The following is a 57,671-nucleotide window of genomic DNA, read 5'->3' as shown; positions in this document are numbered from 1 at the left end:
AGACTTGACCTTTACCTTTACACTCTTTACATGTCGCTTTGGATTTGTCTTTGCTTCCCGTGCCTTCGCAGGTGTCGCAGGGTTTTTTATAAGAGAAAACGACCTCTTTTTTCGTACCGAAGATCGCTTCGTTAAATGCCAACGTCACTTCGGCTTCCAAATCGAGGTTGTATTTTCGACTTTGCTTATTGCTTCCGCCGCCAAAACCGCCGCCGCCGAATCCTCCGCCGAAAACCGATTCGAAAATAGAGCCCAAATCGCCCATAATATCTTCGTAACGCATATCGGAGAAGTGGCTAAAGCCTTGACTGTCCAGTCCCGCTTTACCGTAACGATCGTAGGTTGCACGTTTTTGCTCGTCGCTTAAAACTTGATAGGCTTCATTGATGGCTTTAAATTTTTCTTCCGCCGCTTTGTCGCCTTGATTGCGATCGGGGTGGTATTGAAGGGCTAGTTTGCGATACGCTTTTTTAATCTCGCCCGAATCGGCACTTCGGGTAATTTCCAATACTTCGTAATAATCTAATTCCACGTCTATTCTCTTTACATGTAAGTTTTTTAGAAGAGAAAAAGTTTACCAAAAAGTAGATTAAATTTTGGTTGTCGGATTCATAATGAATGAAAAGTATCGTATCTCTTAAGAATGAAAATTTCTATTTCTGAGAAAGCTTAGCTTCTCGTTTATATGTTGTTAATAAAGAGAAAAACTGTAACTCGTCAATAGGGCGACTGAGATAGTATCCTTGAAATTGACAACAGCCTAGAGTCACTAAAAAATCAAATTGTTCTTTGGTTTCCACGCCTTCTGCAATAACGTCGTAACAGTATATTTTCCCGATAGATAAAATTGTTTCGATCAGTGCACTATCTTGGCGGTTTTTAAGTACGTCTTTGACAAAAGATTGGTCAATCTTAATTTGATCGAGAGGAAGTCGGCGCAAATATTGTAGGGAGGAATAACCTGTCCCAAAATCATCTAAAGAGATCAAAACGCCCAAGTCATGAATTTGATGCATTTTTTGTTGAACGTTATTTACATTTTTGACTAAAACATTTTCCGTTAATTCAAGTTTTAAGGTAGAAGGTCGAATAGTGTAATAGTCTATCAATGCTTTAAGACGATCGATAAAAGAGTGTTCTTCAAACTGTTGGCTACTGATATTGACGGCAAGAACTAAATCTTGTGTTTGGGTATCTTGTTGCCACGATAATAATAAACGACAAGCTTCTTGCAAAATCCATTGTCCTATCGATAAAATCAAACCGTTATTTTCACAAGCTTCGATAAAAGAAGAAGGGAGTAGTAGTCCTTTTTGAGGATGCTGCCATCGAATGAGAGCTTCTGCCCCGATAATTTCATGTTTTTGGTTGTATTGAGGTTGATAATATAGTCTAAATTGGTTCTGTTCAAGAGCAATAGATAGTTCGTGGTAAAGCTCAAGATCATATTTAGCTTTGGCTTCAGCCTCTTGCGTATAAAAGGCAAAACGAGACTCTTTTTGATCTTTGGCCATATGCATTGCACTTTGTGCATGCTGAAAGATTTTAGAAACATCTTGAAAATGATGTTCTATTAAAGCAATACCGATAGAGGGAATCATGTATAACGTGTTATTGTGAATGGAAAACGGTTTTGATAATAACGAAATAAGCAACAAAACGAGCCTTTGTGTATATTCTTCGGCAAGGGTTTTATCTTGCGGCAAATGATGGATAAATACGGCAAACTCGTCGGATGCAATTTTTGCACATAAAAAGTATTCCGGAAAATCATTGACTAAACGTTGGGAAATCGATTGTAAAAGCTTATCGATAATGATATGATTGTAAGCATCGATGAGCGTATTAAAGTTATTAAAGCTAATACATAATAGTGCATAAAAAAAAGGTGGCTTTTGAGAATGTAACAGTTCTTGAATCGAAACAATTGCGTAATCTTTGTTAGCAAGTCCCGTGAGCGTATCGTAATGCTTTAAATATTCTACTTGTGCTTCCGTTTGTTTTTGGGTCGTAAGATCTAAAAAAGAAGCAACGTAATAACAAGTTTTTTGTTCATCGTCTATCACGGCTTGAATCGTCAAGTGTTCAGGATAGACCATGCCGTTTTTATGGCGATTCCATATCTCTCCGTTCCATACGTTATATTTGTTTAACGAGAGCCACATTTGATGATAAAAATCGTCACTATGCCGTCCGGATTTAAGAACTGCCGGTGTTTTCCCTACAACGTCGGTTGCTTCATAGCCCGTAATTTCCGTAAACGCACGGTTAACTTTTAGAATATTTTGTTGAGAATCGGTAATAATCATACCGCTTGGCGTTTCAAAAGCTACGGCGGCAATTTTTAAAGATGCATTCGCTTCATAAATACTAGATAACATGGTATTGACTTCTTGATACAGCGTACCGAATTCATTCCTTTCATTCACGGTAATCTTCTGTGAATACGTATGATAACGCGTAACATGTTCTAAAAATTTTACTAAGGACAAGATAGGATTTGTAAATTTCTTAGCAAAAATAACGGCAAGAACAAGAGAAAGGATAAAGAGGAAAAAAGCGATCAATGAAAGAATAGGAATATTTTGATAAATAAGTTCTTGTAAGGTTTTTAACTTAAATTGCATCACCAGATGCCCTAAAGAGATATTCTGGTATTTAATTTCGACAATCAAATCGAGAAAAGGGTGATTGATCTCCTTATGGTGATAAGCATCAAGCGGTTTTATTTTCAAGTTTTGTGGATTTCTTGTATAACTATATAAGACGTGCTGATCGTTGTTATATAAAGCAAGGGACTCTAAGTCGGCGTAAGTTTTAAGTTTTGTACTCATATCTGAAGCGGTATCGAGGTCTTTTAACAAAACCAGACGAGCAAAATCTTGACTCAGAACATGGGCAACACTTTCCGATACGGTAATATGTTCTTCAATTTGTTCGTGCATATACCAGTATAAAAAAATACCGTATGAAATTAACCCGGTAGTTGAACTTACCAGTAAAATCATAAAGGTTAAACGTCTTAAAATAGAGGATTTTTTACACCAAGCTATGAACATACCGCTATTTTTGGGACGGATTTTCGATCGGCACATTGTCGTCATTTCCCCATTCGAACCACGAACCGGCATAGACGGCGGCATGAAAGCCTAATTCTTGAAGCACGATATAATTGAGTGCCGATTCGGCACCGCCGTCACAATATAAAATAATGTCTTTATTCTGAGGCAAATGATCATAAACAAAACGGAGCTCTTCAAGAGAGCGCATTTTGTTGCCGGTTTGCGTGACTTCGTAGGTTTGCGTACATGGATAATTTTGTGCCGTCGGAATGTGGCCGAAATGTTTAGCTTTCGATTCTAGTCCCAAATAATGAGATCTTTGTCTTCCGTCAATAATAGTTTTATTCCCGATAGAAACCAAGGTTCCTAATTTTGTTTGTAATTTCGTATTGTCGACCTGTGGAATAAATACTTTTGGAAGCGGATGAGAAGAAGTAGTTTCCGTTGGGATAGGTACACCTTCCCAATTACCGTAGCCGACATTTAACAGAGCTACTTTTTTATGCCCCAACGTTTCTAGTATCCAGTAGGATCGAGCAGCCCAAATAAATTTACCTTCATCATAAGCAATGACACGCGTATTGGTGCTAATGCCGGCATTACCGAACGTTTTTGTGAGTTCTTCAAGGCTCGGGAGCATTTTATTTGCGGTAAATAAAGTTTCTGCCGGAGGAAGATTGACGGCACCTTTGATATGTCCTTGTTCAAAAGCTTCTTTAGTACGTAAATCGATGATAACGATATCTTGGTCATAAATATGTCCGAGTAGCCATGATGCGGAAACGATCGGAGGCATACCTCTTTCTTGATTTTCTGAAATTGCATAGAGTGTCGACGGTACAATACCAAGAATAAAAAAAATGAAAAACTGCTTTAGAATAGGAGTCATTGATGTACCTCCAATGATGATTCAATGCTATAGTATCAATAGAAACATTAAAAGAAGTTTTTAAATTTATAAATTAGCCTGAAAAAATCACATTATTATTTTTAATAAAATACCTTACTTATGGTTGTTAAGGTTGGTTAACAAACGATTAAAGGACGGTTAAAAGCGGCGTATTACTATTTCACTATCAAACTTTTAAAGGAGTCACGATGAAACGAACGATTTTAGCCCTAGCAACGTTGGTTGCTTTAGGAACGACAGGTGCATTTGCATTTGGAAGTAGCCAATGCCAAGGCGGTATGCAAGGGGGAATGATGTCCCCGATGATGCAACAAGGCGGCGGCATGATGATGCACGGCGGCGAGAGAGGCATGATGGCGGGAATGATGTTTGATCGTTTGGATTTAAGCGACGATCAACGCTATAAATTGAACGTTTTGCGCAGTGAAATGAGACTGGAAATGGCAAAACTACACGATCCTAAAAGCATGCAAAAAATGCAAGAGTTGATGAGCGCGGATACGTTCGATAAAAAAGCGTTTATTAAGTTACGTAACGAGATGAACGACAAACGCGTAACGCTTGAAGCCGATTTTTTAGAAAAAGCATTTTCGATTTTAACCAAAGATCAACGAGCAGAGCTTAAAAAAATCATGAGCGAACGACCGCAACGTCCGATGATGCCCAAAGTTCCGGAAGCTCCGCAAAAATAGACCTCAATCCACGCTCTTTCTAGAAGGCTTTTTACAAAGCCTTCTTCTGCAAAAATTCTGTATAATTCTAAAAAGCAAAATTAAGGACACGAATGATTAATGTCTTAATGATTGAAGACGACGAAGAATTTGCGGAGTTGCTCGGCGAGTATTTGGCAAAGTACAATATTAAAATTACTAATTATGCCGATCCGTATTTGGGGCTGAGTGCCGGAATTAAAAAGTACGACTTGTTGATTTTGGATTTAACGCTTCCGGGAATGGACGGGCTTGAAGTGTGTAAAGAGGTCGTTGCCAAATACGACATTCCTATTATTATTTCTTCGGCTCGCAGCGACATTAGCGATAAAGTGATCGGTCTTCAAATCGGTGCGGACGATTACCTCCCCAAACCTTACGACCCCAAAGAGATGTACGCGCGTATTCAAAGTTTGATTCGCCGCTATAAAAAAAGCACGACGCAAGAAGAACAAGCGAACAGTAGCGTCTTCGCCGTCGACGAGAAACGCCACGAAATCTCGTTTAAAGGCGAAGTTTTGAGTTTGACGCCGGCAGAATACGAGATTCTCTCCTATATGATCAAGCAAAACGGTTTTTCGATTTCCAGAGAACAGCTGGTGTATAACTGCAAATCCCTGAAAGACAAAGGGTCGAAGAGTTTGGACGTGATTATCGGGCGACTTCGTACAAAAATCAACGACGATTCTAAAAATCCCGAACACATTCACTCGGTGCGGGGCATCGGCTATAAGCTGGTCGGATGATCAAAAATTCGATTTTAGTGAAGATCAGTACGATCTTCTTTCTTTCGCTTTTTTTGCTGGTTATGTTTTTTAGCGTGCTTTTGGACCATCAAAGCGAACGCAACCTCGAAAATATGAAACAACGTCAAATCCAATCGGTCAATTACCTGTTGGTGATGTATCGCAATAACGTTCAGCCCGGCGATATAGAAGAGTATTTTAACAACTTCGGCCTCAAAAAAGTGACGAGCAAGCACCTTCGTACCTCGGTTTTGGAACGCGGCGTCGTTATCTTTCAAAAACTCTCCCCGATTAGCCGTTTTTCGTCCATCGTTTACAACGACCGTTATTATCTTTTTATCGACAATTTCGAATCGAGCGTGCTTTTGGAAAGTCAAGACTATAAAAATTTCAACGAAAGTTTATGGTTCGTTTTCGCGATTGCTTTGCTGATCTTACTCTACATGTACGTTTCGATTTTCCGAAGTATCGCTCCTTTAAAAACCTTAAGTTCTCAAATCAGACGATTTGCAAGCGGTGATTTGCAAATCGAATGTAAAAGCAACTCGCATGACGAAATCGGCGAAGTCGCCAACGAATTTGATCGCGCGGCAAAGAAAATCCGCGACCTAATCGGCGCACGGCAACTTTTTTTACGCACGATTATGCACGAACTTAAAACGCCGATCGGCAAAGGGCGGATTATTACGGAGATGCTCGAAGACGAAACGGCCAAAAAACGTTTGGTCGGCGTGTTTGAACGGCTGGATTTGCTGATAGCGGAATTTTCGAAGATCGAACAAATCGCCTCGGAGCGTTGTGAGCTTCATCTTCAAGAAGTTGCACTCTCCAACGTCGTGGATCAGGCCTTGGATTTATTGATGTTGGACGCTAAAAAACGCGAAGAACAGATCAAAATCGAAGGAGAGTTCGATTTTCTCGTGACGGTTGATTTTGATTTAATGGCGTTGGCGATTAAAAACTTGATGGACAATGCGCTCAAACATAGCTTGGATCATACACTCTTTTTGCGCTCCAAAGAGCAAACTTTGATCGTTGCAAATAAAGGAGAAGCCCTGAAAATGGGGATTAACGAGTATTTTCAACCTTTTGTTTCCGGTTCAAAAGCGTGCGGAAGCAGTTTGGGATTGGGGCTTTACATCGTGCAAAATATTCTTCGTCAGCACGGGCTTGAAGCGGCATATACGTATGAAGAGGGCTTGCATCAGTTTAGTATCGATTTTTCCAAAGGAGTGCGGGGATGATGCGAGGTTTGGAAAAGTTTAACAAACTCGTCGAAGCGTTCGAGTCGTTACCGACCGTCGGAAAAAAATCCGCGCTTCGTTTCGCGTACCATCTGGTTTTAAACGACGCTTTTGCCGCCATGAAACTTTCCAACGCAATCGAAAGCGCGGTCAAATCGATTCGCAAATGCGAACGATGCGGTGCTTTGAGCGAGCATGAAATTTGCGATATCTGTTTGGACGAACGTCGGGATATTCAAACGCTTTGCATCGTCGAAAGCGCCAAAGATATTTTCGTTTTGGAAGAACATAAACTCTTCGACGGGCATTATTTCGTCTTAGGCGATATGGAAGAAGAGACGCTTTTGAAATTGGAATCGATCGTCCAAGAAGGCGTCAAAGAGGTTATCTTCGCTCTGACACCCTCTTTGGCGAGCGACGCCTTGATTTTGTTTATCGAAGATAAGCTCAAAGTGTATGCGCTTCATTTTACGAAAATCGCGCAAGGCGTCCCCACCGGCGTGCATCTTGAAAACGTCGATATGCTCTCTTTATCCAAAGCCTTGGAAGCGCGTACGAAGATTTAGCGTTGCGCAACCGGCGGAGCGTATTTCTTGCGTAGTTCGCGTTTGTTGATTTTTCCAACGCTCGTTTTATCGATACTTTCAACGAATTTAACTTTTAAAAGCATGCTTTCTCGTGCCATGATTCCTTTTTTAATGAACTCTTTGGCATGAAAAAGCAACTCTTTTTCGTCGATGTTTTTATTCGGATCGACCACGACAAGTGCTAAAGGGCGCTCTCCCCATTTTTCATCGGCGATCCCGATTACGGCGACTTCTTTAACGCTAGGGTGGCGATGGATGATGTCTTCAAGTTCCAAAGAAGAGATCCACTCTCCGCCGACTTTGATAATATCTTTGACGCGATCGGTAATTTTGACGTAGCCGCAAGGATCGATATGTGCCATATCGCCGGTATGCAAATAGCCGCCGCTCCAGAGTAATTCCGAATTTTTTTGATCTTTAAAATAACCCTGCGTTAGCCACGGCGAGCGTACGACGATCTCTCCGGTGCTGTGTCCGTCTCTTGGAAGCGGGCGCATCTGTTCGTCGACGACATTGACCTCTACAAGCCCCATCGGGCGTCCCGTTTTGATGCGAATGTCGCTTTGTGCGTCCATATCTTGTTCAAGCATTTCTGCGGTCAGTTGCGAAACGGTTAAAATCGGACAGGTTTCGCTCATACCGTATCCCGTGAACATATCGATTCCAAGACGTAGGGCTTCTTGGCACATAGCTTTGGGAAGGCTTGCTCCACCAATCATGACTTTCCAGCCTTTTAAATTCATCGTTTTGATTTTCGGCGAATTAAAGAGCATATGCATAATCGTCGGAACGCAATGCGAGAATGTTACATGTTCTTTCTCGATCAGCTCTAAAAGCAGGTCGGGAATGTAGCGTCCTGGGTAAACTTGTTTCAGTCCGAGCATCGTCGCAACATAAGGCAATCCCCACGCATGAACGTGAAACATCGGGGTAATAGGCATATAGACGTCATTTTGCCGAAAGTTCCCTTGCTCGGGCGCACTTCCAAGCGTTGCGAGTGCGCCGAGCGTATGAAGGACGAGTTGTCGGTGCGTAAAGTAGACGCCTTTGGGAAGTCCGGTCGTTCCGGTGGTGTAGAACGTCGTCGCGCGCATGTTTTCGTCAAAATCGGGAAAATCAAAATGCGGCGCGCTGTTTGCCAAGAGTGTTTCGTATTCGCCTTTCACGTTGAGCGATGTTTGGGGAAGCTCCGGTTCGTCGGATAACAAGATGAAGCCTTTGACGTCGATTCTGCCTTTGATTTGCTCCAAAACGGGCAAAAAATCGGTATGCGTTAAGATAATGACGTCTTCGGCATGGTCGATCGTATAGAGGATTTGCTCTGACGAGAGGCGAATATTGATCATATGTAAAATCGCACCGATCATTGGAATCGCAAAATAACACTCCAAATAGCGATGCGAATCATAGTCCATAACCGCAACCGTGTCTCCGGCTTTAATGCCCAAATCACTTAACATGTTAGCCAAGCGGTGTACGCGTTCTTTAAACTGTGCGTAGCTTAGGCGCGTATCCGTGCGGTAAACAATCTCTTGTTCGGGATTGTAATAGATGGGTGCATTGAGAATATTTTTAATTAAAAGTTGATAATGATGGGCATAAGGGTTGTTCAAAGTCGTTTCCAGTTGCAAGGGTTTCTCCTAAAATTATTTTAGAGATCAAACACCGGACGCATCAGTGCTTCGACGCTTTCACGATCGTAGCGTTGTGCAAAAAAGAGATCGAAAGCAAGGACGGCTTGGTAGAGTAACATCTCTTTACCGTCTTTACATGTAAGGTTTTTTTGCTTGGCTAAAGCGAGAAACGGCGTCGGTTTGTTGTAAATAACGTCGTAGGCAAAGCGTGCCTGAGGTAAGATCGTTTCTAAGAAGGCTAAAGGGCAGGGAAGGGCTTCGTCTTTCAATCCAGCAGAAGTCGTGTTGACGATGAGGTCGTACGCCTGAGGCGAAAACGTCTCCCATGTTTGGACGTTGAAGCCTTGTGTTTTAAAAAATTCCAAGCGTGCATACGAGCGATTGAGGATCGTGACGTTGATTCCGCGCTCTTTCAAAATAGCGGCAAGGGCTTTGGCGGTTCCGCCAGCTCCCAAAATTAAAACGTCGCGAAGCGGTTTAAATGCTTGAATCGACATGTAAAAACCTTCCGCGTCGGTATTGTAACCGATGACGTGCGTGCCTTCTCTGACCAGCGTGTTGACCGCGCCGATCTGTTTGGCTAAACCGCGCACTTCGTCGCATTGCGCGTAAGCCGCTTCTTTGTGCGGAACGGTCACGTTTGCGCCTGAGAGGTTCATCTCTCGAAACGTTTGCAGTAAAGTTTCGGAGTTTTCAACGGCTTTTCGGACGTAGCAAGCGTCGATTTTCAAAGCTTTAAAGACACTGTTATGCAGTCTTGGAGAGATAGAATGGGCAACGGGATTGCCCAAAAGCGTAAAAAGAAGCATGACTACTCTTTGAGCTCGTCGAGCGAGCTGGTCATAGCGCCTAGTTTATTCGTTACTTCAAGGTACTCAAGCTCGGGTTTACTGTCGGCGACGATGCCCGCACCCGCTTGAAAAATAATTTTTTCGTCGTCCAAATAGGCGGTACGAATCATAATGCAGCTGTCCATGTTGCCGTCATAACCGAAATATCCCGCCGCGCCGCTGTAAAAGCTGCGTTTAATTCCCTCAAACGCGCTAATCAATTCCATCGCGCGAATTTTAGGCGTTCCGGTCATCGTTCCGGCGGTAAACGTCGCGGCAAAGAGATCGAACATGTCGTATTTTTCATCCAAAGTCGCTTCGATGTCGCTGACCATATGCATGACGTGAGAATAACGCTCTACGCGCATCATCTCTTTAACGTTGACGCTACCGACTTTAGCGACGCGTCCTAGATCGTTACGTCCCAGATCAATCAGCATCAAATGTTCCGCACGCTCTTTTTCGTCGCTTAGCATCTCTTTTTCGTATGCCATATCTTTCTCGTAGCTTGCCCCTCGTTTTCGAGTACCCGCAATCGGACGCAGCATAATGCGCGAGTCTTTGAGCCCGACCATCACTTCGGGCGAACTTCCGATAATCGCAAAGTGAGGATACGAAAGATAGAACATGTAAGGAGAAGGATTTTTTTGACGCAAAATACGGTAAAAGCTGAGTCGATCGACATGTGCGTAGTGCGTAAAACGGTTGGACATCAAGATTTGAAAGACGTCTCCGCTACGAATCATCTCTTTGGATTGTTCGACCATTTCGAAAAAGTGCTCTTTGCTAAAAGCAAAACTCCCTTTTTGCTTATCGACATGAACCGTTTGAATCGGGATGTGATAGTGCGGCTCTTTGAGCGTTGCTTCAATCGCGCCTAATTGTGCGGCAATTTCGGGTAAAAACGTCGTGAGAATCAGCGTATTGGACTTGTGCGAAAAGGTACAGACGAGTTTCGGACGCATCAAATCGACTTCGGGAATCTGTAAATCGTCGCGAAGCGCATCCATCGAAGCGGCGAGTTTGGGTTCGAAAAGTTTAACGGCGTCATAGCCGATATAGCCGATAAAACCGTCGATAAATCCTACGCCTAGCTCTTTAGTATACGTTTGATAGCGCGCTTTATCGATACTAGCGTAACGTTGTTTTAAAAAGCTAAACGGCTCATTTCCCAAAGAATGCGTCGTCGCGTTCTCGTCGATATGAATGCTCTGTCCGTTTTGATGGATCACACGTTCCCTTGCACCGATAAATAAAAAGCTAAAGTTGCCGTCGTTATTGTTGATGGCACTTTCAAATAAGAAACAGAGTTCTCCTTCGAAATAGCGTTGTAATTTAGCAAAAATCGTAATCGGCGTAAGCTGATCGAATAAAATTTTTCGAGACGTTAGCACCTTATTTTACCCTGTAAATAAATGCGTTTTTATTGATGCTGGAACGAATGAGTACCAAAGCATTTTCGGCATCGGCGGAGCTGGCGTACGGTCCGATCAAAATTTTCGTGACGTGGTTTCCGTTAACGACGGTTGGATAGACGCGATACTCAAAGCCTTTGGATTTGATGTCGTTTAAAACGCGTTGTTCCGGTGCCGTGGCAACGGCTCCGACTTGGACGTAAATACCCGCTTGCGCGTTTGCTCCGCCGCTATTTGACGATGCAACCGGCGTGCTTGGTGCCGTTGTTGCGGGCTTACTTGCGGCGGTTGCAGCTTTTGGTGCCTCTTTTTTCGGTTCTTCTTTGGCGGCTTTGGCATTTGCCGTCGCCGGTAATTTACTCTCTTGAACGTTCGGCGGCGTTACGGTCGTTGCCTCTTTTTGAGTATCGGTGCCTTTAGCTTCCTCTTGTTTTTGGGCTTCTTTTTCTTTAAGGGTTTTGATCATATCTTCAAAACTCTCTTTTTTAGCCGTGTTTTCTTCGATAATCGGTACTTGTTTAAAAAGCTGATCGTCTTTAGGAATTTGATTTTCTTGGCTCGGTTCCGGAGGCAAAATCAACTTTGACGTATCTTTGCTTTGATCTTTATTCATTAGCTTCATACTGGCAAGGGCTATCAAAAAAACCAAGATCAAAAAAGCGACTAAAATTAAAATACGTTTCATTTTAAGAGTTTTCGTATCGCCCTTTTCAAGGACGATATCACTCAGTTCATTTCTATTTTCCATCGTTTCTCCTTAGAATAATAGACTTCTTTCACAAACTTTCAATGCTTATGAGCGATAAAGGTTATGAAAGAGGTCTTCGTAGATCCTCTTTACATATGTTTTGACCAAGAAGCTCCGCGCTCTTTTTGGTACAAATCGTAAGGCAACGCCAAAATATTGAACTCTTTGGGTAGCTCTTGGTTCGGAAACATTCTCCATTCTCGCGGAAGTTTTTGCGAAAGCTTTGCCGAGAGCATTTTAGCGATCTGATACCCCTCTTGCAAGGTCGTGTGTCCCTTGTGTACGTAGAGATGTAAATGACCTTCCGTTTTACTTTTGTAGGCCGTAAAATTGATAAATCCCTCTTCTCTAAGCAAAAGTTGTGCCCTATGCCAAAAACGTTCGGTGTTGCGACCGTTATAATCGAAAACAATATTTTCGACTTTATCGAAACGATTGATCAGCGAATGGGCAACCGTCATCTTTCCGTCAAGATGATCTTTAATGACGGCGTTGCTCAAAGGCTGATCGATACGTTCGTATTTGTCGAAAAAGACCTTCCCCCCAAAATCGATCTTTTGGACAATCGCATCGCGTTTGATCCAATAATGATCGGTAATCATTTTGATGAGGGAGACGTCTATCGTGTACATGCGATTCCTTAATACGTTGGTCTGTCGTAAATAATAAAGTTGCTTGCCAATGCCTTCATTTCGTCTTTAATTTTGACATGTAAGGCTTCGTCGTTGATATTATCGAGGACGTCCGCAATTTTATTGGCAATGATTTCAAACTCTTTTTCTTTCATACCGCGTGCCGTTAGTGCCGGAGAGCCTATACGAACGCCGCTGGTGACAAAAGGACTTCGCGTTTCGCCCGGAACGGTGTTTTTATTGACTGTGATACCGGCTCGACCGAGTGCCAAATCCGCCTCTTTACCGCTAAACTCTTTGTTTAAGAACGAAACGAGTACCAAGTGGTTGTCCGTACCGCCGCTAACGATGTCGTAACCTCGTTGAATCAGCACATCCGCCAAGACTTTGGCATTGGCGCGGACTTGTTTGGCATATGCCGTCCACTCCGGTTTCAAGTTTTCAGCAAAACCGACCGCTTTGGCGGCAATGACATGTACCAACGGACCGCCTTGGATGCCGGGGAAGATGGCACTATTGATTTTTTTAGCGATCTCTTCGTCGTTGGTTAAAATAATACCGCCTCGAGGTCCTCGAAGTGTTTTATGCGTCGTAGACGTCACAACGTGGCAATGCGGGAACGGGCTTGGATGCTCGCCGCCGGCAACAAGTCCTGCGATATGCGCGATGTCTGCAAATAAATAAGCACCTACTTCATCGGCGATTTCTCTAAATTTTGCGAAATCAAGTTCTCGCGGATAAGCACTTGCACCGCAAACGATCATTTTCGGTTTAACGATGTGGGCGATTTCGCGTACTTTTTCGTAATTAATACGGCCGTCCAGTTCAACGCCGTAGAAAAAGCTTGAATAGGTCTTTCCCGAACTGCTGACTTTCGCGCCGTGCGTTAAGTGACCGCCGTGGCTAAGGTCCATACCTAAAATTTTATCAAACGGGTTTAAAAGGGCTTGGTAGACGCCTTGGTTGGCTTGGCTACCGGAATTGGGTTGAACGTTTGCATACGCGCAACCGAAAAGTTTACAGACGCGCTCAATCGCAATTTCCTCGATCGCATCGGCAAACTCGCAACCGCCGTAATAGCGTTTATGCGGGTAACCCTCGGCATATTTGTTCGTAAAAACGCTGCCCATCGCTTCCATAACGGCGGGATAGGTAAAGTTTTCGCTAGCAATCATTTCGAGATGGTCGCATTGACGGTGTAACTCTTTCACGCTAAGATCGTAAATAACGGGATCGACGCTTTTTAAAATACTCATTTTTCTTCCTCTTTTTTTTCGGTGGTCATTGTATCATCGGCATCGCCGAGCGGTTTCATCGCCGGAAATAAGATGACGTCTTTGATCGACTGTTCGTTGGTTAAAAGCATCGTCAAACGATCGATACCCATTCCTTGACCGGCAGTCGGCGGTAAGCCGTAGCCTAAAGCGTAGACGTAGTCTTCGTCCATTTCGTGTGCTTCGTCGTCTCCGGCATTTTTGGCTTGTAACTGTTTGGCAAATCGTTCGTATTGATCCAAAGGATCGTTAAGTTCGTTAAATCCGTTGGCGATTTCTCGCCCTGCGATAAAGAGTTCAAAACGCTCCGCAATGTTTGGATTGGTTTCGCTACGGCGTGCAAGCGGACTGATTTCAATCGGATAGTCGATAATGAACGTTGGATCAACCAGTTTTTCTTCAACGAATAGGTCAAACAACTCTTCGTATAGTTTACCTAAACTGAGATTTTTTTCGACACTAAAGTTTTGACTTTCGATATACGCGATAATGGCGTTTTTATCGTCTAAAATCGCATCGCTAACACCGCCGATTTCGACAAGGGCTTCTCTAAAAGCGATTTTACGGAACGGTTTTGAAAAATCGATTTCGATATCTCCGTAAGGCAATTTTTTCGGTAGTTTCAATTTTTTAAGCAAGACGTCGAACATCTCTTCGGTTAAACGCATCAAATCATGGTAATTATGGTACGCCCAATAAAACTCGATCATCGTAAATTCGGGATTGTGGGTTTGATCCATACCTTCGTTTCTAAAATTACGGTTGATCTCAAAGACCGCTTCAAAACCGCCGACGACCAAGCGTTTGAGGTAAAGCTCGGGAGCAATACGCAAATAACGATTGACGTTCAAGGCGTTATGATAGGTAATAAACGGTTTGGCATTCGCACCGCCGGCAATCGGATGCATCATCGGCGTTTCGACTTCTAAAAAGTCGCGTTCTTCGAAAAAGTGGCGTATTTCGCTTACGATACGGCTGCGAAGTTTGAAGGTTTTTCGAACGTCGGCGTTCATAATCATATCAAGGTAACGTTTTCGGTAACGCAACTCTTTGTCTTGCAATCCGTGAAATTTTTCGGGTAAAGGCACGATGGATTTCGTTGCGATTTCTAAGTGTTTGACATGTAAGGAGAGTTCACCCGTTTTGGTTACGAACGGAAAGCCCGTAACGCTGATAATATCGCCGACTTCAATCAGCTTTTTTGCTTCGTCAAACCATGCTTCGCCGATGGATTCGCGGCTAAAATAGATTTGTAAAACGCCGTCTTCGTCTTCAATCTTCGCAAATGCGGCTTTACCCATATGGCGCAAAAATTTGATGCGTCCTACGACGGTATTATTTTTATGTTCGTCGCGTTTGAGCTCGCTCTCGATGACGTATTCGTAGCACTCCAAAAACTCTTTGGTTCCGGTGTCTTTGACGACGTTGTGGCGATAAGGATTGTGTCCTAAGGCGAAAAGCGTTTTACCCTTTTCGATACGTTGTTGTTGGTATTGGTCTTGAAATATCAAATCTTTTCCTCTTTCTACTTCATCTCTTGAACGCATTTTTCGCAAATGCCTTGCAATTGCATCAAATGGCTGGTGAGCCTAAAATGATGCGTTCGTGCAATTTCAAGTTGCAATTGTTCTATTTTGTCGTTTTCAAACTCGATAATGAGTCCGCAACGTTTGCAGATCATATGATCGTGGTGGGGCTTATTGGCGAGTTCAAACTTCTTTCCGGCAACGCCGAACGAAAGAGACGTGACCATATTGGATTCTTCAAGAAGATTGAGCGTTCGATAAACCGTAGCAATGCCGATATTGAGCTCCGGATAACTGTTTTTAAGAAAAATATAAAGATCTTCGGGCGTAAAATGTTCATTTTTTTCATAAAGCGTTTTCAAAACGACTTCACGCTGTTTGGTAAACTTGAGCCCGTTTTGTTTCAGTAACTCTTTAAAAGAAGCAAGTAAAGAAGAGTATTCTAAATTTTCACATGTACAATTCATGGCGGACCTCTTTAAGGATTGGGTTGTTTGTCTAACGGTATGGAATTTAACATCTCTTTCGTATCCAGTTTAACGATAGCCCGTCCGGTTTCTAAAAAAAGAGGGAACATCGTGCTGTTGCCTACGTAAGGTTCGATTTTTGTTTTGATAAACTCGATAGAGTTGAGCGTAATCGCCAAAACGGAAAAAACGAGAAAAATTTTTGCGCAACCGATCGCAAATCCCGCTAAACGATCCAGCATTCCCAAACCGCTTAAACTTAACGCATGTGCAATGAGGTATCCTAAAAAGATACATGCCGTCCAAAAGACGATTAAGACGGTAATAAAACCGAAAAGGTAAAGCGATGCTTGATTGCCGAAGGTGTAAATATGCGTATTAATCGCCGCTCCCGCTTCTTGTGCGTAACGCGATGCGAAGTAAACACCACCGATAATACCTAAAAGACCGAAAAATTCTTTAATAAAGCCGTTAATAATGCCTTTGATTCCTAAAATAAGTACAAGCACAAGGCTGATGATATCGAACAAAACGATTTGCGACATATTATTGGGCACTCCTAAAACAATTTTTTCCGCTGTTTTTAGCTTCGTAGAGAGCTTTATCGGCTTTGTCTAAGAGCTCTTCGGAGCTCATATTACGGCGGTGAGAACAAAGTCCGGCGCTTAAGGTTAGGTGAATATCGTGATTTTTGTAAAGCAATTTGCTTTCACATGTCTCTTTGATAATGCGTTCGACGACTTTTTGCGCTTCTTCGTGCGACATGCGGTTTAAAATGACGACGAATTCTTCTCCGCCGTAACGGTAAATGCGCGTTCCTCTGCGCAAGGAGTTTTGAATCAATTTGGTTAGAAAGATCAACGTTTTATCTCCGGCGATATGCCCGAAAGAGTCGTTGATTTTTTTAAAATCGTCGGCATCGAACATAACAAGGTGCATGTCGATATCTTTTTCTTTACCGAAATTTAAAACTTCTTCAAGGTCTTTGATCAAAACGCGTCGATTATGGGCTTTGGTTAGCGGATCGATATTGGACTCTCTCTCAAGTCGTTCCACTTCCAATTTGAGCTTGGCAATCGTATCGTCGGCAACATGGAGCTCTTCTAAAATTTTAGTTTGAAAATGGTCGAATGCTTGAATAACTTGATTCGTGTCGATACTGGAATAGTCTTTTTTAATCGCATCGATATTAATCGCCGTTTCATCGGAAATAAATCTAAGGTTATCGCTGGTTTTGACAAACTCTTCAAGCCCTTTTTTGACCAACCCGAAGCACGTTTCACTGACTTGCGCGTCTTGTTGCGCATTGGAAAAAAGGTATGAATGCTTTTTACTAATTTCTAAAAGCTCTTCGTTGCTCTCTTTTTGCATCAGTTCGACAAACGTGTCGTGGTAATATTTGGGATAGGGCGGAATATTGAGTTGTTTGAGTTTTGTAAAGGTGGCATCGCCGATGCTAAGAACGATCTCTGAGATATGATTACCGTTGTTCATACTTGTAAATACCTTTATCCGATTTTAACGTTGAGTATAACGTGAAAAAGCTGTAATCTTTGTAAAATGTCATGGCTAATCGCTAAAGACCCATATTATTCAACAGTTCTTGCGGTTGCGTCGAGTAGCGAATAGCATCGTCTTTCGTAATTAAATTGGCGCGTAAAGCTTTCATCATAGCCTGCGTTTGCGTTAACATGCCCGTTTTTTGTTGGTTTAATTGCATCTGAGAATAAATTTGATGAATCTTGTTCTCGCGAATCAGATTGGCGATAGCGGAATTATTGATCATAATTTCATGAATAGCCACCCGTCCGCCTCCGATTTTAGGCAAAAGGCTTTGCGAAATAATCGCATAAAGCGAAGTTGCAAGCATGTTACGGACTTGAACCTGTTCCGCGCCCTCAAAGCTATCGACGATTCGGTTAATCGTTTGAACGGCGGAGTTGGTATGTAAGGTTCCCATAACCAAGTGACCCGTTTCTGCGGCGGTAATAGCAGTACTAATCGTTTCTTGATCCCTCATCTCGCCGACGAGAATAATGTCCGGATCTTGACGGAGCGAAAATTTGAGAGCGCGTGCGAAACTTTTAGTATCGTCTCCGACGTTACGGTGGGAAAAAAGAGCTTTTTTATTGGTATGAATGAACTCGACGGGATCCTCGATCGTAATAATATGGCGATGTTCGTACACGTTGATTTCGTTCAACAATGCCGCAAGTGTCGTGGATTTACCGCTACCGGTAGGGCCGGTGACGAGAATAAGCCCTTTTTCGCGTTTAACGAGTTCTTTAAAAACAATTGGAGTATTTAACTCGTCCAAAGAGGGAATGTTAATCGGAATAATTCTAAATGCCGCGGCAAGATCACCGTTGATTGTATAGTAATAATTGGCGCGAAAACGTCCGATATCGGGGAACATAATGGCAAAATCGAGTTCTTTTTCTTCTTCAAGCTTCTTTTTCTGTTTATCGGTAATAAGCGTGTAGCACATCTCTTCGATCGCGGTTCCGTTGAGCGTTTCCATATCGAGCGGTACCAGCTTGCCGTCGATACGGATTTGAGGTTCGCTACGGCTGATTAAATGTAAATCGGAAGCTTTATAGGCAACGACGTTTTTGAGTAAAGCTTTAATATTGAGGGCGCTCATAACGGGGTATCCTTACAGAGTTAATCTCGTATTAAAAGACGCTGTCAAAGCGTTATTCGATAATTTTCGGAACAACAAAAAAACCGTCCTCACTTTGAGGCGCATGTGCTAAAATGGTTTCGACGACGGTAGAATGGCTATTCGGTACGTCTTCACGAAACGGCGTGCCTCCTTGAAGCGTCGTAAACGAGGCTTCCTCATTTTCAAGATTTAATTCGTTTAGATTTTCGACAAAAGCGACGATTTCGCTCAGTTGCTGGATGACACCTTCTCGTTTTTCTTCGCTAATGCGCAAAGAAGAGAGTTTTTCGAGTTTTGATAATAAAGCGTCGTCGATTTTCATACTAAAAGGTATCCTTAGATCGCATTTTTTTAGAAATCGATTATAACACAATCTCTTTGTGGTAATACTGAAACGGTATTAGTGGGTTTTTAGATTTGTTGTGATAAACTATGACACTATTTTTCAAAAAATTGCTTAAGAAGGATTCGTATTTGGGACTCAAGGAAAATTTTAAGGCGGTCCAAGAAGAGATCAGTACCGAAGAACAGTTTTTAGAGGGTATGATTAAAGGTGAAAGATTTTTTAATCGTAATAAAAAATACATTATCGCGTTTGTCGTATGCGTCGCTTTGGGTGCGGCTGCGTATGCGTTAAACGATTGGATGAAAGAGCGCAAACTTCACAGCTCTAACGTAGCGTACCATACGCTTTTAAAAGATGCCTCCAATGCGCAAGCCCTTGAGACGCTCAAACAACAAAATCCTAAGCTTTATACGATGTTTCTTTTTGAAAAAGCATTGCAAACGGGAGACAAGGAGGCACTTAAAATCGTTGCCGAGTCTAAAGAAGACGCTATTTTAGCGGATATTGCCCGTTATCAACTCGCGCAACTTGAAAACACGCAACCCGCTTCAAGCGAATTGTTTAAAGATATGACCTTATTGCAAGAAGGCTATCGATTGCTGAATGAAAATAAAATTGAAGAAGCGCGTTTAAAACTTTCACAAATAGATGTTACTTCGCCTTTAAAACAGATTGCAAAAAATCTAGAACATTATCAAGGTTTAAAATGATGAGACAGGCAAAAATTGTTTTTACACTCTTGGCTTTATTGTTGCTCATAAGCGGTTGCGGAACGAAACGACAATATTTTGAACCTGAAGTGCTTTCAGGTAAAATCAGTTACGACGGCTCACTTCCCGCTCCTATTCACGATGCTTTAAGAGCAGGTGCAACGTTAGAAAACGGGCAAGTGATTACCAAAGAGGGGCTTTTAAACGTGAAGTTACCGCAAGGATTTTCGTATTTAGCGGATAATCAAGGACGTTACGTTGCGACGTCAAAATGCGGAGCTTTAAAAATTATCGATGCTAATCAAAAAGAGCTCTATTCTAAAGAGTGCCAAATCGCGGTGGCTTCCGCAGCACTTAAAGGCAATACGCTCGCATTGGTTTTAGGTTCGAATGAACTCGTTTTGATCGATATTAACGACGGTAAAGAGACGATGCATATTAAGCAAGATAACGTGTACGTATTAGATTCACGTATTGCGGCACCGTATTTCTTGGGCGATCTTATCGTATTTCCGACGCTTGACGGTAAACTCGTGATTGTCGATGAACAAAGCAAGAAACCGATTCGCGATATTGTCGTGAGTAACGATAAGTTTTTCGGCAATATCATCTACTTACAAGTTTTAGGCGATAGGTTGGTTGCGGCAACAAAAAGTAAAGTCGTTTCCATCAGTCCAAAGTCGATTAGCTTTTTGGAAAAAGAGGTAAAAGACGTCATCGTATTGTCCAATCGCATTTTTGTTTTTACCAAAGACGGACAGGTCCTGTTGACGGATGCCGATTTAAAAGTTTTAAAAGAACGTAAATTCCCGTTTGCGATTTTTTCGGGTACGATTTACGGCGATTATATTTACATGATTGAAAAAAGCGGTTATATGATCGCAAGCGATTTAGAGTTAGTTTCGACAAACGTTTACCAAATGCCGGATCAAATCGAAACCCATATTTATACGAACGGCGATACGTTCTATTACAAAGATCGCTTTTTTAAATTAAATCGAAAACCATAGGTGTCGTAGGCTTTTGCATTATGAAAGAGATGATTGAACGTATTTGCGGCAAACGAATCGTTTTTTCATCTCTGGAAACGATTCTCCCCGCAGCACTAAAAACACGAAAAAAAGTAACTGTTTTTAGCGGTGTCGATTTGAAATCTTACTACCATGTCGTATTTCGTGTCGAGCAAAAGAGTCGATTTCTTGTACGGCATGCTTATGAAATATTTGCTTTAGAACAAACACTTGAAGCCGCTAAAGACCATCGGTATTTTTACAAACATATTATTTTACATGCTCCTTTGTGTTCTAAAGCCCAAGCATTATTGAATGCGGAAGGGTGGAAAATTTATCATGATATTGTGTGATATCGGTAATTCTAATGTCGATTTTTACCAAGACGGTAAAATGTGGAATATGCCGCATAAACAGTTTAAAGAGTTTCGTACGCAAGAAAAGATTTTTTACATTAGCGTCAATCAAGCACTTACGCAATTTTTACAAGCGAAAGAAGGGTATATCGATCTAGAACCTTATTTTGAATTCGACACGATTTATCAAGGTTTGGGCATTGATCGTATCGCGGCATGCTCGACGGTTAAGGATGGTATGATTGTCGATGCCGGCAGTGCCGTTACCGTTGATATTATGTCCGGCGGTATGCATTTAGGCGGTTTTATTGTACCGGGGATTAGTGCGTATGAGCGTGCTTTCGCTTCCATTTCTCCTCGATTGGAAATGCCTTTAAATCCCAACATCTCTTTAGATGCCTTACCTCAAAAAACGAGCGATGCATTATCTTACGGCGTTATTCGTTCGATTATTTTATTGTTGGAAGTGACATGTAAGGATAAGAGGATTTATTTCACGGGGGGAGACGGTAAATTTTTCTCCAAATTTTTTTCCAATGCTATTTTTGATCGCTCTTTGATTTTTCGAGGAATGTTAAGGACGATTAAAGAAGCACATTTAGCATAAAAGGACAGACATGTTAACGGTAGCACTACCTAAAGGTAGAATTGCGGATGAAACGCTTGATATTTTTGAAAAAATTTTTGGGAAAGCGTTTCGTTTTGACGATAGAAAATTAATTTTAGAAGTAGATACCTTTCGTTTTTTATTAGTACGTAATCAAGACGTTCCTGCGTACGTACTGCATCAAGCAGCCGATATCGGCGTTGTAGGATTAGATGTTTTGGAAGAAAAAGATGAAGATTTACTTCGCTTACTCGATCTTGGTATCGGTAGATGCAAAGTTTGTGTAGGCATTCAAGAAGGAAAAGAGATCGATTACAGTGCACCCGAGTTAAAAGTTGCAACAAAAATGACGCATATTGCTCAAAAATATTTTTCGAAAAAAGCGATGGCCGTTGATATTATCAAATTATATGGCTCTATCGAACTTGCGCCGCTTGTCGGTCTGTCGGATGTGATTGTCGATATTGTCGAAACGGGAAGTACGATGAAACAAAACGGACTTAAAGTCGTCGAAACGATTTTGGAATCATCTGCCTATTTGATCGCTAACAAGAATAGTTTTATTGCTAAAAAAAGAGAAATTACGTCGCTGTACGATCAAATTAATGCCGTAATCAAGCATTAACGGGAAATAGGGAGGGAGCCGGTCTTTTAAAAAAGATCGGCAACTTTTGCGATTTTACCGCTGAGGTCATGCTCTCTAATCGGTTTGACCAGAAAATCAAATGCCCCGTGATTAAACGCCTCGTTTTTACGCGTTTCGTCCGTCGTAAGAACGATAATAGGTAATTTTTTAAACTCTACCATCGATTGCACGTTCGCTAAAAACTCTATACCGTCCATAACCGGCATTTTGATATCCAGTAAGACAAGATCGATATCTCCTTGCGTTTTTAAAAGGTTGATGGCATCAAGTCCGTTGGTCGCTTCAATAATAATACCGACGTTGGGATTTTTGCGTAACATAGAGCTTATAAGCTTTAGATTGATAAAATCATCGTCGACCGCTAGAATTTTTAACTGTTTTTCCATCATTTAGCCTTTTAAATAAACTTTTGAATCAGTGTTTCAAGATCTTTTTTGCTAATTTGATTTGGTAGTACGCTATCAAATAGATCGGCATTGTCGAGATTTTTCTCTTTAGGGTCAATAAACATAACGGTATGAATATGTGCGATACGATGTCTCTTTGCCGTTTCGCCGATCCAGTCTACGAAACTTTTCGGATCGTCTAAAAGCATCTCTTTATCAAAAAGAACGACTTTATAGCTATTTTGTTCCAATTTACTTTTCAAGTCGCTAAAAGAAGAAGCCGGATCAACTTTCTCACACATCTTGCTCAACACACTTGTAAAAATTTTTGTTTCTATTGAGCTTTTCTTTAAAACGATAACGTCTCGTGATGGAAAAGATAAAGGTTCTTCTGGTGCTAAACGTGATGGTGCTTCCAACTGCGGTTCTTTACTTTTTTCGAGGGTAGAAAAATCCGGTACCGCAATAGGTTTTTCTTCTTCAACCTCGGGTATCGCAACAAGCTCTTTTTCAGTCTCTTCTTGGGTACTGAGTGCTTCTTTAGGCTTATTGGAAGCGGATGAGACTAACGGTGCCTCATAAGCATCGTCGATTTTATTGGGGATAAAAAGATTTAAAATCGTAATAATGCTGTCTTTTTTAATCGGTTTCGTAATATACTCGTCCAAGCCTTCTTTCATAAAGCGTTCACGATCACCTTTAAGCGCATTGGCAGTAATCGCAACAATCGGGATGTGTGCCAAATGATTTTTTTCTTCGTATTCTAAAATTTTATGCGTTGCTTCAATTCCGTCCATAACGGGCATTGCAATATCCATAAAAATCATATCGAACGTATCCGTACGACGTTTTTCTAAGGCCTGAAGACCGTTGGGAACGATTGTAATGGTAAGCCCTAAATCTTCCAACGTACGTCGAATCAGCTTTTGGTTGATTTCGTTATCTTCAGCGACTAAGACGTCGGCTTTGAATTTCGTTCCTAACGTTGTACGTTGTATCGGTTTTTCTTGTTCGGGCTTATTCTCTTTAACCGGCAAAAATTCGCGTTTGGATTCCAACGCTTTCACCAGTTTAGAAACATTGATAGGCTCGTAAATCGGCGTAATGTATTTGGTGTTAAATTCATTAAAGCGTGCTTGCTGAGAAGGTTTGAAAATTAAAAGGATCGGCAGTTTAATTTTTTTATACTCTTCAAGCTCTTCTTTCGTAAGATTATTGTAATCGGCAATAATAATGTTGCTTCCGGATTTAAAAATCATATTTTTTAACGAAGGAAAGTCGGTATAGTACTTGGTTTGGGCGCCAAAATAGCTAAGATAATCGAACATAAACTCCGTATGTGCTTTGGCACCGTTAAGCGGAGAATAAAGCGCACAATTAAAATCGCTGAAATGGTTCCTGTAATCCGTACCGCTTGATGTCGTTTCAATAAGATCCAATGCGAAAAAGAAGCGGCTACCTTGTCCTTCTTCACTTTCGACTTCAAGTTGTCCGCCCATAAGCGCAATGTATTTTGAAGAAATGGTTAACCCAAGACCCGTACCGCCGAATTTACGCGTAATGGTAGAATCGGCTTGGTTGAAAGCATCAAAAATTCCGTCGATCTTATCTTTATGAATACCGATACCGGAATCTTGAACGCTAAATAAAACGCGGGCGCGATCAAGCGGAGCGTCATTAAGTCGTTTGATTTCAACAGTAATTTGTCCGTTATTCGGCGTAAACTTAACGGCATTACTCATAAGGTTGATAAGAACCTCTTTGATTTTAACGGCATCGCCTTTAAGGTAATTATGAAGGCTAGGATCGATATAAAGAGAGAGTTGAATATTCTTTTCGGCTGCTTTAGGTCCGTAAACTTCGACGGCATTTTCAAATTCGTCGATCGGGGAGAACAGACCTTCGTCGATTTCAATTTTATTGCTTTCGACTTTGGAAAGATCCAAAATATTGTTAATAATGGCTAAGAGGTTTTCAGAGCTTTTCTCGATTACGTCGACAAATTCACGTTTTTCTTCATCAAGATCGGAATTTTTAAGCAATTCAGTAAAACCGATAATACCGTTAAGCGGCGTACGAATTTCATGTGACATATTCGCAAGAAAGATACTTTTTGCGGCACTTGCTTCTTCGGCATTTTGTTTCTCTTTTGCAATGTTTTCGATAGCTTTATCGATAATGGCATATGCCGTATTCATACCTTCTGTGGTATTGAAGTCGACTTTTTCTTTGGTTTCGGCAAGTTCTTCGACACGGCTAAAAATGTTTTCGAGTCCGCGAACGTTTTTCCTAAATTGATTGGCAAGTCCAAAGCCTAAGAACATCAATACAATGGAGATAATCCATGTCAATCCGGCACCGATAAGTTGTCCGATATTTTGGTTGTCGTAGCTTTTTTCTTCAGCAGTCAATGAACTTTTAATAATTTGAGCGGATTTGTCGAGTAGATCGATTTTTTTTGTTAATAAACCAAACCAAAGCGTCGGATCGATCAAGTATTCACCGCTTTGAGCCGCAGTAATCAATTCACTCTTGGCTTGCGTAATTTCTGCTTCAATTTTTTGATTTTCAGGCAATTTATAAAGATTTTCGATCTGACCTCGAGCCGATGCATCGTTAATCGTCGTATGGTCAAAAATATTCGAAACGCTAAAAATCGTAATCCACGTTTCCAAATCTTTAGGACTGAAAGGAACGTATTGACTTAAAATTTTTGAGACGAAACCGCGTTCTTGCCCTAAATATTCGATATTTTTATAAACGGAAACTAAAGACGCCGTGAGGTTGGAAATATTAGAGTTGGTATTAATGGTTCCGATAGATTCGAGTTCTTTTAAAAGTAAAGTATTAATTTGGCTGTAATAATCAAAGAACATTTTATTAAAGTCGACGGCAAAAGTATCGACGGCTTTGTGCATTTCGAGAATTTTTGTCAGATGCGCCATAACGGCTTTAATGTGCGGCGACATTTCGCTATGGTGCGCATTATAATAGTCGTAAAAATCTTTCATCGCTTTGTTAACGACGATGCGTTGTTCTTTCAAAGATTCCGCAGCAATACTTCCTTGGCTTGAAAGGTATGACGCACTCAAACCCCTCTCTTTGGCGAGTTCGATGGATAACGTACTTAAAACACGGGTGCTTTCGATTTTATTTTTAAGCGTTAACGTTGTATCGAATTGAGTATACGATAAGTAAAGAAAGTAACTTGAAAAGATAAAAAGGATAATCAGCGGGTACTGACTAATTAATTTTAAGGTATGTTGTGTGGTTAATTTCATGATTCGCGTCCTTTCCTAACGTTTTATGACGATATTGTATGCCGTAGCAATTTCTAGGCATGTTTGACTCTCTTGTGCACCTTGTTGCAATAGTACCGTAGCTTCTTCATGCTTAATACGACTTTTAAGGTACGCTTCGGCTAGGTAACATTTAGCTTTGATGTTTCCTTTCATAACGGCTTGCTCTAAATACGGAATAGCAAGCGAAGGGTTGGCTTCAATGCCTTCGCCGTAAAGATAAATTTTACCGATATAAAAATAACCTTGTACGGAGTTTTCTTTTTTAATTGCAGCTTCAAAAAGCTCCTTGGCATGCACGAAATCACCCGCTTTGTAAGCGATCATTCCGTCTCGGAAATGATCGGCCGTTAATGCCGTACAACTCAGTATAAAACAGAACAATACCCTTTTCATAAAACGGTTTCCTTAAAAATTTCTATCGTATCTTGCAAGGTCTGAAGCGTTTGGAGTAACTCTTCTTTCGTATCGAAATCCAAGCCGGTTTCCAAATGTTCCAATGCATAGTAAAGAGGTACGACATGTAAATGGAGTGCAACGCTTTTGAGTTTAAGACTTTCGTTTTTCGCCAAAATGCGGTTATTGTCGTGGACGGCTCGGTACAAAATCGGCATAGCCGTATCGAGATTTTCGATGTATTCTTCGATGATTTGTGCTAACGTGCTAATATCAAGACCGAGTTCCTCTGCGCAATCGCAAAGATCAAAGGCTATCGGTTCGTCAAGTGCCGTTTCGTCTACGGTTTCTACGCGATTAAAGATCGAAGTATCCTCAACGTTTTGAGATGCGGGAGTTTCGGTAAAATGAAAATCGTCTTGGGCAATCTGATCGATTGAACGATATTCCTCAGCAAGGAGGTTTTGCGGCGAAGTCGTATCCGCGGAAGGTGGCGTATCCAAAACGGTATGATCGAATTTGAGTTTAAAATCGAACGACTCTTGCACTTCTTCTTTTAGGGGATACGAATGCTCAACGTTTGAAGCGTCGAGAGAAACGGACTCTTCCAAGACGGGCTCCGATAAGAAAGGAACCGTAAGGCTTTGCGTATCCGAGGCAGGCGACGTCGGCGTATAATCGTAGAGAAACGAAGACGAGTTAAACGAGGTTTCGTTAGGAATGTCTTTCGGCAATTCTTTAGCGTCTAGCGAGGATGTCGCTGCGGAAGAGAGGTTTGCAAAGGATGCGGGTGCTTCGCTATAAAGCGGTGCATTGGTTAATTCGACGCTAAAAAAAGTCGAACAGCCGTTTATTTCTTTGGAAAGAAAAATTTCGTTGATATTCAGCGAAGTATCAAGCTCTTTTCCGTTTTTAGTTTTGATTAAGACGCGTTTATTGGGTGTGCCGCTGTGCAGAGCATAATCAATCCACGAAAAATTTTTAAATTTGAAGATAAAGCCGGGCTTGTTTATAAAAAGATCCGCAAAGTCATTGTGATAATTACGAAACTCTTCGATGTCTTCATAGCCTAGCAAGTACAACTCTTGGTTACCCATTCCCAAAAAAAGACCATTCTTATCGTAAAGTATCAAATGTAGATCCTTTAGTAAACGTTAAAAAGTCCATTTTAACTCACTTATACTTAAAATTAAGCTATTTTTTTAAGAAATTAATGATATTGGTCGCATTTTTTTTACCAACCGTGACCTCGAGTTCTTCTTGTGTTGCGGCATAAAGTGCTTCAAAAGATCCAAAATAACTCAACAGTTTCTGAATCGTCGCTTGACCGATTCCTTCGATATTTTGAAGCTCTAAGCTTAGATCGTTTTTCCGCTTTTTACTGCGGTGGTAAGTAATGGCAAAGCGGTGCGCTTCATCGCGTAAACGTTGCATAAATTGCAAGCGTTTGTCGTGTGCGGGTAAGACGAACGCTTGTTTGAGATTGTAAACCGTATCGTGGGCATTTCCTTTGGCACGATAAGCTTTCGCGTCTCTTTTTTCTTTCGCGATGGCTAAAAGATCGATGGACATTCGGTGTTTTTCCAAGAGCGATCGGGCTAGCTTCAGCAAGGTTTCGCCTCCGTCGAGTACCCATAAATCCGGTGCCGGTTCATGGGCAAAATCTTCGATACGGCGCGTTAGCATTTCGTGCATTTGGGCATACTCGTCGCTATGACATAAAGCGTATCGGCGATAAGCGTTTTTTGCAAATCCGTCTTCCCAAACGACCATCGCTCCTACGGGAGCACTACCGCCGTGGTGAGAATTGTCGAAAATTTCGATGCGTCGCGGAGGTGTGGTAAGATCAAAAAGGTTTTGCAATTGTTCGGCAAAGCTGGATTGGTTTTTTGAAAGGCTTTGCAGCAAAATTTCTTGCGCATTGTGTCGTGCCATAGTCGTTAGGGCGTGTTTTTCGCCTTTTTGAGGAACGGAAATCTCGATTTTTTGCTGAAATTTTTCGCTTAAAAAGCGTTCCATTGCGGCTTGTTCGCTAAAAGCTTCCGCTGTGAGTACATGTGTGGCAAAGCTTTGGTTCATCGGATAGTAAAATTCGAAAAGAGCGCGCTGATAAAGCTCGTCTTTTTCAAAACCGTAAATATTATGGAGCAACGAGTGCGACGTTGAGACGATTTTGCCGTGTCGGATAAATAAGCGCATTACGACGGCGGTTTTTTCGGTTGCTTCAATCGCAAAGACATCGTAGTCTTCAAGTTTTTTAAGTTCTACATGCGTGACATGTAAGGCATTTTGAATCGCAATTTTGGTATCTCTTAAATGCGCGGCTTCTTCAAAATTAAGTTTCAAGGAAGCTTCTTGCATGCGTTCGTCTAAAAGGGCAAGGAGTTTTCGCTGATCGCTTAATGTCGACAAAGCTTTTTCCACGATTTCCCGATAAGCTTGCTCGGTAATACGTCCTTCGCAAGGTGCTAAACAGCGCCCAATTTGGAAAAAAAGACACGCTTTTTTGCCTTTGAGACATCCTTTTTTTTGCACAAGCGGGAAGACCAAGTAGAGGGCTTCTAGAAGAGCTTTAGCCGAGCCCGAAAGCGGACCGAAGTAACGTGTGTGTTTCGTATCGACGATTTTACGCGTTATATCAAAACGCGCAAACCGTTCAGCAAGGTTGATGGCGATATAGGGGTAGGTTTTATCGTCTCTTAACAAGATGTTGTATTTGGGTTTGAGCTGTTTGATGAGCGAATTTTCCAAGATTAAAGCGTCGTGTTCGCTTTGTACGACGATAAATTCGACATCGCTTACTTCTAAAATCATTTTCGTAATACGCAACGATAGCGTCGGAGATGGTGCTAGCGTGCCCGAAAAGCGAAAGTAGCTTTTGACGCGATTTTTAATATTTTTAGCTTTGCCGACGTAAAGGAGCATGCCGGATGCGTTGAAAAATTGATAGATGCCCGCAAATTCCGGAGCATTTTTAAGTTTTTGGCTTAACATGTACGTGTAAGAATCGTTTGTTTGATGGCTTCGAAAAGGGTTTTTAACGTGGGATCGTCACACTGTGTTTCGAAAGTACCCTTCGCCTGTTCGGCGTAAAAAATTGCCGAAGGTGTCGGTTTTTTTTCCTCTTCTACGGGTTGGTTCGTGACAAAAGCTTGCACCTCTTTGACGCATAAACAGGTGCATTCGGGGTAACGAGCGTTAAACTCTTTTAATAGACTCTTTATTAAATTGCGTTTATAATTGAATTCCATTTTCGCGCAAGGATGATTGAGCACGAAAAAGAGCGTGTCGTTCTTCGTATACACAAAGCGCACCATTGAGGTAAAGCTTTGAGGCAAGAGCACAAGCCAGTTTTCGTAACAACGCATCTGAGCGTATTTTTTCATAGAAGGTTGTCGGACGAGATGGGAAATTATACTTTTAGAATCTTTCATGTGCTCATTATAGCATGTTTAGGCTTGAGCCTTTTGGGATGCGGCTATAAGGGTGATCCCGTCTACAAAGACGCCAATACGACGACTCCTGCGAAGAAAACGCACTTTTTATGAAAACATCATACGACGTTCTCATCGTCGGTACGGGAATCGCCGGTTTAAATACGGCACTCGGGCTCCCTAAAAATCTCGATGTTTTATTAATCTCAAAAGATTATGCATGGGAATGCAATACGTTTTACGCGCAAGGCGGCGTTGCGGTTGCCAAAGATGCGCAAGACGTCGCGGTGCATCGTCGCGATACGCTTGAAGCGGGTGCGGGACATTGCAACGAAGCGGCGGTCGATGTTTTATGCTCCGAAGGACCTGCCGCTATTCGTGAATTGATCGAACGGGGATTCTCGTTTGATCATGACGCATCGGGACAGTTACTGTATACTAAAGAAGCCGCACACAGTACGCAACGCATTTTGCACGCAGGCGGCGATGCAACCGGACGTTACTTACATCTTTTTTTAATGGAACAATTGCCTTTTCCGGTTTTATACAATACTCACGTTACGGATTTGCTCATTGACGAGGGTACATGTTATGGCGTACGCGTTTTTCATGCCGGTAAGATTTTTAATCTGTACGCTAAGAAAATCGTTATCGCAAGCGGCGGCGTGGGCTCTTTGTACGAATATCATACCAATGCCAGAACGATCAGTGCCGATATGCAAGGAATTTGCTTGGATCACGGAATCGCTTTAGCAGATATGGAGATGATGCAATTTCATCCTACCGCGTTTGTTTTGGGACATGCGGTACGCAAACAGCTTTTGAGCGAATCGCTTCGCGGCGAGGGTGCGATGATCGTCGACGATCATTCGGAACGCTTTACGTTCGAGTATGATTCTCGCGGAGAATTGGCTCCGCGAGACGTCGTGAGTCGGGCCATTTTTTTACATAAACAGAAAACAGGGCGCGAAGTTTACTTGGATTTGAGTGCATTTTCGCATGAACACTTTAAAGAGCGCTTCCCGAGTATTTACTACAACATGCGAACGATCGGTTATAACGTTCCCGAACAAAAGATACCGATTTCTCCGGCGTTTCATTATGCTATGGGCGGTATTCACACCGATTTGAGAGGTCGTATTGAGAACGTTCAAGATCTTTTTGCGGTCGGCGAATGCGCTAATACAGGGGTACACGGAGCCAATCGACTCGCCAGCAACTCGCTTTTGGAAGGACTCGTTTTTGCGCGCCGCGTTGCCCAAGAGATTGTGCAAAGCGATTTTTCATCTCGAAAAGAGCATTATTTTAGTGAAACGGAAGCCTGTCTGTCTCAAGCAGGAGATAAAGAACTGAAAAACGAATTGCGCCGTCTCATGTGGCGTTATGCCGGTATTTTACGCGATGAAGAAGGCTTGGCAAAAGCACAAGAGCGTGTCGAGGCGATGTTGGCGTTACCGATAGGCAAATTTTTAAGATTGAGATTGGCGGTATCCAGAGAAATTATTTTAAGCGCGCGTCGACGTAAAACCTCGCTTGGTGCACATACTATGGTCGTAAGGAACTAACACATATGCGAATTATCGGATTATTATTAACGCTTTTGAGCTGTACATGGGCTTCAGGCGGACAGAATTTAAGTAGCTCGTGGGTCGGCATTGTTTCGTTGATTATTTTTGTGGTCGGCTATTATTTCGTTGCGGCGGAAGAGAATTATCACATCAATAAAGCAAAGCCTGCACTTTTTATGGGGACGTTTATTTTCATTCTTATCGGTATCTATTTTGCGCTGAACGGTATGGATACGGCTCCTTTGACGCATGAAGTCGATGCGTTGATTTTGGAAATCGCGGAAATCTTTTTCTTTTTAATGGTCGCGATGACGTTTATCGAGGTCATGATCGAGCGACGTGTTTTTGATACGTTAAAGTATAAGCTGGTTTCAAAAGGGTATTCGTATAAAAAACTTTTTTGGTTAACCGGAACGTTAGCTTTTTTTATCAGCCCCGTTGCCGATAATTTGACGACGGCACTCATTTTGTCGACGGTTTTGATTACGATTGAGAAAGAAGACAAAACTTTTTTAGTCCCCGGTGCGATTAATATCGTCGTCGGTGCGAATGCCGGCGGTGCTTGGAGTCCGTTTGGCGATATTACGACGTTAATGACGTGGATGGCAGAAAAGGCGACATTCGTCGAATTTTTCGGGCTTTTTCCCGCCGCATTTATAGGATGGTTTTTAACGGCATGGTTACTTTCCTTATCCGTTCCTTCTTCCAAACCGCACTTTGATGCGAGCGTGGAAAAAAGAGTCGTGATTTTAAAGGGCGGTAAAGTCGTGATGGCATTAGGTCTTTTAACGATCGTCTCGGCGGTTTTATGCCAGCAACTTTTTCATATGCCGCCGATGTGGGGCATGGTCTTCGGGCTTTCGCTTTTAAAGCTCTACACGTATCAACTCAAGCGCCGTAGTAACGAAACGATCAGCATTTTTAAATCCATAGGAAAAATCGAATTTGACACCTTACTCTTTTTCTTCGGTATTTTAGCGGCGGTTGGAGGACTCCATTTTTTAGGCTTCTTAGATTTAGCCGCAAAATTGTATGATTATGCCGGTGCAACGACGGTCAATATCGGCGTCGGATTTTTATCGGCGATTATCGATAACGTTCCGGTCATGAGTGCCGTATTGAAAGCCAATCCCGCAATGAGCGACGATCAATGGTTGTTGGTTACGATGACGGCAGGAATCGGAGGAAGTTTGATTAGTTTCGGCTCTGCCGCAGGTGTGGGAGTTATGGGGAAACTTAGGGGGATTTATACCTTCGGATCTCACATGAAATACGCTTGGACCGTGTTAGTCGGATATATCGTATCGTTAGTGATTTGGTATGTTCAATTTGAAGTCATGGGTTTATATTAAAAAAAGGAAACAGATGAAAGAAGTCCCTCTATTAGTCTTAGATTTCGGTTCGCAGTATACGCAACTGATTGCTCGCAAACTTCGTGAAAGCGGTGTTTATTGCGAAATCGTTCCGTATAACGAGAAAATCGAAGATATTAAAGCACGGAACCCTAAGGGTATTATTTTAAGCGGCGGTCCCGCTTCGGTTTACGCGAAAGACTCTTATCACCCCGATGAAAAAGTGTATACCTTAGGATTACCGATTTTGGGTATTTGTTACGGTATGCAACTTTTAACGCAGTATTTCGGAGGAAGCGTAATCCCCGCAACGCATCAAGAGTACGGTAAAGCGGAGCTTCGTTTTGAAAGCGATCATAAAATTTTTAAAGATACGGCGTGCGGACAAATCGTTTGGATGAGCCACGGTGATCGCGTTGAAACTTTACCGGAAGGGTTTGAAAAAATAGGCTTTAGCGCGAACTCTCCTTATGCGGCGATTGCCGATGAAAAACGTAACATGTACGCTTTTCAGTTTCATCCGGAAGTTTATCATTCCGAGCAAGGGACGAAACTGCTCAAAAATTTTGCCAAATATATTTGCGGATGCGAGAGTACGTGGAATATGGGCTCGTTTGCGAAAGAGCAAATCGCTAAAATTCGCGAAAAAGTAGGCAATAAAAAAGTGCTTTGCGGCGTAAGCGGCGGAGTAGACAGTTCGGTTGTGGCGACGCTCTTGGCCGAAGCAATCGGCGATCAATTAGTTTCCGTTTTTGTCGATAACGGGTTGTTACGCGCAAAAGAGCGCGAACAAGTCGAAACGATGTTTAAAAGTAGGGGCGTACCGTTGATTACGGTGGATGCCGGCGAAAAGTTTTTGAGTCGGCTCGCCGGGGTTAGTGATCCGGAGAAAAAACGTAAGATTATCGGAGAAACGTTTATCGAGGTCTTTGACGAAGAGGCGAAAAAACACGACGGCATCGAGTTTTTAGCCCAAGGTACGCTTTATACGGACGTGATCGAATCCGTTTCGGTCAAGGGACCTTCTAAAACGATTAAATCACATCACAACGTCGGAGGACTTCCCGATTGGATGCGTTTTGAACTCATTGAGCCGCTTCGTGAAATTTTTAAGGACGAAGTGCGTGCTTTAGGTGCGGAATTAGGATTGCCTAAAGAGATGCTCTCGCGTCATCCTTTCCCCGGTCCCGGTCTTGCGATTCGCATTATGGGGGCGGTAACGAAAGAAGATTTAACGCTTTTACGTGCCGCCGACGTGATTATGCTAGAAGAGCTTCGCGCAACAGGTTATTACGATAAAACGTGGCAAGCGTTTACGGTTCTTTTAAATGTCAAAAGCGTCGGCGTGATGGGCGATAACCGTACTTATGATAATACCGTATGCGTACGAATCGTGGATGCTACCGATGGAATGACGGCGACGTTTGCGCATATTCCGCATACGATTTTGGAAAATATCAGTCGACGTATTATTAATGAAGTCAACGGAATTAATCGCGTCGTGTACGATATTTCTTCTAAACCGCCCGCCACGATCGAGTGGGAATAAAATGATGATCTACCTCTTAAGCGATCAAGCGCATGAGGGGGTAGAGCATCTACCGCTTTTTGAAATTCGTTTTGATACGACGCCGATCGATCTTGCGCCCTACGATGCGCTGGTTTTTACTTCTAAAAATGCCGTTAAAGCCCTCGATTGCCTTGACCCTTCGTGGAAGCAAAAAGCATCCTACGCTATTGGCGAGGGAACAGCGGCATGGATCGAGCGTTTAGGCGGGACGCTTTGCTTTACATGTGAAGATTCTTACGGCGATCGCTTTGCCGAAAAAATTGCATCCGACTTGGCGGGGAAAACCGTTTTATTTCCACGCGCTAAAGAGGTCTCTTCGTCGCTTTATGTCATTTTACGTGAACGCGGGGTCTGGGTTGACGAACGTATCGTTTACGAAATGTTTTGTCGTTCGTATGAAGTGCATTGTGCTCCGCCGAAAAATGCACGTCTGATTTTTACGTCGCCTTCCACCGTGCGTTGTTTTTTTAAAAATTTCGAATGGGACGAAAGTTATAAAGCCGTTGCGATCGGCACAAAGACCGCTGCCGCGTTTCCTCCGTCGTTTCGGGTCTATATCGCACAAAAGCCCTCGATTGCCTCGTGCATAAACTTAGCAAAAGCTATTTAGAAGCAAACTTCTTTTATAATGAGACAATGTTTTAGTGCCTGGGTGAAGCGACAACCGTTTTCATGAGGGTCCAACAATTAGTAAAAGCGGAATCTGTACGTTTTTGGTGTGTCTGCGGTATCGTCCGAGCTTGAAAAAGCGAGAAATTGCAGCCTAAAGAAAAGGTCAATTCCCAGAAGTTGGCTTATTAGGGCCGCTTCAATCACGGAACGCTCACTTGGGTTTTAACAGACTTTTTTCACAATCGTTTTGATCGGAAAAATTGTGAAAAAAGTCTGATGTCTGTCGTGGAGAAAATGAATGAAGGTAATGGTCGTCGGTAGCGGCGGTAGAGAGTATTCGATAGGTTTAGCGCTGAAAAAAGACCCTAACGTTACGGAACTTTTTTTTGCACCGGGTAACGGTGCAACTTCGCGGCTGGGGCGTAACGTCTCGTATCGCAATTACGAAGAACTTGCCGCGTATGCGAAAGAAAACGGCGTAGACCTTACCGTCGTCGGACCGGAGACGGCTTTGGTCGAGGGGATCGTCGATTGTTTTAGGACTCGCGGTTTAGTGATTTTCGGTGCGTCAAAGGCGGCCGCACGCCTTGAAGGTTCAAAAATTTTTATGAAAAATTTTCTTTCGCGTTATGCGATCCCTACGGCACGGTATATCGAAACGAGCGACGTCAAGCAAGCCAACGATTTTATCGATACGCTCGCATTGCCGATTGTCGTTAAAGCTGACGGTTTATGCGCCGGGAAGGGCGTTATCATCGCTAAAAGCTATGACGAAGCAAAAGAGGCCGTTAGCGACATGTTAAGCGGAAAAAGCTTCGGTGATGCCGGACGCGGTGTTGTCGTCGAAGAGTTTCTAGACGGTTACGAACTCTCCGTTTTTGTCGTATGCGATGGAAAAGATTATAAAATTTTACCGGCGGCACAAGATCATAAACGTCTTTTAGATAACGATGAAGGTCCTAATACCGGGGGAATGGGTGCTTACGCTCCGACGCCTTTAATCGATGCAACGCTTTACAAAAAAGTTGAAGAGCGCGTCGTTAAACCTACCTTACTCGGTATGCAGCAGGAAAATACTCCGTTTGAAGGGGTTTTATTTATCGGTTTGATGATCGTTAAGAATGAGCCGATCGTTTTAGAATATAATGTCCGCTTCGGCGATCCGGAGTGTGAAATCCTTATGCCGCTTTTAAAAACGCCGGCGAGTGAGCTTTTTTACAAAGCCGCTACGGGCAATCTTAAAAATCTGACGATTGAATTTTTGGATCGTTTTGCCGTTGCCGTCGTTATGGCAAGCGAAAACTATCCTTATAGCAGTTCAAAGCCTTCGGAAATTCTCATCGATCAAAACGCACACTCCGAACTTGAACACACGCACATCTCGTATGCGGGCGTCAGCGAAGAAGACGGAAAATTATATGCAACCGGCGGACGCGTACTTTTATGCGTTGGCGTCGGAGAAAGTATCAAAGAAGCGCGTGATCGTGCCTATTTATTGTGTGGGCAAGTGCATTTCGCGGGTAAACAATTTAGAAACGATATCGCATATCAGGCATTACGACAATGACTAACGAAGAGTTAATCGAAAAGTTTGAAAGTGAAAATATTACGCTAGCCTCCTTGCAAAAAAGAGGTTTGGCCTATGCTATCGACGAGATTTTGATCTCCGTATTGTTTTCGTTAATTTACTTCGATCAGATTCCCGAAACCGTTACGACCGAAGAGTTTATCGGAATCGTTAACGGACTTTTCGGTTATATCGTTTTAATCAAAATTTTGTATCAAACTTTTTTCGTATGGATGTACGGAGCGACTTTGGGGCGTATCGCTATGAAAATACGCGTCATTTCGACGTTGGATCTAGAAAATCCGACGTTTTTTACGGCATTGAGTCGCGCATCGTTTCGTATCGTCAGCGAATCGCTTTTTTATTTAGGATTCGTATGGGCTTTTTTAAATCCGAAACGCGAAACTTGGCACGATAAAATCGCTACGACGTTGGTTGTCGATGCTCGCTAAATTTTTTATTTTTCTAACCCTTTCTTGTGCTCTATTACAGGCGGCGGATAAGCCCAAAGATCAAGACGTCGAGATGTTGGCAAAAACCGTCACGAAGGACGGGGATGTAGCACACGCGATCGGTAATGTCGTCGTTTACAGCCCGCAATATTTAATTACCGCCGATGAAGCCTATTATAATTACGTTACGGGGGATTTAGAGCTTTTCGGCAATATTACGATGTTAGAAGGCGTTAATTACGCCTCACGCAGCGGACATTCGAAATTGAACTTGAAAACTAAAAAAGGAACCTCAGATCCGCTTTTTTTCTTTGACGAAAGTTCAAGTGTATGGCTTAAATGTGAAAATGCTGTCTTAGATGCGGAAACGTATATCACTCAAAAATCGATTGTATCCAGTTGCAATACGCAAGACCCCGATTGGAAAATTGTCTTTACGACCGGAGAGTTTAATAAAGAGAGCAAATGGATGCACTTATACAATCCCGTCTTTTATGCTGGAGACGTACCCGTATTTTATTTGCCTTATTTTGCTTTTTCAACTGACCGTACTCGCCGTACAGGTCTTTTACGTCCAGATTTTGGCATGAGTAGTTCGGAAGGGTTGTATTATATGCAACCGATTTATTTTGCACCCGCCGTCGATTGGGATTTGGAATTAAGACCTCAAATTCGAACGAATCGCGGAGAAGGGCTTCATGCAACGTACCGCTTCGTTGATACGGCATACTCAAAAGGCGAAATAACAACGGGTTATTTTAAAGAGCAAAGTCATTACGTCAATGAAGAGAATCTTAAAAACGACGCCCATTACGGCTTTCATCTCCAATACGATCGCAGTGCTCTTTTAAGTACGCAATACTCGCAGATTCAAGAAGACGGCTTGTGGGTAGATATTCATTATTTAAACGATATCGACTACTACAATACGAAAGATAACGAAGATACCGTCTATGATAAATTAGCCGTATCGCGTCTTAACTATTATATTAAACAAGAACAAGACTATTTTGGATTTTATACAAAATATTATATTGATACGTCAAAAAATTCAAATAAAGATACGTTACAAGAACTTCCGACTATCCAATATCACCGGTTTACTTCTCCGATTTTTTGGGATAATTTGCTTTATTCGGTAGATTATCAGGGAAAAAATTATACACGTGAAGAACGTGGTGTTAAGACCCCTTCCGCCGTGGGTGCTATCCAAAATGAAGTACGAACACCCCTCACGTTTTATACCTCTTTTTTCGACGATTACGTACATGCAAGCGCGTCGGAAAATATTTATATGACTTACGTGACCTATTCGGGGGAGACGGACGGTAGCTATCTTCAACATTACAGTAACTATCATCGCTTTAATCTGTTTACGGATCTTTCCAAAAGCTACGATACGTTTTTTCATACGATGTATATTGGATTGGAGCACACCGTACCGAGTTATAGCAAAACGGAAGGAACGCAGTATAAAGCAACGTTTACGAATGCCGTTACCAGTGAAGATATGATTCCTCTTGATTTGGAAGAAAAAAATACGGCATTTCAGTTTAAACAATTTTTTTACGATATGGACGGTGAAAAGAAATTAAGCCATTCGATCAAGCAAGCCTACTATTACGACAAAGAGTACCACTACGGTGACTTAGAAAACGACGTGAAGTATTATATCAACGGGCATTTGTATGTCGGGGATACCGTGCATTATTCACACCATTACGATCAATTGTCTCGCAATCAAATTTCTGTGACCTATCAAGAGCCGATTTACCAAGTCTCTTTGCGCCATACTTATGTTGATCGTACGTATGAACATAATACGGAAGATAAAGATTACAGTTACGTGACGCTGTATGCCGAAACGGCTTATTGGGAGCATTTTACGCTCTTTAGCGCAATCAATTACGACGTTGAAGACGATTTGTTTAAGTCATGGAGTTTAGGGTTTAAAAAAGTGAAAAAATGCTGGGATTACTCTTTGGTGTATCGCGATTCCAATACTCCAAAACAGACAACGAGTACCAACGGTATCGACTCGGTTAACAAGCGAGGCGTGATGTTGATGTTTAACTTATATCCGATGGGTAGTTTTAGTTATGATTTTAAAACGGAATCGGAACAAAAACAGTAGAGTATTAAAAAATTAACAGGAACACTATTAAGGAGCAAAAGCGTGGAATATACATTTAAAGTAAACAATCAAGAAGAAACGTACGACATCGGTAAAGTTGCGAAACAAGCAGCCGGTGCGGCGTTATTACGCATTAAAAATACGGTTATTTTAGCAACCGTTGCAAGAGACGATACGCAAGTTGCAGAAAATTTTGTTCCTCTTACCGTTCAATACGTCGAAAAAACATATGCTGTCGGTAAAATTCCCGGAGGTTACGTTAAAAGAGAGACCAAACCCGGTGACTTTGAAACGTTAACGTCCCGTATTATCGATCGAAGTTTACGTCCGCTTTTCCCCAAAGGCTATGCCTATCCGACGCAAATTGTCATATTCGTACTGAGTTGCGATCCTGAAGTTGATTTACAAGTTGCCGCGCTTAACGCCGCAAGTGCTGCGTTATATCTTTCGGATATTCCCGTTAACAAGGCGGTTGCAGGCGTTAGAATCGGTTACATCGACGGTCAGTATGTTGTTAACCCCTCAAATTCTGCTTTAAAAAACAGTCGTTTGGATCTTTACGTTGCAGGTACGAAAGAAGAGCTTTTAATGATCGAAATGCGTGCGATCGCGTCTATGGAAACGACGACGCTTCCGGTTATGGCGATCGATCCGATGTTAGACCCTACGCTTGCACAAAGCGTGATTGCCAAACAATCCGTGAACGAGTTTGACGAAGAAGCCATTTTAGCGGCGATCGATAAAGCACAAAGTGCCATTACCGAAGCGACGACGATCTATGAAAACGTTTTTACGCCGCTTAAAAAAGAAGATGCGCTTTTGGATTATAAGGCGGATTTGGAAAGCGATTCTATTTTTGCCTATATTGATGAATTTTATAAAGAAGAAGTCTCTCATGCGATTCTACAAATGGCAAAAAGTGAACGTGCCAGCGAACTCGGTAAAATCGTTGACAAAATCTTAAAAGACGATACGGCAGCACTTGAGAACTGGAGTAAAGAACTGGTCGAAAGCGTTTTAGGTGCCTATAAAAAACGAGTTGTACGTGAAATGATCGTCGAAAAACGCGTACGAGCAGACGGTAGAAAATTAAATGAAATTAGACCGATTAGCATCGAAACGAACCTTTTACCTTTAGCCCACGGTTCATGCCTTTTTACGCGTGGACAAACGCAAGCCTTGGTTATTGCAACGCTCGGTAACGATAAAGACGCTCAAATGTACGACCTTTTAACAGAAAAAAACAGTGTGAGCGATACGTTTATGGTTAATTATAATTTTCCGGGTTTTTCCGTCGGCGAAGCTTCACCGCTTCGTGCACCGGGACGAAGGGAATTAGGACACGGTAATTTGGCACGTCGTGCACTTGAACCGGTCGTTTCCATGAATCGCTTACAAACGATTCGTCTGGTTTCCGAAATTCTAGAATCCAACGGTTCTTCTTCTATGGCGACGGTTTGCGGTGGTGCATTGGCGTTGAAAGCTGCCGGCGTTGAAATTGAAAAATTAGTCGCCGGTATTGCGATGGGACTTGTATTTGAGGGAGATAAACATGCCGTTTTAAGCGATATTATGGGATTGGAAGATCATGACGGCGATATGGATTTCAAAGTGGCGGGTACGAGAGACGGTATTACGGCACTTCAGATGGATATTAAATTAGGTGGTATTTCTCGTGATGTTCTGAAAGAAGCGTTATTTCAAGCTAAAGAAGGAAGAGCTCATATTTTAGGGCTTATGGAAGCAGCCAGTCGTGAAATCGTCGTCAATAACGCGATCTTGCCGAAATTAGAACTTTTTAGCGTTGACCCTTCGAAAATTGTCGATATTATCGGGCAAGCAGGTAAGACTATTAAAGAAATTATCGAAAAATTTGAGGTTTCAATCGATTTAGATCGCGAAAAAGGCGAAGTCAAAATTGCTGGAGAAAATAAAACAAACGTGGATGCCGCAAAAGAGCATATTATTAAAATTACCAATAAACCTTCCTTCGGCGGACGCGGTGGCGGGCACGGCCGAGATCGCAACGATCGTCACGGTGCTCCAAGAGAAGAAAAACCGGTTCCGACGTTTGTCCAAGACGAAATCGTAGATGGTACGGTAAAACGCATCGTGGATTTCGGTGCTTTTGTGGAACTGCCCGGCGGCATTGACGGATTGTTACATGTCTCAAAAATAGCCGATCATCGCGTCGAAAAAGTCAGCGATTATCTTGCGCTTGAGCAAAAAGTACGCGTTAAGATTTTGAAACAGACGGGAAATAAAATAGAATTAGAGCTTATCCGATAGCTTTTAATGGGTTTTTAACAATTAGGCGGCTATAATCTCGCTCACAAAGTGGAAAGTAGGGGTATATCCGAACCGACTTTGAAATACAATCAGGAGAAATCTTATGAAAAAGATTCTTTTTTTAATGGTAGCATTTGCTTCATTTGCATTTGCTGCGGATGATGCGAAAGCATTAAGCGACGTTGTTGCATCTTATGCGGTTTTGGGTGTCGGCTTCTTGGTCGGTTTGGCAGCACTCGGTGGTGCTATCGGTATGGGAAATACTGCAGCAGCGGCAATTTCAGGTACTGCAAGAAATCCAGGTCTTGGAAGCAAACTTTCTACGACGATGTTTATTGCACTTGCAATGATCGAAGCACAAGTTATTTACGCACTTGTTATCGCTTTTATTATTCTTGGAAAAACAAACTTTATCGGTTAATAGCCGTGCTTTTTAACGAAGAGAAATTTCTCTCTTCGTTTCCTCTTTGCGGACGTGGTGGAACGGTAGACACACTACCTTGAGGTGGTAGCGCACTACGTGTGTGGGGGTTCAAATCCCCCCGTCCGCACCATCTTCTTTTGATCTAACTTTCTCTTTTTAGTAAATCCAATGTTTAGTTATGTTACTCTTTTGCAAACGATACATTTAATGTATGTAAGGATGATTCTATGCAAGAAGTTGCGTTAAAAAATATTTTGAAACTCGACAATAGAGAGTTTTTGGTTTCGACGATCAGTATGAACGTCAGGCATTCGTTTTTCGAAGGAGATGCCCAAAAAGTCGTTTATGAGACGATGGTTTTTGAAATTTTGAATGATGAAGTACAATTTCACCACCCCATTTTTAATGAACGTTACAATATGGCGGAAGAGGCTATTGCCGAGCACAGTGCCATTTTAAAGACTCCTCACAATTTTTTCATTCTGTAACGATCGTTCGTGCGTATGAAAAAAATTCTTTTTTTTCTCTGTTTATTCGCTACGTTTGTTTTTGCTAATCCTTCTCCGCCTAAAGATATTTTACTGATTCAGTCGTACCATAAAGGGTATAAGTGGAGCGATGCGATTTCAAGCGTTATCGAACAAAATTTTTCGGAAAAAGAGAATATTTTTCTCTCGACGGTTTATATGGATACGAAGCGAAACGATACGTCTTCGTACCTTCAAACGTTCTACGCTTATTATAAAGAACGGTTTAAACACTATAAATTTGATGTCGTGATCGTTGCGGATAATGCGGCGTTGGATTTTGTCAGAGAACATTATCACGAACTTTTTGAAGCTATTCCGGTCGTTTTTTTAGGGATTAACAATTTTGAACCTTCTTTGATTCATAATATCGATTTGGTCAGCGGCGTTGTTGAAAACGTCGATATCGAAAAAAATATCGATTTGATTTTAGCCAATCAACCGCGTTTGGATAAAATTTTAATTATTAACGAGCGCACGACGACCGGAGAGGCGATCAAGCATCAAATCGATGCTATTTTACCTCGGTATGAAGGTAAAACGACGATAGAATATATCGATAGTATGGATATGGAAGAGATCGAGCAAAAGACGCGTGAACTCTCTCCCAACAGTGCTATTTTATGGGTTTTGCTTTATAAAGATAAAACGGGAAAGTTTTTTACCTACAAAGAAAACCTGCAACAGATTCGAAAAATTACGAACATTCCGATTTACGGCTTATGGGATTTTTATTTGGACGACGGGATCGTCGGCGGCTTTTTGACCAGTGCTACCGCCCAAGCCCAAGCCGCATCAAAGATCGTTAAGCAAATTTTGGCAGGGAAAAACCCCAATCAAATTCCCATTATCGAAACCAGTCCGAACCGCTATATTTTTGACTATAAAGAGTTGTTGGAACATCGTTTAAAAATCGCTCCGGAAATCAAATATTATGAGATGATCAATAAACCGTTTTCGTTTTACGAGGAGTATAAACACTATATTTGGCTCTTTGCAGCACTCTTAAGCGCGATTAGCATGGTCGTGCTTTTTTTAACGCAAAACGTTCGTATGCGTCGCCAAAGCGAACTTGCCCTTAAAAATCAGCTCGAATTTATCCGTGTCCTTTTAGATACGATCCCCAATCCTATTTATTATACCAACGTCAAAGGCGAGTATATCGGTACCAACCAATCGTTTGCCACTTTATACGATCAAAGTAAAGAGGAAATTTTAGGAAAAACCGTTTTCGATTTTTTCCCACACGATTGGGCAACCGAGCGCCGTAAAAACGACCTCGATCTTTTAGCGAATAAAGGTGCCGAGACGTTTGAGTTGACGCTGCATTTTCCTAAAAAACGGCCTAGAGTTTTTGTATTAAATAAGGCGGTTTATTCCAATATCGACGGAAGCGTCGGCGGTATCGTATGCGTGATGGACGATATTACCGAGCGCACGCAACACCAGCAGTTTTTGATTCAGCAATCCAAATTAACTGAGATGGGAGAAATGATCGCAGGCGTGGCGCATCAGTGGAACGAACCTTTGGTTGAGCTTTCGGCAATCATGCAGGATATGGAGTTTTGTTTCAATCAAGGCGAAATGGATCAGCCTAAAATGAAAGCGTTCGTGCATGATTCGATCGTTCAAATTCAGTACATGTCGCAGACATTGAAAGATTTTCGCAACTTTTTAAAACCTTCGACAAAAAAAACGCTTTTTTGTGCCAAAAAGGCACTTTTGGAAGTTTTGGAGATTATCGGGCGCCAAATTTTTTACGCACATATCGAACTTAAAGTCGAGTATCGTAAAGATACCAAAAGTTATCCCGTCTACGGGTACGAAAACGAATTTAAACAAGTGCTTTTAAACATTATCAACAATGCAAAAAACAAACTGTTGAAAACGCGAAAAGGGGAACGTATTCAAATCGCGTTGGATCAAGACGCTTCTTCGACGAAACTGATCGTGAGCGATGACGGTGGGTCGATTCCCGAAAAAATTATCGGCTTTATTTTCGATCCTTATTTTACGACGAGCAAAAACGGTACGGGACTTGGGTTGTATATGGCAAAGATGATTATCGAAGATAAAATGGGCGGCAGTATTCGTGTTCACAATCTCGGCACTCAAGGCGTCGAATTTACGCTAAGCGTTCCCAATAGCGTTGCATAAAGGAGGAAACGTGAAAATTTTATTGTTGGAAGACAATGCGCGCTTAAACGCGACGATCGTCAAACGTTTAGAAGCCAAGGGCTATCGCGTCGATGCGTTTATGGACGGTAAAAAAGCTTACGAGGCCTTAGACAGCGGTTACATGTGCTTTATTTTGGATATTAACGTTCCCAACCTCGACGGCATTGAGCTTTTGAAAAAAATTCGCGACTTTTACCGTGAAACGCCGGTCATTATCATCAGCTCCAGCATCGAACTGGAAGTGATTAAAGATGCGTACAATTTCGGATGCAATGATTTTTTGAAAAAGCCGTTTTTTATCGACGAGTTAGAAATTAAAATCGAAAAATTTTGCAATATTCGCCACGACATCGTTAATTTAGGCGAAGCGTGCTGTTTTGATTTTAAGTCGAGTTTACTTCGCATCGGCGAACACGAAGAGCATTTATCGCGTAAAGAAAAATTGCTGCTTAATTTGTTGATTAGCGAAAAAGGCAAAGTCGTAACGTTCGATAAAATTCAAGCGATGGTATGGGAGGGCAATTTTACGAGTTTAGATTCGATTCGCTCTTTAATGCGCCGCGTACGTAAAAAACTCCCGTTTGAATGCATCGAAACCGTGGTAGACGTCGGGTATATTTTACGCTATTAGACTTGAAAAGGTAAATAATGTTCACGCAAACGATACGATCGATTCTTACATGTAGTCTTTTTTCCCTTCTTTTCGCATTGGGCGCGCATGCGTCTAGCGATACGGTGACGTGGAAGTTGGCAACGTCGTGGAGCAAGGTGTTTCCTCCTTTTACCGATACCGTTGAAAATATGGTAACGATGGTCGAGCAGATGAGCGGCGGAGAGTTCAAGATTAAAATCGACGACGTATCCAAACATAAAGCGGCGTTTGGCGTCTTAGATGCGGTGAAGCTCGGCCAGTACGATATGGCGCATTCCGCGTCGTATTATTGGAAAGGGCGTGATCCGGTGTTGTTGCTTTTTACGACAATGCCTTTTGGTATGAATGCCCTCGAGCAATACGCATGGTTTTACCGAGGTGAAGGAATGGAATGGATGCAAAAAGCCTACGCTAAACACGGTGTTTACTCTTTTCCGGGCGGCAATACGGGCATGCAGATGGGCGGTTGGTTTCGGAAAGAGATTCGCAGTTTGGAAGATTTGAAAGGGCTTAAGATGCGTATTCCCGGCTTTGCGGGAGAGATTTTCGCCAAATTGGGCTGTGCGGTGACCAACATTGCCCCGAGCGAACTGTACACTTCCTTGGAGCGCGGAACGATTGATGCATTGGAATGGGTGGGACCTTCGATGGATATGAGTATGGGATTTCATCAAATCGCTCCGTATTATTATACCGGCTGGCATGAACCCGCAACGGAATTACAATTTATCGTCAACAAAGCCAAATTCGATGCGCTTTCTCCGAAAAATAAGGCGATTTTAAAAGCGGCGATGCGCTTGGCGGCGTATGACATGTTAATCCAAAATGCCGATATGAACGCCGCAGCATGGGATCGAATGAAAACGGAGTATCCGAATATTAAAATTAAGACGTTTCCCAAACCCGTGATGGATGCGATGCGTCAAGCCAATGCCGAATTGATTGCCGAAGAGTCTTCCAAAAATCAGGAGTTCAAAAAAATCGTCGAGTCGCAACGTGCTTACATGCAAAAAGCAAGAGCGTGGACCTTGATCGGCGAGTACGCGTATATTCGCGACAATCAATAGCCGTTATAGAATTGCTTTGAGTCAAAGCAACCAAGGTGCGTGGGCTTTGCACCGAAGAAAACGCAATGTTAACGTAGTCTTTAGAGCTTTGCTTTAAAGACGTGTCAAGAGTTCTGTAAGAACTCTATTAAAAAATCCACAGAAGAAAAGAGGATGGTAGGGTGATGCTTTTAAAAATTGAGAAATGGTTTGATGCGTTGAGCCGCATGATCGGGTATGTGTGCGCTTTTTTAATGATCGTGATGATGCTCAATATTTTCTACGACGTGTGCATGCGCTATGCGTTTAAAAGCGGTTCGATCGCGCTACAGGAGTTGGAGTGGCATCTTTTTTCGGTCATTTTCCTGCTCGGTATGTCTTACGCGCTGATGGAAGACTCACATGTACGCGTCGACGTGCTCTATGCCAAATGGAGCGAACGTCGTCAAGCCGCGGTCAATATTATCGGTGCCGTTTTGTTTATAACGCCGATCGCTCTTTTAGTGATGTTTAGCTCGCTCGGTTTCGTGAGCGAAGCGTACGTTTCGCATGAAGTGAGCAGTGCTCCGGGAGGTTTAACGCAGCGGTGGATTTTAAAAGCGTTTATTCCGTTTTCTTTTGCCGTTTTATTGCTGATGGAAATCGGGTTTATCGTTAAAAATATCGCGGTTTATAAGGGACTTCGCCACGCAAATGCACAGCCGAAGGAGACGTTATGATCGGGATTATTATGTTTTTCGTCGGTATGTCGATGCTTCTTTTAGGCTTCCCCGTAGCGTTTACGTTCGGAGCGATTTCGGTCGTATTCGGTTTGATTGCTGGTATCGTCGAGTCGTTGGGAGACGGTGGAAGTCTCATGGAAGGGCTGCAAATCGGCGCGCATCTGTTCGCGTTTATGCCGCATCGTATTTGGTCGATTATGGAAAATGCGATTTTGATCTCCGTTCCGATGTTTATTTTAATGGGTATTATCCTGCAAAAATCGCGTTTAGCCGAACGTTTGTTGGAAGCTATGGGCTTTTTATTCGGCGAAGTTCGAGGCGGCGTAGCGATTAGTACCGTTTTGGTCGGTGCGCTTTTGGCCGCTTCGACCGGCGTCGTCGGAGCGAGCGTTGTGGCGATGGGCGTCATTTCGTTACCGGTCATGCTCAAATACAACTATTCAAAATCGTTGGCATGCGGCACGATTTGCGCTTCGGGAACGCTAGGGCAGATTATTCCGCCTTCGGTGGTATTGATTATTTTGGGAGACGTTTTTCAACAACCCGTCGGCGATCTTTTTGAAGGGGCGTTGGGACCTGGGTTGACGTTGGTAGGCGTTTACGTCGCGTATATCGCGGTGATCGCTTTTTTTAACCAAGACGCAGCTCCGGCGATTCCGCGACACGAGATTAAAGAGAGCAAACGTCGTCAAATTTTGAGTGCGTTTAAGGCGATTTTACCGCCCTTAATTTTAATCGTTTTGGTGTTAGGTTCCATTTTTGAAGGAATCGCGACACCCACCGAATCGTCGGCGGTAGGATGTATCGGTGCGATGGTTTTAGCATGGATGTACCGATCGTTTTCGTTTAAAATGGTTCAAGAAGCCTCTTTGGAAACGGTACGCGCTACGGCGATGGTTTTTGCCATTTTGATCGGAGCGACGGCTTTTTCGATGGTTTTTTCGTATACCGGAGGCGACGAGATCGTCGAAGCGGCGATGCGAAGTTTACCGGGCGACAAATGGGGCTTTATCGTGGTTTCGATGCTCGCGATTATGGCATTAGGCTTTTTTATCGATTTTGTCGAAATATCCTATATTATCGTTCCGATTTTAGCACCGATTGCCGCTGCTATCGGGCTTAATCCCGTTTGGTACGCCTTATTGATCGCTTTAAATTTACAGACGTCGTTTTTAACGCCGCCTTTTGGTTTCAGTCTTTTCTTTTTGCGCGGCGTAGCACCTTCGTGCGTGACGACGATGGATATCTACAAAGGCGTCGTACCGTTTATCGTATTGCAAATTTGCGTCATGATTCTTTTCACGCTTTGGCCTGAACTTTACGGCATCGACATCATGCTTAAATAAGGACTCTAAAGGTTACATGTCAATCACATGTAACCTTTTTTCCGCTTTCGTTTTTTTTACCGCTATTCTCTCAAAATGTCATACCGATTTTATACCGACGTGTTACACTCGATTAAAATTCTAACCATGAAGGATGGCCGATGACATTAAGCGGAAAGTATCACGATTTTTATCAAGAAATCGTCTCTTTTATCCCAAAGTCCCGTATCTTTACCGATCCTTTGCATACGATTGCTTACGGAACGGACGCGTCGTTTTATCGATTGATTCCGAAAATCGTCGTGTGGGTCGATAATGCCGATGAAGTCAGTCGGATTTTAAAACTCAGCGACACGTTTTCGCTTCCGGTCGTTTTTCGAGCCGCAGGAACGAGCCTTTCGGGGCAGGCGATTACCGATTCAATCTTGTTGGTAACCTCTCGCGATTGGAAAAAGATAAGCGTCAATCATGACGTCAGTTTGATTACGCTTCAACCTTCCGTCGTGGGTGCGGATGCGAATGCCTATTTACTGCCTCACGGCAAAAAAATAGGACCCGATCCGGCGAGTATCACTTCGGCGATGATCGGCGGAATCGCCGCCAATAATGCCAGCGGTATGTGTTGCGGTACGACCGATAACTCTTATAAAACGCTTCAATCGATGAAAATTATTTTCCACGACGGAAGCGAACTCGATACCGCCGACGCGGCAAGTCAAAACGCTTTTCGTCAAACGCACGGCGAGATGATCGCACGTATCGAGGCTCTGGCAAAGCGCGTACGTGAAAATCAAGCTCTTCACGACAAAATAGAGCGTAAATTTAAAATCAAAAACACATGCGGTTACGGCCTCAACGCTTTAATCGACTTTGAAGACCCGATCGACATTTTGGCACACTTGATGATCGGAAGCGAGGGAACGCTCGGTTTTATTAAAGAAATTACCTATAAAACGGTTCCCGAATACAAAGATAAAGCCAGCGCATTGATGATTTTTAAAAACGTCAAAGACGCTTGCGATGCAATTACGATACTGCGAACCCAATGCCGTACGCGTACGGCAAACGCACAAGTCGATGCCGCGGAAATCATGGATAGAGCCGCCCTTCGAAGCGTGGAAGACAAAGAGGGGATGCCTTCTTTTTTAAAGACGCTCAGCCCCACCGCAACGGCGGTTTTGGTCGAGACGCGCGCTCCGGACGATACCGTTTTAAATGAAAACATTGCCGCAATTCTTGAAAAATTGGCGTCGATTACGCCCGAAATGCCGCTTCATTTTACCAAAGACGTCGCGGAATATACCAAATACTGGAAGATTCGCAAAGGACTTTTTACCGCGGTAGGCGCGGCGCGCGAAAGCGGAACGACCTGTATCATCGAAGACGTGGCATATCCGATCACTTCGTTGGCGGACGGTACGTTGGAGTTGCAAGCACTTTTCGAGAAATACGGTTACACGGAAGCGATTATCTTCGGTCACGCCCTAGACGGTAACTTGCACTTTGTTTTCAATCAAGCCTTTGACGATCCAAAAGAGATCACGCGTTACGAGTCGTTTATGCAAGAAGTCGCCGAGCAAGTCGCGACCAAATACCAAGGTAGTTTAAAAGCCGAACACGGAACGGGACGCAATATGGCTCCGTTTGTCGAGCTGGAATGGGGCGAAGACGCGTATGTTTTGATGAAAGAGATTAAAACGATTTTCGATCCGAAAGGCTTGATCAATCCGGGCGTTATTATCAACGCCGATCCGAAAGCGCATCTTAAAAATTTTAAAGCGATGCCGATTACCGATCCTTTGATCGATAAATGCATCGAGTGCGGTTTTTGCGAGCCGGTTTGCCCGTCGAATTTCTTGACGTTGACGCCAAGGCAGCGCATCGTTGCCAATCGACGTATGCAGACGTTGGCACTTAACCATGAGACCGAAGCGTTGGAAGCGTTTCAAAAACAGTACCAATACGACGGTATCGAAACCTGTGCCACCTGTTCGCTTTGTTCGCTCTCCTGTCCCGTAGGCATCGATACGGGAGCCTTGACTAAGAAGCTTCGCGCGCATCAAATCGGTACGCTCGGGCACGGCGTCGCCGGTTTTATCGCCGATCATTACTCGGGCGTATTACAAACGGGACGTATCGCTTTGAGCGTCGTCAAAGGCGTGAACGCGATTATCCCCGATAGCGTGATGCGCGGCATGAGCCAAGGGTTACGTACGCTAAGCGGCAATACGCTTCCGCTTTGGAGTGCTAGCTTACCTTCGGGTGCTTCTTTTAAACCGAGCGTAAAACGAAGCGGCGCTAAAGATAAAGTGGTGTACTTCTCTTCGTGCATCAACCGTACGATGGCAAATCCGAAAGAAAAAAGCGGCGAGCGATCGCTGGATGCGGTCATCATCGGTATTCTTGAAAAAGCGGGTTACGAAGTGCTCTTCCCCGAAGCTATCGACGGATTATGTTGCGGTATGCCTTTTTCGAGTAAAGGCTATAAAAGCGAAGGCAAACAAAAATCAAGCGAGTTGGAAGCGGCTTTGACGCAAGCGAGTTTGAACGGAACGTATCCGATTTTATGCGATATGAGTTCGTGTACGAAAACGATGATGGAATATTTTACGACCGGACTTAAAGTGTACGATCCGATCGAATTTATCCACGATTTTCTGTTAAGCCGCCTTACGATTCGCCAAATTGACGATCCTATCGTCATTCACACGATTTGTAGCACACGTAAAATGGGATTGGCGGAGAAGTTTGAAAAGATTGCGCGCTTGTGCAGTAAAAAAGTAACGATTCCGAGCGAAGTGACATGTTGCGGTTTTGCGGGCGATCGCGGATTTACCTATCCCGAACTGAACCGCTCGGCATTACGCCATTTAAAAGCCGCGATTCCGAGCGATACCACGCTTGCTTTTTCGACCGGCAAACCTTGCGAAATCGGTCTAAGCGAACACAGCGGCTTGGATTATCGATCGGTCTTTTACCTGATTGAGCGTTGTATCGCCTAATTGGGTGCAACACGTTTTTGCTATGGAAACGTCTCTTGAAAAAAGCGACGTTTCCCCTTCTTTTCCCCCTTTTTTCTTCTTCGCTTCTGAGTTTGATTTAATAAAAGAAATGATAAAATACAAAAATTTGCGCTATATTTTTTAGTTAAAATTAAACAAAAAGGTCGAGGTTACGAGGTAAAGTCTGATGCTAAGGAGCATCATGATTTTCACAGTTTTGGTGTTTGTACATTCGTCAGTGAATAGGCATGCCAAACGTATGAAGAGGGTTTTTCCTCGAAAAGAGTCCGGCAGAAATCTTAGCCAAGGATGATCACAAAACGATAACGTATCGTTGATTGCGGCGGTGCCGCTTCGTTTTAGACACAAGAAACACACTAAAAAAGGGTAAGGTCAATGGCTAAAAAGTACATCGATGTGATGGATACGACGTTTAGAGATGGTTTTCAATCGGTTTTCGGCGGGCGCGTACTGATGGAAGATTTTTTTCCGGCAGTTGCGGCGGCGCGTGAAGCAGGTATCAGCCATTTTGAGTTTGGCGGAGGAGCACGTTTTCAAAGCCTCTATTTTTATTTGAACGAAGATGCCTTCCAAATGATGGATAAATTCCGTGAAATCGTAGGCCCCGATGCCAATCTTCAAACCTTGGCACGCGGCGTCAATACCGTTATGCTTGATACCGGTAGCAGCGAACTTTTGGATTTACATGCGAAAATGTTTAAAAAACACGGGACGACGACGATTCGTAACTTTGACGCGCTTAACGACGTCGAAAACCTTAAATACAGCGGCGAACGTATCGTTCATCACGGTTTAAAACACGAAATCGTCGTCACGATGATGGACTTGCCTCCCGGATGCGTCGGTGCACACGACGTAGCATTTTACGAGAAAACCCTACGCGAAATTTTAGAATCGGGAATCCCCTACCATAGTATTTGTTTTAAAGACGCGAGCGGTACTTCAAGCCCGCAAAAAGTGTACGAAACGATCAAAATGGCGCGCAAACTCGTTCCCGAGGGAATGCATTTAAGGCTTCATACCCACGAAACCGCAGGCGTAAGCGTTGCGTGTTATTTGGCCGCCTTGGAAGCGGGTGTCGACGGTATCGACCTTGCGGCATCTCCGGTGAGCGGCGGTACGAGCCAACCCGATATTTTAACGATGTTGCATGCACTGAAAGGTAAAGAGTACGATCTTGGCGGCTTGGAACTCGAAAAAATCTTGAAATACGAAGAGGTCTTACAAGCGTGCCTTAAAGACTATTTTATGCCTCCCGAAGCGACGCAAGTCTCTCCGCTGATTCCGTTTTCTCCGATGCCGGGCGGTGCTTTGACTGCGAATACGCAGATGCTTCGCGACAACAACATTCTCCATAAATTTCCCGAAGTGATTAAAGCGATGCGCGAAGTGGTTGAAAAAGGCGGTTACGGTACGAGTGTTACGCCGGTTTCTCAATTTTATTTTCAACAAGCTTTCAACAACGTGATGTTTGGACCGTGGAAAAAGATTGCTGACGGTTACGGCAAAATGGTTTTAGGTTACTTCGGAAAAACGCCTGCGACTCCCGATCAAGAAGTCGTTTCTTTGGCAAGCGAACAGCTCAAATTGGCTCCGACGACACGCAAAGCATTGGAAATCGCCGATTGCGACGAGACAAAATCCTTAGCGCACGTTAGAGAAATATTGACGAAAGAAAATCTTGAAATTACTGATGAAAACGTGTTAATCGCGGCGGCATGTAAAGAAAAAGGCATCGCGTATCTTAAAGGCGAAGCCAAAGTCAACGTCCGCAAAGTATCTCCGAAAAAAGAAGAGGTTGTTCCTGCGGCTACGAATGAATTTACCGTAACCGTCAACGGGCAAAAATACCAAGTCAAATCCGATCTTAGCAGCGGTACGCTTTTGGTAAACGGCGAAATTTACGATATCGACATTCAAGAAGGCGGTGAGGGGTCGGCAACATGTAACGATGCAGGGGTAAACGGTGCTGCTATAAAAGCGGGACTGCCCGGTTCGATCTTTAAAGTATTGGTTAAAGAGGGCGACACGGTTGCAAAAGGGCAAGCCGTTATCGTCATCGAAGCGATGAAAATGGAAATTGAGGTTACATCGCCGCAAGAGGGCGTTGTCAGTGCGGTCAAGGTAAAACAAGGCGATACGGTGGTCAACGGTCAACTGCTGGTCGTACTTTAAAACGGTACGGTTCGAACGTATTCATTTAGTTTAATTCAATTGTTTGAGGATAAAGAGACGATGTCAAAGATTAACGAAGTTGAGAAGTTAGGGTTAAATAATATCGGTAAGATTTATTATAACCTCGGGTATGAAGAGCTCTTAGCGCATGAAAAGCGAAACCACGAAGGACGCTTAACATGTAACGGGACGTTTAGCGTCGATACGGGCATTTTTACGGGACGTAGCCCTAAAGATCAATACTTTGTCGACCAAGAGCCTTCCAACCGGTATATCTCTTGGGGCAAAATGAACCATAAAGTGAGCGAAGCGATTTTTAACGAACTCTTCGACAAAGTAAAACAACAACTTTCCGGTAAAGACATCTATATTCAAGACGCGTATTGCGGCGGTAGCTTGGCGAGTCGTAAAAGCATTCGCGTGGTCACCGAGATCGCATGGCAGGCACATTTTGTTAAAAATATGTTTATTCGCCCGAGCGAAGAAGAGCTCTCAACGTTTAAACCCGATTTTACGCTTTACAACGCATGTAAAGTCGTCAACGAGGATTATAAAAAACACGGACTCCATTCGGACGTATTCGTTGTTTTCAACGTTGAAAAAAACATCGCGATTATCGGCGGAACGTGGTACGGCGGCGAGATTAAAAAAGGTATTTTTTCGATGATGAATTACTGGTTGCCGCTTGAGGGAAAACTCTCTATGCACTGCTCGGCAAACGTCGGCGAAAAAGGCGATACGGCACTTTTCTTCGGACTTTCGGGTACGGGTAAGACCACGCTTTCGACCGATCCGAAACGCAAACTTATCGGCGACGACGAACACGGCTGGGACGATGAGGGTGTTTTCAATTTCGAAGGCGGATGCTATGCCAAATGCATCAATCTCGATCCGAACAGCGAGCCTGAAATTTACGGCGCGATCAAGCAAGACGCTCTTTTGGAAAACGTCGTGATCAACGATGCGGGCGTCGTCGATTACGCCGACGCCTCCAAAACCGAAAATACGCGTGTTTCCTATCCCATCTATCATATCGAAAACCATGAAGCCTCTTTAAAAGCGGGTCATCCTAAAAAAATTATTTTCTTAAGTGCCGATGCCTTCGGCGTTTTACCTCCGGTATCAAAACTTACCAAAGAACAAGCGATGTACTATTTTCTGAGCGGATATACGGCAAAAGTCGCCGGAACCGAACGCGGTATAACCGAGCCGGTAGCAACGTTTAGCGCATGTTTCGGCGAGGCGTTTTTACCGCTACATCCGACGGTTTATGCGAAACTTTTAGGTGAAAAAATCGCAAAATACAACGTCGACGTTTACTTGGTCAATACCGGTTGGAGCGGCGGAAGCTACGGCGTAGGTAAGCGTATGAGCATCAAAGCGACGCGCGCATGCATCAACGCGATCTTAGACGGTAGCATCAACGAGTGCGAATTTGAAACGATTCCCGTCTTTAACGTTCAAGTGCCAAAAGTGCTTGAAGGCGTTCCGACCGAAGTTTTAAATCCTCGCAGCACGTGGGAAAATAAAAGCTTGTACGACGCTACGCGCGATGAATTGGCACAAATGTTCATCGAAAATTTTAAAAAATATATTACCGCCGATTCCGATTTTTCAAGTGCGGGTCCAAAACTCTAACAGACCTTCGTCACGTCGCATCACACAACTACATGTCAAGGAGCTTTCACAAGCTCCTTGCGTTTTTTTCAAGGAGACGTTTTTATGTCAAAACTCTGGTCGGGCAGATTTGCCCAAAGCGGTACGCAACTTTTAGATGAATTTAACGCTTCGTTACCGTTCGATAAAAAATTGTACGAAGAAGATATTCGAGGTTCGATCGCGCATGCGACGATGTTAGCCAAACAGGGTATTTTAAGCGGGGAAGAAGCCGATCAAATCGCAAAGGGTTTAATGCAAATTAAACAAGAAATCGACGAGGGTAAATTCGAATTTAACATCGCGCACGAAGACATTCACATGTCAGTCGAAACGCGCCTTATCGATCTGATCGGCGAAGCTGGAAAGCGGTTGCATACCGCACGTAGCCGAAACGACCAAGTGGCGGTCGATTTTCGTCAATACGTTCAAAAACAAACACTGATGATCGTTCACGTTTTAGAGAGCGTGATCGACGTGCTGATGCAAATCGCTAAAGAACATACGACGACGTTGCTTCCGGGCATGACGCACTTGCAACACGCACAGCCGATTAATCTTGCGTTTCATTTACTTGCTTATGTATCGATGTTCAAACGCGATATCGAACGTTTGGAAAGCTCGTATACGCGCAACAACGTCTTACCGCTCGGTTGTGCCGCACTTGCGGGAACACCGCACCCCATCGATCGCGAATACGTCGCCAAACTTTTGGGGTTCGACAGCGTCAGCGTGAATTGCCTCGATACGGTCAGCGACCGCGATTTTGCGTTGGAAATTTTATTTAACGTTGCGACGCTGATGATGCACGTTTCGCGTTTTGCCGAAGAGCTCATTTTGTGGTCGAGTTACGAGTTTAAATTTATCACGTTAAGCGATGCCTATTCTACGGGCAGTTCGATTATGCCGCAAAAGAAAAATCCCGACGTTCCGGAACTCTTACGCGGTAAAACGGGTCGCGTCAACGGTAATTTGATTGCGCTTTTAACGGTACTTAAAGGTTTACCTTTAGCCTACAACAAAGACATGCAAGAGGATAAAGAAGGCGTTTTCGATAGCGTGGAGACGGCATTGATTTCGCTCAATATCTTAAGAGAAGCCCTGCGTACGATGACGATTAATACGGATCGTATGCGAAAAGCGTGTGAGGTCGGGCATTTGAGCGCGACCGATTTGGCGGACTACTTGGTACAAAAATGCAATATTCCGTTCCGCGAAGCGCATTTTATCACGGGACGCGCGGTGGCACATGCCGAGAGTTTGGGCAAAGACTTAAGCGTTTTGAGCGTACGCGAGCTTCAAAGCGTGGATGCGCGCATCGGCGAGGACGTTTGTGCGTATCTTTCGCTCGAACATTCGATGAATGCGCGAACGTCTCAAGGCGGTACTTCCGTTGCGTCGACGCAACGCCAAATTGAAATTTTTGAAGCGTGGATCAATGCGCGCAAAGCTTAAAAGAGGGGAAACTCTCCTCTTTTAAGCAGTATGGTTTGAAGGGTTTTTAAAGCGATTTGTGAGGTTCGCTATCGCTTAAGTGGTTCCACGGCAATTTTGCGCCGCCTAAAAGGTGGAAATGCAGATGAAAAATTTCCTGTCCTCCGTCTTGTCCGTTGTTGGTGATCAAACGGTATCCTCTTTCGTCTAGCCCTAAAAGTTTGGCGACGCTTTGAATAAATTTCGTCATTTCGCCCATGATTTCGGGGTCGACTTCTTGAAAACACGTATACTCTTTTTTCGGAATAATCAAAATATGAATCGGTGCTTTGGGATTGATGTCGTGAAACGCGAGGAAGTCGTTGTTTTCCAAGACTTTATTGCAAGGGATTTCTCCGCTAACGATTTTGCTGAAGATACTCATCGTGTTTGCTCCTTTTTTAGGGGATTTTAACCTTTTATAATTAAAGTTTCACTAAAATAAGTTTTCTTATAGACTTTGATGAAAGGTGTCCTTTGAAAGAGATGGAAAATGCGATTGATTCTTGTGGGTCGCTGAACGAACTGGAAAAAGTAAGAGTGTCGCTTTTTGGTAAAAAAGGGTATTTTGCCGCGCAATTTGAAGAGCTGAAAACACTTGAGGGCGATGCCAAAAAAGAGTTTGCCCAAACATTAAACCGTAATAAAGAGCATTTTTTAGAGTGTTTGAGCCGTAAAAAAACAGAGCTTGAAGCCTTAATGATCGAATCCGAGATGAAAAAAAGCAGCGTTGACGTAACGCTCTTCAATCAAGAGAGCCTTGCAGGTGCTTTGCATCCGGTAATGGATACTATGGATAAAATTATCGAATATTTTGTAAGTATGAACTTTTCCATTGAAGAAGGTCCGCTGGTCGAAGACGATTTTCACAATTTTGAAGCCCTTAATTTACCCAAATACCATCCCGCACGCGATATGCAAGACACGTTTTATTTTAAAGATTCGATGTTGCTTCGAACGCATACCTCGCCGGTTCAGATTCGTACGATGCTTTCTCAGCAACCGCCAATTCGCATGATTTGCCCGGGCGGCGTTTTCCGTAGAGATTTTGACATCACGCATACGCCGATGTTTCATCAAGTCGAAGGGCTCGTCGTCGATAAGGCGGGCAAAGTTTCGTTTGCCAATTTGAAATTCATTTTGGAAGACTTTTTAAAGCATATGTTCGGCGACGTGAAAGTACGTTTCCGTCCAAGTTTCTTCCCGTTCACGGAACCCAGTGCCGAAGTCGACATTAGCTGTACGTTCTGCCACGGCAAAGGATGCCGCGTTTGTTCGCATACCGG

51 protein-coding genes and 1 tRNA gene (2 of these 52 cut by a window edge) are annotated in these 57,671 nt (G+C 43.1%); 30 read left to right on the top strand and 22 right to left on the bottom strand.

What is annotated here, in order from left to right; all coding sequences use genetic code 11:
* From dnaJ to NL930_RS10095, 3 genes are all read right to left on the bottom strand, one after another.
* A protein-coding gene (gene dnaJ, locus NL930_RS10105) for a molecular chaperone DnaJ (RefSeq protein WP_039672324.1) crosses the window boundary here: on the bottom strand, positions 1 to 532 show its 5' portion. 602 nt of this gene lie to the left of the window's left edge; only the first 532 of its 1,134 coding nucleotides appear in the window; it begins with the start codon at positions 530 to 532; its stop codon lies off the left edge, out of view.
* Positions 533 to 653: 121 nt separating this feature from the next.
* Positions 654 to 3,008 (bottom strand): EAL domain-containing protein, encoded by a 2,355-nt coding sequence (locus NL930_RS10100; RefSeq protein ID WP_254376595.1) that lies wholly within the window; start codon positions 3,006 to 3,008, stop codon positions 654 to 656.
* Between the two features lie 55 nt (positions 3,009 to 3,063).
* On the bottom strand, positions 3,064 to 3,951 hold the full coding sequence (locus NL930_RS10095) for a sulfurtransferase (RefSeq protein WP_254376594.1): 888 nt from the start codon (positions 3,949 to 3,951) through the stop codon (positions 3,064 to 3,066).
* 209 nt (positions 3,952 to 4,160) lie between these two features.
* Here NL930_RS10095 and NL930_RS10090 point away from each other — a divergent pair, with 209 nt between their 5' ends.
* The 4 genes from NL930_RS10090 to recR all read left to right on the top strand — a co-directional run bounded on the left by NL930_RS10090 (position 4,161) and on the right by recR (position 7,238).
* The gene (locus tag NL930_RS10090; protein WP_039672325.1) at positions 4,161 to 4,664 is read left to right on the top strand and encodes a Spy/CpxP family protein refolding chaperone; all 504 of its coding nucleotides are present in this window, start codon (positions 4,161 to 4,163) and stop codon (positions 4,662 to 4,664) included.
* A gap of 92 nt (positions 4,665 to 4,756) precedes the next feature.
* Entirely contained in the window at positions 4,757 to 5,428 is a 672-nt protein-coding gene (locus NL930_RS10085) for a response regulator transcription factor (protein ID WP_039672326.1), read from the top strand.
* The gene (locus NL930_RS10080; RefSeq protein ID WP_254376593.1) at positions 5,425 to 6,672 is read left to right on the top strand and encodes an ArsS family sensor histidine kinase; all 1,248 of its coding nucleotides are present in this window, start codon (positions 5,425 to 5,427) and stop codon (positions 6,670 to 6,672) included. The genes NL930_RS10085 and NL930_RS10080 overlap by 4 nt, the downstream gene beginning before the upstream one ends.
* On the top strand, positions 6,669 to 7,238 hold the full coding sequence (gene recR, locus NL930_RS10075; protein WP_254376592.1) for a recombination mediator RecR: 570 nt from the start codon (positions 6,669 to 6,671) through the stop codon (positions 7,236 to 7,238). The genes NL930_RS10080 and recR overlap by 4 nt, the downstream gene beginning before the upstream one ends.
* On the opposite strand, the gene NL930_RS10070 is transcribed toward recR, so the two are convergent.
* The 12 genes from NL930_RS10070 to gatC all read right to left on the bottom strand — a co-directional run bounded on the left by NL930_RS10070 (position 7,235) and on the right by gatC (position 18,772).
* Complete coding sequence (locus NL930_RS10070) at positions 7,235 to 8,890, bottom strand: fatty acid--CoA ligase (RefSeq protein ID WP_082006829.1); 1,656 nt, start codon at positions 8,888 to 8,890, stop codon at positions 7,235 to 7,237. The genes recR and NL930_RS10070 overlap by 4 nt on opposite strands.
* A 20-nt stretch (positions 8,891 to 8,910) precedes the next feature.
* The gene (locus NL930_RS10065; protein ID WP_254376591.1) at positions 8,911 to 9,702 is read right to left on the bottom strand and encodes a shikimate dehydrogenase; all 792 of its coding nucleotides are present in this window, start codon (positions 9,700 to 9,702) and stop codon (positions 8,911 to 8,913) included.
* Between the two features lie 2 nt (positions 9,703 to 9,704).
* Positions 9,705 to 11,117 carry a chorismate-binding protein gene (locus NL930_RS10060; protein WP_254376590.1) on the bottom strand — a complete coding sequence of 471 codons (1,413 nt, stop codon included), beginning with the start codon at positions 11,115 to 11,117 and terminating at the stop codon, positions 9,705 to 9,707.
* 1 nt (position 11,118) lies between these two features.
* Positions 11,119 to 11,886, bottom strand: coding sequence for an SPOR domain-containing protein (locus NL930_RS10055; RefSeq protein WP_039672330.1), 768 nt, complete (start codon positions 11,884 to 11,886; stop codon positions 11,119 to 11,121).
* 89 nt (positions 11,887 to 11,975) lie between these two features.
* Positions 11,976 to 12,518 (bottom strand): DUF1882 domain-containing protein, encoded by a 543-nt coding sequence (locus NL930_RS10050; RefSeq protein WP_060826479.1) that lies wholly within the window; start codon positions 12,516 to 12,518, stop codon positions 11,976 to 11,978.
* An 8-nt stretch (positions 12,519 to 12,526) separates the two neighbouring features.
* Positions 12,527 to 13,774 carry a serine hydroxymethyltransferase gene (locus NL930_RS10045; RefSeq protein WP_041962056.1) on the bottom strand — a complete coding sequence of 416 codons (1,248 nt, stop codon included), beginning with the start codon at positions 13,772 to 13,774 and terminating at the stop codon, positions 12,527 to 12,529.
* A complete protein-coding gene (gene lysS / locus NL930_RS10040) occupies positions 13,771 to 15,300 on the bottom strand; it encodes a lysine--tRNA ligase (protein ID WP_254376972.1) in 1,530 nt (509 codons plus the stop codon). Before lysS ends, NL930_RS10045 begins: the two co-directional genes overlap by 4 nt.
* A 17-nt stretch (positions 15,301 to 15,317) precedes the next feature.
* On the bottom strand, positions 15,318 to 15,785 hold the full coding sequence (locus NL930_RS10035; protein WP_254376589.1) for a Fur family transcriptional regulator: 468 nt from the start codon (positions 15,783 to 15,785) through the stop codon (positions 15,318 to 15,320).
* An 11-nt stretch (positions 15,786 to 15,796) separates the two neighbouring features.
* Positions 15,797 to 16,330, bottom strand: a complete 534-nt coding sequence (locus tag NL930_RS10030) for a CvpA family protein (RefSeq protein WP_254376588.1) — start codon at positions 16,328 to 16,330, stop codon at positions 15,797 to 15,799.
* A 1-nt stretch (position 16,331) separates the two neighbouring features.
* Positions 16,332 to 17,279: a GGDEF domain-containing protein gene (locus NL930_RS10025; RefSeq protein WP_039672335.1), complete on the bottom strand. Its 948-nt coding sequence runs from the start codon at positions 17,277 to 17,279 to the stop codon at positions 16,332 to 16,334.
* Between the two features lie 82 nt (positions 17,280 to 17,361).
* On the bottom strand, positions 17,362 to 18,429 hold the full coding sequence (locus NL930_RS10020; protein WP_039672336.1) for a type IV pilus twitching motility protein PilT: 1,068 nt from the start codon (positions 18,427 to 18,429) through the stop codon (positions 17,362 to 17,364).
* A gap of 52 nt (positions 18,430 to 18,481) precedes the next feature.
* The gene (gene gatC / locus NL930_RS10015; RefSeq protein ID WP_039672337.1) at positions 18,482 to 18,772 is read right to left on the bottom strand and encodes an Asp-tRNA(Asn)/Glu-tRNA(Gln) amidotransferase subunit GatC; all 291 of its coding nucleotides are present in this window, start codon (positions 18,770 to 18,772) and stop codon (positions 18,482 to 18,484) included.
* A gap of 152 nt (positions 18,773 to 18,924) precedes the next feature.
* On the opposite strand from gatC, the gene NL930_RS10010 reads away from it, so the two are divergent.
* Genes NL930_RS10010 through hisG form a run of 5 tightly spaced genes read left to right on the top strand, consistent with a single transcriptional unit; the run spans position 18,925 to position 22,104 of the window.
* Positions 18,925 to 19,506, top strand: a complete 582-nt coding sequence (locus NL930_RS10010) for a tetratricopeptide repeat protein (protein WP_039672338.1) — start codon at positions 18,925 to 18,927, stop codon at positions 19,504 to 19,506.
* Positions 19,506 to 20,516: a PQQ-binding-like beta-propeller repeat protein gene (locus tag NL930_RS10005; RefSeq protein ID WP_039672502.1), complete on the top strand. Its 1,011-nt coding sequence runs from the start codon at positions 19,506 to 19,508 to the stop codon at positions 20,514 to 20,516. The genes NL930_RS10010 and NL930_RS10005 overlap by 1 nt, the downstream gene beginning before the upstream one ends.
* 20 nt (positions 20,517 to 20,536) lie before the next feature.
* Positions 20,537 to 20,869: a hypothetical protein gene (locus NL930_RS10000; protein ID WP_039672339.1), complete on the top strand. Its 333-nt coding sequence runs from the start codon at positions 20,537 to 20,539 to the stop codon at positions 20,867 to 20,869.
* A complete protein-coding gene (locus NL930_RS09995; protein WP_039672340.1) occupies positions 20,856 to 21,479 on the top strand; it encodes a type III pantothenate kinase in 624 nt (207 codons plus the stop codon). Before NL930_RS10000 ends, NL930_RS09995 begins: the two co-directional genes overlap by 14 nt.
* A gap of 10 nt (positions 21,480 to 21,489) precedes the next feature.
* Positions 21,490 to 22,104 (top strand): ATP phosphoribosyltransferase, encoded by a 615-nt coding sequence (gene hisG, locus NL930_RS09990; RefSeq protein WP_039672341.1) that lies wholly within the window; start codon positions 21,490 to 21,492, stop codon positions 22,102 to 22,104.
* A gap of 26 nt (positions 22,105 to 22,130) precedes the next feature.
* On the opposite strand, the gene NL930_RS09985 is transcribed toward hisG, so the two are convergent.
* From NL930_RS09985 to NL930_RS09960, 6 genes are all read right to left on the bottom strand, one after another.
* A complete protein-coding gene (locus NL930_RS09985; RefSeq protein ID WP_254376587.1) occupies positions 22,131 to 22,511 on the bottom strand; it encodes a response regulator in 381 nt (126 codons plus the stop codon).
* Positions 22,512 to 22,522: 11 nt separating this feature from the next.
* Complete coding sequence (locus NL930_RS09980; protein ID WP_254376586.1) at positions 22,523 to 25,792, bottom strand: ATP-binding protein; 3,270 nt, start codon at positions 25,790 to 25,792, stop codon at positions 22,523 to 22,525.
* 15 nt (positions 25,793 to 25,807) lie between these two features.
* Positions 25,808 to 26,206, bottom strand: a complete 399-nt coding sequence (locus NL930_RS09975; protein WP_039672343.1) for a sel1 repeat family protein — start codon at positions 26,204 to 26,206, stop codon at positions 25,808 to 25,810.
* Positions 26,203 to 27,339 carry a hypothetical protein gene (locus tag NL930_RS09970; RefSeq protein WP_254376585.1) on the bottom strand — a complete coding sequence of 379 codons (1,137 nt, stop codon included), beginning with the start codon at positions 27,337 to 27,339 and terminating at the stop codon, positions 26,203 to 26,205. Before NL930_RS09970 ends, NL930_RS09975 begins: the two co-directional genes overlap by 4 nt.
* 61 nt (positions 27,340 to 27,400) lie before the next feature.
* Positions 27,401 to 29,200, bottom strand: a complete 1,800-nt coding sequence (gene uvrC, locus NL930_RS09965) for an excinuclease ABC subunit UvrC (RefSeq protein ID WP_254376584.1) — start codon at positions 29,198 to 29,200, stop codon at positions 27,401 to 27,403.
* Entirely contained in the window at positions 29,194 to 29,640 is a 447-nt protein-coding gene (locus NL930_RS09960) for a hypothetical protein (RefSeq protein WP_254376583.1), read from the bottom strand. The genes uvrC and NL930_RS09960 overlap by 7 nt, the downstream gene beginning before the upstream one ends.
* A gap of 110 nt (positions 29,641 to 29,750) precedes the next feature.
* On the opposite strand from NL930_RS09960, the gene nadB reads away from it, so the two are divergent.
* The 20 genes from nadB (at position 29,751) to argH (ending at position 56,367) form a co-directional block, all read left to right on the top strand.
* On the top strand, positions 29,751 to 31,205 hold the full coding sequence (gene nadB / locus NL930_RS09955; protein WP_254376582.1) for an L-aspartate oxidase: 1,455 nt from the start codon (positions 29,751 to 29,753) through the stop codon (positions 31,203 to 31,205).
* Between the two features lie 5 nt (positions 31,206 to 31,210).
* The gene (gene nhaD / locus NL930_RS09950) at positions 31,211 to 32,560 is read left to right on the top strand and encodes a sodium:proton antiporter NhaD (RefSeq protein WP_254376581.1); all 1,350 of its coding nucleotides are present in this window, start codon (positions 31,211 to 31,213) and stop codon (positions 32,558 to 32,560) included.
* Between the two features lie 13 nt (positions 32,561 to 32,573).
* Positions 32,574 to 34,109: a glutamine-hydrolyzing GMP synthase gene (gene guaA, locus NL930_RS09945; RefSeq protein WP_254376580.1), complete on the top strand. Its 1,536-nt coding sequence runs from the start codon at positions 32,574 to 32,576 to the stop codon at positions 34,107 to 34,109.
* A gap of 1 nt (position 34,110) precedes the next feature.
* The gene (locus NL930_RS09940; RefSeq protein WP_254376579.1) at positions 34,111 to 34,740 is read left to right on the top strand and encodes a uroporphyrinogen-III synthase; all 630 of its coding nucleotides are present in this window, start codon (positions 34,111 to 34,113) and stop codon (positions 34,738 to 34,740) included.
* 300 nt (positions 34,741 to 35,040) lie between these two features.
* Positions 35,041 to 36,309 carry a phosphoribosylamine--glycine ligase gene (gene purD, locus NL930_RS09935; protein WP_039672351.1) on the top strand — a complete coding sequence of 423 codons (1,269 nt, stop codon included), beginning with the start codon at positions 35,041 to 35,043 and terminating at the stop codon, positions 36,307 to 36,309.
* Positions 36,306 to 36,761: an RDD family protein gene (locus NL930_RS09930; protein ID WP_039672352.1), complete on the top strand. Its 456-nt coding sequence runs from the start codon at positions 36,306 to 36,308 to the stop codon at positions 36,759 to 36,761. Before purD ends, NL930_RS09930 begins: the two co-directional genes overlap by 4 nt.
* Positions 36,751 to 38,895: an LPS-assembly protein LptD gene (locus NL930_RS09925; protein WP_254376578.1), complete on the top strand. Its 2,145-nt coding sequence runs from the start codon at positions 36,751 to 36,753 to the stop codon at positions 38,893 to 38,895. The genes NL930_RS09930 and NL930_RS09925 overlap by 11 nt, the downstream gene beginning before the upstream one ends.
* A gap of 42 nt (positions 38,896 to 38,937) precedes the next feature.
* The gene (locus NL930_RS09920; RefSeq protein WP_039672354.1) at positions 38,938 to 41,184 is read left to right on the top strand and encodes a polyribonucleotide nucleotidyltransferase; all 2,247 of its coding nucleotides are present in this window, start codon (positions 38,938 to 38,940) and stop codon (positions 41,182 to 41,184) included.
* Between the two features lie 103 nt (positions 41,185 to 41,287).
* Complete coding sequence (locus tag NL930_RS09915) at positions 41,288 to 41,605, top strand: F0F1 ATP synthase subunit C (protein ID WP_039672355.1); 318 nt, start codon at positions 41,288 to 41,290, stop codon at positions 41,603 to 41,605.
* 48 nt (positions 41,606 to 41,653) lie between these two features.
* Positions 41,654 to 41,738, top strand: a tRNA-Leu gene (locus NL930_RS09910).
* 97 nt (positions 41,739 to 41,835) lie between these two features.
* On the top strand, positions 41,836 to 42,096 hold the full coding sequence (locus NL930_RS09905; RefSeq protein WP_039672356.1) for a hypothetical protein: 261 nt from the start codon (positions 41,836 to 41,838) through the stop codon (positions 42,094 to 42,096).
* A gap of 15 nt (positions 42,097 to 42,111) precedes the next feature.
* The gene (locus NL930_RS09900) at positions 42,112 to 44,292 is read left to right on the top strand and encodes an ABC transporter substrate binding protein (RefSeq protein WP_039672505.1); all 2,181 of its coding nucleotides are present in this window, start codon (positions 42,112 to 42,114) and stop codon (positions 44,290 to 44,292) included.
* Positions 44,293 to 44,302: 10 nt separating this feature from the next.
* On the top strand, positions 44,303 to 44,944 hold the full coding sequence (locus tag NL930_RS09895; RefSeq protein WP_039672357.1) for a response regulator transcription factor: 642 nt from the start codon (positions 44,303 to 44,305) through the stop codon (positions 44,942 to 44,944).
* A gap of 17 nt (positions 44,945 to 44,961) precedes the next feature.
* Positions 44,962 to 46,032, top strand: coding sequence for a TRAP transporter substrate-binding protein (locus NL930_RS09890; protein WP_254376577.1), 1,071 nt, complete (start codon positions 44,962 to 44,964; stop codon positions 46,030 to 46,032).
* Positions 46,033 to 46,196: 164 nt separating this feature from the next.
* Positions 46,197 to 46,730, top strand: coding sequence for a TRAP transporter small permease subunit (locus NL930_RS09885; protein ID WP_254376576.1), 534 nt, complete (start codon positions 46,197 to 46,199; stop codon positions 46,728 to 46,730).
* Positions 46,727 to 48,079 (top strand): TRAP transporter large permease subunit, encoded by a 1,353-nt coding sequence (locus NL930_RS09880; RefSeq protein ID WP_254376575.1) that lies wholly within the window; start codon positions 46,727 to 46,729, stop codon positions 48,077 to 48,079. The genes NL930_RS09885 and NL930_RS09880 overlap by 4 nt, the downstream gene beginning before the upstream one ends.
* 140 nt (positions 48,080 to 48,219) lie before the next feature.
* Positions 48,220 to 51,060, top strand: coding sequence for an FAD-binding and (Fe-S)-binding domain-containing protein (locus NL930_RS09875; RefSeq protein ID WP_254376574.1), 2,841 nt, complete (start codon positions 48,220 to 48,222; stop codon positions 51,058 to 51,060).
* A gap of 396 nt (positions 51,061 to 51,456) precedes the next feature.
* Complete coding sequence (locus NL930_RS09870) at positions 51,457 to 53,256, top strand: biotin/lipoyl-containing protein (protein ID WP_254376573.1); 1,800 nt, start codon at positions 51,457 to 51,459, stop codon at positions 53,254 to 53,256.
* Positions 53,257 to 53,316: 60 nt separating this feature from the next.
* Positions 53,317 to 54,894, top strand: coding sequence for a phosphoenolpyruvate carboxykinase (ATP) (gene pckA, locus NL930_RS09865; RefSeq protein WP_256497241.1), 1,578 nt, complete (start codon positions 53,317 to 53,319; stop codon positions 54,892 to 54,894).
* Between the two features lie 84 nt (positions 54,895 to 54,978).
* On the top strand, positions 54,979 to 56,367 hold the full coding sequence (gene argH, locus NL930_RS09860) for an argininosuccinate lyase (RefSeq protein ID WP_039672509.1): 1,389 nt from the start codon (positions 54,979 to 54,981) through the stop codon (positions 56,365 to 56,367).
* Positions 56,368 to 56,413: 46 nt separating this feature from the next.
* On the opposite strand, the gene NL930_RS09855 is transcribed toward argH, so the two are convergent.
* Positions 56,414 to 56,770, bottom strand: a complete 357-nt coding sequence (locus NL930_RS09855) for a histidine triad nucleotide-binding protein (RefSeq protein WP_039672363.1) — start codon at positions 56,768 to 56,770, stop codon at positions 56,414 to 56,416.
* A 101-nt stretch (positions 56,771 to 56,871) separates the two neighbouring features.
* Between NL930_RS09855 and pheS the strand changes: the two genes are divergently transcribed.
* Positions 56,872 to 57,671: the 5' portion of a phenylalanine--tRNA ligase subunit alpha gene (pheS, locus tag NL930_RS09850; RefSeq protein WP_144441035.1), read on the top strand. It continues 184 nt past the right edge of the window; only the first 800 of its 984 coding nucleotides appear in the window; the start codon lies at positions 56,872 to 56,874; its stop codon lies beyond the right edge, outside the window.

The organism is Sulfurospirillum sp. hDNRA2 (genome assembly GCF_024206095.2).
GTDB lineage: Bacteria > Campylobacterota > Campylobacteria > Campylobacterales > Sulfurospirillaceae > Sulfurospirillum.
The sequence above is the reverse complement of the archived record's forward strand: the minus strand, read 5'-3'. Positions and strand labels throughout refer to the sequence as shown.

Bases quoted from the DNA above. Each gene is read 5' to 3' on its own strand.
- NL930_RS10100 (WP_254376595.1), bottom strand. From the start codon at position 3,008: ATGATTTTACTGGTAAGTTCAACTACCGGGTTAATTTCATACGGTATT.
- NL930_RS10095 (WP_254376594.1), bottom strand. From the start codon at position 3,951: ATGACTCCTATTCTAAAGCAGTTTTTCATTTTTTTTATTCTTGGTATT.
- NL930_RS10090 (WP_039672325.1), top strand. From the start codon at position 4,161: ATGAAACGAACGATTTTAGCCCTAGCAACGTTGGTTGCTTTAGGAACG.
- NL930_RS10085 (WP_039672326.1), top strand. From the start codon at position 4,757: ATGATTAATGTCTTAATGATTGAAGACGACGAAGAATTTGCGGAGTTG.
- NL930_RS10080 (WP_254376593.1), top strand. From the start codon at position 5,425: ATGATCAAAAATTCGATTTTAGTGAAGATCAGTACGATCTTCTTTCTT.
- recR (WP_254376592.1), top strand. From the start codon at position 6,669: ATGATGCGAGGTTTGGAAAAGTTTAACAAACTCGTCGAAGCGTTCGAG.
- NL930_RS10065 (WP_254376591.1), bottom strand. From the start codon at position 9,702: ATGCTTCTTTTTACGCTTTTGGGCAATCCCGTTGCCCATTCTATCTCT.
- NL930_RS10055 (WP_039672330.1), bottom strand. From the start codon at position 11,886: ATGGAAAATAGAAATGAACTGAGTGATATCGTCCTTGAAAAGGGCGAT.
- NL930_RS10050 (WP_060826479.1), bottom strand. From the start codon at position 12,518: ATGTACACGATAGACGTCTCCCTCATCAAAATGATTACCGATCATTAT.
- NL930_RS10045 (WP_041962056.1), bottom strand. From the start codon at position 13,774: ATGAGTATTTTAAAAAGCGTCGATCCCGTTATTTACGATCTTAGCGTG.
- NL930_RS10035 (WP_254376589.1), bottom strand. From the start codon at position 15,785: ATGAATTGTACATGTGAAAATTTAGAATACTCTTCTTTACTTGCTTCT.
- NL930_RS10030 (WP_254376588.1), bottom strand. From the start codon at position 16,330: ATGTCGCAAATCGTTTTGTTCGATATCATCAGCCTTGTGCTTGTACTT.
- NL930_RS10025 (WP_039672335.1), bottom strand. From the start codon at position 17,279: ATGAACAACGGTAATCATATCTCAGAGATCGTTCTTAGCATCGGCGAT.
- NL930_RS10020 (WP_039672336.1), bottom strand. From the start codon at position 18,429: ATGAGCGCCCTCAATATTAAAGCTTTACTCAAAAACGTCGTTGCCTAT.
- gatC (WP_039672337.1), bottom strand. From the start codon at position 18,772: ATGAAAATCGACGACGCTTTATTATCAAAACTCGAAAAACTCTCTTCT.
- NL930_RS10005 (WP_039672502.1), top strand. From the start codon at position 19,506: ATGAGACAGGCAAAAATTGTTTTTACACTCTTGGCTTTATTGTTGCTC.
- NL930_RS10000 (WP_039672339.1), top strand. From the start codon at position 20,537: ATGAAAGAGATGATTGAACGTATTTGCGGCAAACGAATCGTTTTTTCA.
- NL930_RS09995 (WP_039672340.1), top strand. From the start codon at position 20,856: ATGATATTGTGTGATATCGGTAATTCTAATGTCGATTTTTACCAAGAC.
- hisG (WP_039672341.1), top strand. From the start codon at position 21,490: ATGTTAACGGTAGCACTACCTAAAGGTAGAATTGCGGATGAAACGCTT.
- NL930_RS09985 (WP_254376587.1), bottom strand. From the start codon at position 22,511: ATGGAAAAACAGTTAAAAATTCTAGCGGTCGACGATGATTTTATCAAT.
- NL930_RS09980 (WP_254376586.1), bottom strand. From the start codon at position 25,792: ATGAAATTAACCACACAACATACCTTAAAATTAATTAGTCAGTACCCG.
- NL930_RS09975 (WP_039672343.1), bottom strand. From the start codon at position 26,206: ATGAAAAGGGTATTGTTCTGTTTTATACTGAGTTGTACGGCATTAACG.
- uvrC (WP_254376584.1), bottom strand. From the start codon at position 29,200: ATGTTAAGCCAAAAACTTAAAAATGCTCCGGAATTTGCGGGCATCTAT.
- NL930_RS09960 (WP_254376583.1), bottom strand. From the start codon at position 29,640: ATGAAAGATTCTAAAAGTATAATTTCCCATCTCGTCCGACAACCTTCT.
- nadB (WP_254376582.1), top strand. From the start codon at position 29,751: ATGAAAACATCATACGACGTTCTCATCGTCGGTACGGGAATCGCCGGT.
- nhaD (WP_254376581.1), top strand. From the start codon at position 31,211: ATGCGAATTATCGGATTATTATTAACGCTTTTGAGCTGTACATGGGCT.
- guaA (WP_254376580.1), top strand. From the start codon at position 32,574: ATGAAAGAAGTCCCTCTATTAGTCTTAGATTTCGGTTCGCAGTATACG.
- NL930_RS09940 (WP_254376579.1), top strand. From the start codon at position 34,111: ATGATGATCTACCTCTTAAGCGATCAAGCGCATGAGGGGGTAGAGCAT.
- purD (WP_039672351.1), top strand. From the start codon at position 35,041: ATGAAGGTAATGGTCGTCGGTAGCGGCGGTAGAGAGTATTCGATAGGT.
- NL930_RS09930 (WP_039672352.1), top strand. From the start codon at position 36,306: ATGACTAACGAAGAGTTAATCGAAAAGTTTGAAAGTGAAAATATTACG.
- NL930_RS09925 (WP_254376578.1), top strand. From the start codon at position 36,751: ATGCTCGCTAAATTTTTTATTTTTCTAACCCTTTCTTGTGCTCTATTA.
- NL930_RS09915 (WP_039672355.1), top strand. From the start codon at position 41,288: ATGAAAAAGATTCTTTTTTTAATGGTAGCATTTGCTTCATTTGCATTT.
- NL930_RS09905 (WP_039672356.1), top strand. From the start codon at position 41,836: ATGCAAGAAGTTGCGTTAAAAAATATTTTGAAACTCGACAATAGAGAG.
- NL930_RS09900 (WP_039672505.1), top strand. From the start codon at position 42,112: ATGAAAAAAATTCTTTTTTTTCTCTGTTTATTCGCTACGTTTGTTTTT.
- NL930_RS09890 (WP_254376577.1), top strand. From the start codon at position 44,962: ATGTTCACGCAAACGATACGATCGATTCTTACATGTAGTCTTTTTTCC.
- NL930_RS09885 (WP_254376576.1), top strand. From the start codon at position 46,197: ATGCTTTTAAAAATTGAGAAATGGTTTGATGCGTTGAGCCGCATGATC.
- NL930_RS09880 (WP_254376575.1), top strand. From the start codon at position 46,727: ATGATCGGGATTATTATGTTTTTCGTCGGTATGTCGATGCTTCTTTTA.
- NL930_RS09875 (WP_254376574.1), top strand. From the start codon at position 48,220: ATGACATTAAGCGGAAAGTATCACGATTTTTATCAAGAAATCGTCTCT.
- NL930_RS09870 (WP_254376573.1), top strand. From the start codon at position 51,457: ATGGCTAAAAAGTACATCGATGTGATGGATACGACGTTTAGAGATGGT.
- pckA (WP_256497241.1), top strand. From the start codon at position 53,317: ATGTCAAAGATTAACGAAGTTGAGAAGTTAGGGTTAAATAATATCGGT.
- argH (WP_039672509.1), top strand. From the start codon at position 54,979: ATGTCAAAACTCTGGTCGGGCAGATTTGCCCAAAGCGGTACGCAACTT.
- NL930_RS09855 (WP_039672363.1), bottom strand. From the start codon at position 56,770: ATGAGTATCTTCAGCAAAATCGTTAGCGGAGAAATCCCTTGCAATAAA.